Source organism: Acetobacter sp. DsW_059 (assembly GCF_002153695.1).
GTDB classification, from domain to species: Bacteria; Pseudomonadota; Alphaproteobacteria; order Acetobacterales; family Acetobacteraceae; genus Acetobacter; species Acetobacter thailandicus.
The window spans coordinates 1-41218 of record NZ_JOPI01000044.1 but is presented as its reverse complement, the minus strand read 5'-3'; the positions used below and the strand labels follow the sequence as shown (position 1 = coordinate 41218).

The following is a 41218-nucleotide window of genomic DNA, read 5'->3' as shown; positions in this document are numbered from 1 at the left end:
AAGATAAATAGCCTTATTTATTATATAAAAAAATTATATTTACTAATGGATTTCAAAATATTTCAATACATAAAAAATGACAAAGTTTTGAATATTAAAATATTTATATCCTCTTTCCGGCAGCTCCTCAGGCTAACTCAGCACCTTCTCTTTACTGGCTGAGCCGCCGCTGTCACGCAACACGTCTCTCTGACTGCATTAATGCACACAGCCAGAGAAAAACGATATAAATCAATATTATCCGTTAAGCGGAGACCAGGCCGGATCAGAAGCCTGCCCTGGTGTTGGCAAAACACGATCATTAAAGCCGGTGATATCCACACTTCCCAGAAGAGAGTTAAAGCCTGAACCACCTGAGCTGGCACGAGTCTGACGGCAATAAGCAATCACACGACCATTAGGGCAGAAGGTCGGGCCTTCCACCGTAAAGCCTTCTGTCATAATCCGCTCACCAGTGCCATCAGGGTTCATCACCCCCAGAGAGAAAGATCCGTTTGCAATACGGGTAAATGCAATGAGGTCACCGCGCGGGGACCAGACTGGTGAACCGTATGTGCCATGACCGTAAGAAATTCGGTGAACATTCCCCCCCGATGAGCTCATAATATAAAGCTGGGGGCTGCCACCGCGGTCAGAGTTAAACACAACCTGTGAACCATCAGGGCTAAAGCAGGGGCTGGTATCAATAGCCCCTGATGACGTGATCTGACGACGTGCGCCGGAAGCAAGGTCAACAATAAAAATATCAGACCCGCCATTACGCGTTACTGACAGAATAACGGACCGTCCATCAGGTGCAAAGCGCGGTGCGAAAGAAATACCGGCAAAATCGCCCAGTATCTGCTGACGACCTGAGTTGAGGTCAAACAGATACACACGCGGGCGGTTATTAGCATAAGACATGAAAGCAATCTGGTCTTTAACCGGGTTAAAGCGTGGTGTCAGCGTCAGCCAGTTACCTGCGGTAAGCATGCGGGCATTTGCACCATCCTGATCCATAATTGCCAGGCGGGTTCTCTGATGCGCCCGCGAGCCAGAACGCGCAATAAATGCAATACGGGTATCAAAATACCCTTCCTCACCAAGCATCCGCTTATAAATTACGTCACCGATAATGTGAGCAATGCGGCGCCAGTTATCAGGGGATGTTGTATAGGCTGTTCCCTGAAGCTGTTTGCCGGTCAGTACATCCCACAGACGCATCTCAACACGTACAGAACCGCTGCCAGAAACACTGCCTGTCACCATAGCCCGCGCACCTGTAGCCTTTGCCGCAGCAAAGTCAGGCGTACCAGACATATCGCCACCAGGTATCACTTTAAACAGACCTGTGCCGCTCAGGTCATTCGTCAGGACGCCTGTAATCTGTGACCCGATCCCTCCCCCGAGATTAGCAATAAGAATAGGAATCGGAGCTGTACGCGCCTGATCAACGGTAATCTCTGCTGCGGGCTCTGCCGATGATGCTGCCTGGGCTGCAAGCGGTGTTATCAGCAAACCCCCTGCGGCCAGACCAGCACCAAGAACCGCACGCCGCTCAAACATAAATCCTTTCAGAGCATCGGCTTCCTGATCTGAAATAAGCGGCCTGGTATTCGTCAGCATTACTCTTATCCTCTGTTGAATCTGGTCAGGGTCTGAAAACAAATTTCAGCTGCCGTGTCTGTCCCAGTAGTTTTTTAGGAATAGGCAGTTTTGAACAGGTCGGGCTTAGCACAGCAGAGCGCGCCCTTTCAGCCAGCGCACGATATGACGCGTCAGCATTCATCCGCGCCTGTGTTTCAGGCGCAAATGTAACAATACGTGCCTCACCGTCCGCATCAACTGTCACCACCAGATGCGCCACAAAAGTCGCATAATTTCTGGCCGCGGTGTCTTCAGTATAACAACGCCGCACAGCAGAGCCTATGGCTTTTTGCTCACCAGAGCTCATGCTGCGGGTAATATCACCGTCAGGTGTGCCTCCCCCGTGCGGTGATCCTCCCTGCGTCGGATTTGCCCGTGCTTTTGGCGGGTGCGTTTGCGGCTGCTCAGCACGAAAGGCCTCAAGCGTTTCAAGCAGCGAGTGAGAATCCTGCTGTGTTTTCTTCGCCTTGTTTGGTTGCGTAATATGCGACGGTATCACCGCATCCGGCAGCTCCTCAGCAGGCTGCGTGATGGGAGACGGTGGCACAACTTTCTGCATCGGTTTTGGCGGTGCTGGCGGAGAAGGCGGCGTTTTGACAGCCTCAGGCGATGGCTCCTGCGCTTTAGGCGGCAGGGGCGTATCAGGCAGCTTCTCAGGCTGTGGCACAGAAGGCGGCGGAACAGGCTGTGGCGGAGGAGGAGGTGGAGGTGATTCCTCTTCGGGCACAGGTTTAGGGGGCTCCGGAGAAGGAGGAGCCTGTTTTTCCTCAGGAGCGGGTGCCGGAGCCGGTGAGGTATCAGGCTTATCTGCCTTAGCAGACGCTCCACCTGACTCGGCTCCCTCAAACTGCATTTCCACCACAGTCGGTGGCTCTTCAGGAGGAGGAACAGGAGGAACAGAGATGATCAGAGCCAGAAGGACCGCAACATGCACTCCCCCTGACACATAAAGTGACCGCCTGAGCAAACGCTGATCAGAACGATACGGCGCCGACATTATGCAGCTCCCTCTTCGTCAGAAAGAGCTAGTGGCCACTGCTGGCGGGTTGCTGCGCCAGCAAAGCCACGTGAGTAAAACCACCTTCTGTAATCTGACCCATAACCTGCATGACACGCCCGTAGTCAATATGCGTATCGCCACGCACGAAAATTCGATGTTCTGCATCATTGTTCGATGCAGCCTTAAGCTGCGCAACCAGCTGATCAGGTGACACTGCGGTCTCTCCCAGATACAGCGAGCCATCAGCCCTGATAGAAACTGTAATAGGCTTCGTATCAGAGTTAACCGGCTTTGCATCAGTCTTTGGCAAATCTACATTCACACCGCTGGTCATCATGGGTGACGTGACCATAAACACGATCAGCAGCACCAGCATGACATCCACCAGCGGTGTCACGTTAATCTCGGCCATCGGACGACGTCTGCGCCGCCCGCCGCCACCGCCTGATGACATACCCATGCTCAGCCCCTTTCTTCAGACTGACGAGAAAGAATGGCTGCAAACTCTGTGCCAAATCCTTCAAGACGATCCTGAAACAGGTCAAGACTGTTGCTGACAACGTTGTACGCTACATAAGCCGGCACAGCAGTAAGCAGGCCAATAGCCGTAGCAAACAAAGCTTCGGAAATACCAGGGGCGACAACACTCAGGTTTGTATTATGCAGCGCAGCGATCGCACTGAAAGAGTGCATAATACCCCATACTGTGCCAAACAGCCCGACAAACGGAGCTACCGGACCGACTGTAGCAAGAAAAATAACCCAGCGGCGCAGACGGTCCATCTCACGGGTAACGGTAATCATAATAGCGCGGTCAACCCGCTCTTTCACACCACCACGAACAAGATCTACCCCGGGGATGCGGGCAGAGCGGCGCCACTCGCCCATAGCTGCACCGAAAACAGCAGCCAGAGGGTGGGCAGGCTTTGCACCATCACTTTCGTATAAATCATCAAGACTGCCGCCAGACCAGAAACGATCTTCAAATGCAGAAGCAGCCTTATTAATGCGCCGCAGGGTCACAATTTTATCGAAAATAATTGCCCAGACAATGATGCTGCACAGCAGCAGCCCAAGCATAACCAGCTTAACAACCGGAGAGGCATTAATAAACAGCCCCCAAACGGACAAATCTCCGGCTGCGGCTGTACCGAGATTCGCCGCATCAACTGCACGATCCAAAAATGCCTCCTGCCTCTAGTACTCAGTTATACGCGCTGTTTTTTAGTCTGCGACTCGCAGTTGTTCCGGTCGCAAACCTAACCCCTCGCTTCTACTGCCTTCATAACACAAGATGAAGAGGGGCTTTACATATCTGCTGATAATTTACTCAGCAAAGCATTCCATAAAGGCGGAAATCTGGCAGGATGTCCTTTTTCTTCATGAATACACACCAGAACAACATTCAGACTGGCGACCAGCTTACCGGACTTGCTAATAATCTGCTCAAGTGTGCAGCTCGCCGCATTAAGTTCAAGCAGGCGTGTTGAAACAGTAAAAACATCATCAAGCCTGAGTGGCATACGGTAGCTGATGGTAAGGTCACGCACAACAAACGCAAGGCCGAACTGCTCAGAAAGCGCTATAACCGGTATTCCCAGGCTGCGAATGGCCTCTGTGCGTGCGCGCTCGGCAAAGGCGAGGTAGCGGGCATGATACACAATACCCCCGGCATCGGTATCTTCATAATAGACACGAAAATCTATTGTATGACCTGTCATGCCTTACTCCCGCTATCTGAAAGCAAATCCATCTGATCTGAGAAACTCCCCTCCGGACGTGCCGGCGGTGTCAGGCCCAGATGCAGCCAGCCTCGCTCACCCAGCATACGGCCACGGCTGGTCCTCATAACCAGCCCTTCCTGAATAAGATAAGGCTCAATCACATCCTCGAGAGTATCACGCGCTTCAGCAAGAGCTGCGGCAAGTGTTTCAACACCTACCGGCCCGCCATGATGATAATCAGCAATGCGGCGCAGGTAACGTCTGTCCATTGCATCCAGACCCAGTGCATCAACCTCAAGGCGGCGCAGGGCCATATCAGCGACCTCGCGACTCACAGGCTTACCATCGGAGGAGGCAACAGCCGCAAAATCACGCACACGGCGCAGCAAACGCCCTGCAATACGTGGCGTACCACGGGCACGACGGGCAATTTCCTCAACAGCCTCAGAGCTTAATGCCACACCCAGCTTACCAGCTCCGCGGGCAACAATCTGGCACAACTCCTCTGTCGTATAAAAAACCAGCCGCAGAGGAATACCAAAGCGGTCCCGCAGCGGTGTTGCCAGCAAACCAGCACGCGTTGTTGCTGCAACCAGAGTGAAAGGCGGCAAATCGATTCGTACTGAGCGGGCTGCCGGCCCCTCTCCAATAATCAGATCGAGCTGAAAATCCTCCATCGCAGGGTAGAGAATTTCTTCAATGGCAGGCTGAAGACGATGAATTTCGTCAATAAACAAAACATCACGCGCCTGAAGGTTAGTCAGAATTGCGGCGAGATCGCCCGCACGCTGAATAACCGGCCCGGATGTTGCACGAAAGCCCACCCCAAGCTCACGCGAGACAATCTGCGCAAGCGTTGTTTTACCAAGGCCTGGCGGGCCATGCAGCAAAACATGGTCTAGAGCCTCACCACGCTGACGGGCAGCCTGGATAAAAACCGATAAGTTCTCACGGCTGGTTTTCTGCCCGGTAAAGTCGGAAAGACTTTGTGGACGAAACGCTGCTTCTCCGGCATCTTCTTCCTGGCGGCCGGCATGCACTTCGCGCTCTGAAAAGCCTTCATCCTGCTTCACGATGCAAGCTCCTTCAGAGCATCACGTAATATACCATCAAGTGTCGCCTCTGCACCGCGTCCGGCAAGTAGCCGTCTGACTACTGGCACGGATTCTGAGCGGCGGAAACCAAGGCCGGTCAAAGCCAGCAATGCATCAGATTCGATTGTACCAGCACCTTCAGCAGGTGCCTGTCCTGGCACAGCGACTGCATCACCGCCGCCCGGCATTTTGCCTGCTTTATCACGCAGCTCAGTAAGAATGCGCTCTGCAAGCCTGCCACCCACACCAGCAGCCCGGGTCAGACTGGCTTTATCTGCCGTGCTCAGTGCAGTTACCAGTTCACCAGGAGAGAGAATCGACAAAATAGCAAGAGCCACTTTAGCCCCGACTCCCTGCACGCTTGTAAGCAGACGAAACCATTCGCGCTCGGCATTCTCTCTGAAACCATACAGCAGAATAGCGTCTTCACGAACGACAGTCTCAATCAGCAGCTGCACTTTGACGGGCGGATCAGGCAGAACTGCCAGGGTGCGGGCCGAAGCCGCAACCAGATAACCCACACCATTCACATCAATGACGCAGGAAGCCGTATCCTGCTGAATAATCAGGCCAGACAGAAAAGCAATCATGCCATGCGCACTCCCGCTGCAATATGATTCGCACTGGCCCGGTGGTGTGCATGGCAAATCGCAACGGCCAGAGCATCAGCCGCATCAGCGCGCACCATTTTAACCCCTGGCAACAAACGCCCGATCATCATTTCTACCTGATCTTTACTCGCAGAACCGGTGCCCACGACAGATTTTTTAACCGACAGCGCACCATACTCTGCCACATGCAGACCCGCCAGAGCAGGCACCAGCAGCGCAACACCACGGGCATAGCCAAGCTTAAGCGTAGAACTGCCATTGCGGTTTACATAAGTTTCTTCAACCGCCGCCTCAGCCGGGTTCAGCCGGTTGATCAAAAGAAGCAAATTGTCATGAAGCACTTTAAGGCGCTCAGGCACGCTGTCGGCACTGTTCGTCGCGATAACACCGTTTTCAACATGCCTGATGCGATTACCCTCAACGTCGATTACACCCCAGCCCATAAAGCGCAGGCCGGGGTCAATACCGAGCAGACGTACCACCCTCAGGCAGACAGTTTTTCGGCAAGGTCATCCGGCAGTTCAAAGTTGGCGTACACGCTCTGCACGTCATCATTGTCTTCCAGAACATCAAGCAGCTTGAACACAGAAGTAGCTTTTTCTTCGTCAAGCATCACTGAGTTTTCAGGGCGCCAGTCAAGCTTTGCGCTCTCTGGCTCACCAAATTTTGGCTCAAGCGAATCACGCACAGCAAAAAGCGACTCGACCTCGCAGGTTATTTCGTGACCTGCTTCGGAAGAAACGACGTTTTCTGCGCCAGCTTCGATCGCGGCTTCAAGCATATCATCTTCAGATGCCGCAGATGACGGATACATGATCACACCAAGCCTGCGAAACATAAATGACACTGAGTTTACTTCGCCCAGAGATCCGCCGTATTTTGAGAATGCGGCTCTGACCTCAGACGCTGTACGATTGCGGTTATCGGTCAGCCCTTCGACAATAACAGCAACACCTGACGGGCCATACCCTTCGTAACGCACTTCAACGTAATCATCGCCGCCACCGGCACCAGTTGCCTTTTTAATGGCACGATCGACGTTATCTTTAGGCATATTCACACTACGGGCGGCAGAAATAGCCGCACGCAGACGCGGGTTAGACGCAGGGTCAGGAATACCCGAACGGGCAGCCACAGTCAGCTCACGAATAACCTTAGCAAACTGCTTAGCCCTTCTGGCGTCCTGCGCACCTTTGCGGTGCATAATGTTCTTAAACTGGGAATGACCCGCCATCTTCTTTTACCTATATTCTTTCAATAGTTCTGTCTGATTCAGGCAATCCGCCCGTGACAGTGCTTATATTTAGCCCCTGACCCACAAGGGCAAAGGGCATTACGCGATGTTTCACCCCATGCTGCAGGGTCAGTCGAAACGGCCGCAGCAGGCGCTTCTTCAAAAGAAAGTGCACCAGACTCGGGTGCAGCCTCAGCATGGTGTTCAATACCAGCTACAGGTGCAGCATCACCCATAAGAACAGACTGCGCATCCAGCTCAGGCGGTGCAACCTGAACATGCGACATCAGCGAGACAATACGCTGATGCATTTCACTAAGCATCAGGGTGAACAGCTGAAATGCTTCATGCTTATATTCGTTAAGAGGATCTTTCTGACCGTAAGCACGCAGGCCTATACCCTGACGCAGCTGGTCGAGAGCATGCAAATGCTCTTTCCAGACCGCATCATAAGTCGTCATAAGCACCTGTTTTTCGACCATACGCATAAGCTGCGGGCCCATATTGGCTGCACGGGCAGCCTGCGCCTGCATAGCGGCCTGGATAATGCGCTCAGCAACCTGCTCACCATCCATACCATCCTCTTTTGCCCACTCAGCAACAGGCAGATCGAGGGCCATATCTTTTTTCAAAGCGGCAGTCAGACCATCAACATCCCACTGTTCGGCAAAAGATTTCTCAGGGATATGACGGGCAACGAGATGATCGGTGACCTCCTCAAGAGCCTCCTGCATAATAGAAGAGACGTCTTCCATTGCCATATATTCACGACGATGCGCGTAAACTTCCTTACGCTGGTCATTCATCACATCATCATATTTGAGGGTATTTTTCCGCATATCAAAATTGCGGCCCTCAACTTTTTTCTGAGCTCTTTCAAGGGCCTTACTCAACCAGGGGTGAACAATAGCCTCCCCCTCTTTCATGCCCATTTTCTGGAACATGGAGCCCATGCGATCAGAGCCAAAGATACGCATCAGGTCATCCTGAAGCGAAATAAAGAAGCGTGAATTACCCGGGTCACCCTGACGACCGGCACGACCACGCAGCTGGTTATCAATACGGCGGCTTTCGTGACGCTCGGTGCCAATCACGTAAAGCCCTCCGGCTTTACTGACAATCTCATGATCGCGCGCAACCTGAGCACGCACATCGCTCTCAATAGCTTCACGCTGAGCTTCGTCTGTCACCCCGACAAGACGCTGAGCAATAAGCATATCGGTGTTACCACCCAGCTTAATATCAGTGCCACGGCCAGCCATATTTGTTGCAATAGTAATGGCACCTGGCGCGCCGGCCTGTGCCACAATTTTTGCTTCCATCTCATGAAAGCGGGCATTAAGCACGTTGTGAGGGATCTTCTCGCGACGCAGGAGCGCTGAAAGCTCCTCACTTTTTTCAATCGACGTTGTGCCAACCAGAATAGGCTGCCCGCGTTTGTGCACTTCGCGCACAAGTTTAGTAACTGCTGCGAATTTCTCAGCTTCCGTCAGATAAATTTCGTCGTCCTCGTCCTTTCTGGCAATCGGACGATTAGTCGGAATTTCGACAACATCAAGCTTATAAATTTCTGCAAATTCATCAGCTTCTGTCATTGCTGTTCCGGTCATACCAGACAGCCTGGGATAAAGACGGAAGAAGTTCTGAAACGTAATTGAGGCCAGTGTCTGATTTTCCTGCTGCACCTCAACGTGCTCTTTAGCCTCGAGCGCCTGATGCAGGCCATCAGAATAACGGCGCCCTTCCATCATACGGCCGGTAAACTCGTCAATAATAACAACTTTACCCTGCTGCACGATGTAATCAACGTCACGCGTAAACAGCGTATGCGCCCGCAAAGACTGCTGCACATGATGCACAACAGCGACGTGGTGCATATCATACAGGCTGCCTTCATCCTGCACACCAGCCTGACGGAGCAGTTCTTCAACTTTTTCCGACCCTTTATCGGTCAGAATGACGTTGCGGAATTTTTCATCCTTATCATACGTCTCGGGGTCTTTAACCAGCTCAGCCACAACCGCATCAACTGAGCGGTACAAATCAGAGCTGTCTTCAGCAGGGCCGGAAATAATCAGCGGAGTACGGGCTTCGTCAATCAGAATGGAGTCAACCTCGTCAATAATGACGTGGTTAAACGGACGCTGAACCATTTCTTCCTGGCGATATTTCATATTATCGCGCAGATAATCAAAACCGAACTCGTTGTTCGTACCGTATGTAATGTCGGCCGCATAAGCTGCACGACGTGCGTCATCCGGCATATTAGGAACGATAACGCCGGTCGTCAGCCCAAGGAAGCTGTAAAGCTGGCTCATCTCGGCCGCATCACGCGAGGCCAGATAATCATTGACAGTTACAACATGCACGCCTTTACCCTCAAGCGCGCTGAGGTACACAGCCAGCGTTGCAACAAGTGTTTTGCCTTCACCCGTACGCATCTCAGCAATACGACCAGAATGCAGCACCATGCCGCCAATAAGCTGCACATCAAAATGACGCATACCCAGCACACGGCGGGAGGCCTCACGTGCAACAGCAAAAGCTTCAGGCAGAAGCTTATCAAGGGTTGCACCCTGAGCCAGACGCTCGCGAAATTCTGTCGTTTTAGCAGCAAGACCGGCATCACTCAGAGCCTGGATCTGCGGTTCAAAGGCATTAATTTCCGGCACGCGACGCTGGAACACCTTAAGCGTCCGGTCATTAGATGTGCCGAACAGGGCGCGTACGAAGCTTGCTAGCATAAAAACCTTTCCACAAATCACGGCCGCAGCCAGGATTTTCTTCTATCCAGAACCAGACCAGAAAAAAATGAACAAAACACACTGTTACAATATAAATCGCTCTATAAAATAGGGTCAGGGCAGCCTGTGGTCAACCAAGCACCGACTTTCTTAATGTCAGACACACCAGGCAGAGGACTTGCAGGTCTGACCAGGGTGCTCCATAGATATAGTTACAAACTACTCCACATCCTAAGGTATTGATATGCGGTTTCACACTCAGGCTTTTGCTCTTGCTGCAACAGCTCTGCTGGCTTCGACCACTCTGTCAGTCCGTAGCTATGCTGCACCGGCAACCTCTCCTGCACCTGCAGCCGCCCCTCAGGCTGGTGCAGCTCCGGCCCAGCCGCTGAACCCTGCAGCTGTCGTAGCAACAGTAAATGGTCAGAAAATTACTCTTGCTGATATGCAGAGCGCATTGAAAAATCTGCCACCTCAGGTACAGCAGCTGCCACAGAACATGGTTTTCCCCATGCTGCTGAATCAGCTGGCTGATCAGAAAGCCATCCAGATCGTTGCCAAAAAAGAAGGTCTGGAAAAGCAGCCTGACGTAGAAAAAGCAATGCAGACAGCTGCGGCTAACGCCCTGCAGAACGCATGGCTCTCTCAGCAGGTTACACCCCGCCTGACAGAAGCTAATATAGAAGCCTATTACCAGAAAAACTATGCCGGCAAGCCACCTGAGCAGGAAGTGCACGCCCGTCATATTCTGGTTAAAACTGAAGCCGAAGCTAATGATATTATCAAAAAGCTGAAAGGCGGCGCTGACTTCGCACAGCTGGCAGCCCAGCTCTCTAAAGACACCGGCAGCGCCAAGCAGAACGGTGGAGACCTCGGCTGGTTTAAAAAAGGCGATATGATTGCCCCATTCTCCAATGCTGCATTTGCTATGAAAAAAGGGGAAATCAGCTCTGTACCAGTTAAGAGCGAGTACGGATATCATGTCATTCAGGTGCTTGACACCCGCACTGATCCTATCCCGACGCTCGATAGCGTAAAAAATAAAATTCGCCAGGCTCTGGTGCAGGAATACGTGCGTGAAGCTGTAGAAGCTGCAACCAAACAGGTTAAAATTGTACGATTTGACCCTGCCACAGGCAAACCTCTTCCTGATGCACCTGCGCCAGCAGCAGCTGCACCAGCTAAACAATAAAATAAGCGCATTTTTACGTCAGCCATACCGCGGTATGGCTGACGCTGATATTTTCTGTATCTCGTAAGGACATCGCATCATGGCGCCAGCGCTTCCGGTCTCCCCTCTTGCACGGCCTCTTCCTGAGCTTGGCAGCATTCGAGGAGTGCGCCTTGGCGCAGCAGCAGCCGGAATTCGTTATCAGAACCGCACAGACCTTGTCCTTGCAGAATTCATCGCCGGTACAACCGTTGCCGGTGTCTTTACAAAATCAAAGTGCCCTGGGGCCCCTGTAGACTGGTGCCGCGATATCCTGCCTGATGGTGAGGCAAGAGTGCTTGTCGTTAATGCCGGCAATGCCAATGTCTTTACCGGGAAAGCGGGGCGCGAGACCTGTACCGTCACAGCTGATGCCGCAGCACAGCTCGCCGGCTGCTCACCGCGCAATGTTTATCTGGCTTCAACCGGAGTCATTGGCGAAATTCTGCCGCATGAGCGCATTACTGCTGCTCTGCCGGCACTTCATGCCTCTCTGAGTGAAACCGGCTGGGAAGCCGCTGCCCGCGGCATTATGACAACCGATACCTTTCCTAAAGCGGCAATCCGCACAGCAACACTTAACGGTGCGACTGTCACCCTTCAGGGGATCGCTAAAGGGAGCGGCATGATTGCTCCCGATATGGCAACAATGCTGGGTTTTATCACCACAGATGCGGCTATTCCGGCCCCTGTGCTGCAACGCCTTCTGTCAGAAGAAATTAAAACCACATTCAACTGTATCACTGTCGATTCTGACACCTCGACCTCCGATATGGTGCTGCTCTTTGCCACCGGCACAGCAGAAAATGCAGCCATAGACGAAAATACGACAACTGATGCCCCCATACTGGGCGCGTTCAAAGCCGCTTTACACTCCGTACTCAAAGAGCTGGCTCTGCTGGTTATTCGTGATGGTGAAGGCGTAACCAAGCTGATCACCATTCAGGTCTCAGGCGCAGTATCTGACGACTCTGCCTGGCGCGTCGCTATGGCCATTGGCAACTCCCCTCTGGTCAAAACAGCCATTGCCGGCGAAGATGCCAACTGGGGTCGTATTGTTATGGCCGTGGGCAAATGCGGTGAACCAGCTGACCGTGATACCCTCTCTGTTTCCATCGGTGGTGTGTGCATTGCCCACAATGGCACCGTTGTTGCCGGTTATGATGAAACCCCCGTTGTGAACCACATGAAAGGTCAGGAAATAGAGATCGAGGTCTCTCTGGGCCTTGGCAATGGCTCTGCACGGATATGGAGCTGTGATCTGACGCATGGCTATATCGACATTAACGGGTCATACCGCAGCTAAGGCAGACATCACGTCAGTGCAATACACCGCCTGCAAGGAACGATGACATGACTTCCGATCTTCCTCCTGGCTGGAATTCTCCGGCCTCAACGGGGCAGGCAGCCCCGATAATGACGCAAAACACGCAAGAGCATACTATCTGGGTCTATGCCGGTTTCTGGTGGCGTGTCTTCGCATTTACACTTGATTACGTTTTTTTAAATATTATTGGTTTTTTTGTCGGACTGGCTCTGAAACCAAGTGCCATAATACAATGGCACGAGCTCTCTCTGCCTGGCACTGAAAGTGACGAGCCAGGCGTTACAAATGTTGCCAGCTTTATGTCGGATGGTGCCACCATTCTGGTGCCCCACCTTCAGACCGCAGGCCTGCATCAGTTTTCTCTTGTCATGTTTCTTCTCATCGCCTGCTACTGTATACTCTTCGAAGCGTCTCCTTACCGTGGCACGCCTGGTATGAAATTATGTCGCATTGAAGTTGTAACAACTGCAGGAAAACAGGTTTCTGTTTTACGGGCGGCCCTTCGCTTTTTTGTGAAAACATTTCTTTCTTTCCCGCTGTTTTTTATCGGCGTTATCATGGTCGGGCTGACACCACGTAAACAAGGGCTTCATGACATAATAGCAGATACGCTGGTGATACGCCGCAGACGCGAGCAGGACGTTATTTTCACTCAGCACTCATAGAGCAGATGTCAGAGTCTGCCCTGCTTTTACCCTAACGCACTTTATCTCTGTACGCTTCACATCTTCTGCATAACGTGACAGCGTCATTTTTCTGTTTAAGATGAAAAAAGGACAGGTACGCCATGGCGGCAGTAAGCCAGACATACGTTTCCATCCATTCCAGATTGTTATCGTCACTGCGACGGGCTGCTCTCACAATGATTGTAGCAGCTCTCCTTCTGGCTGGTTTTATACCACATATTATGGGTGCAACTGCTGCCTGTGCAGCTGACGCACCACCAGCCGCGACGTTAAGCCGTCAGGATGCTGAACAGCTTTTGTCTGTCCTTAATGACCCCCGCAAACGTGAAGATTTTACACACACCCTGTCTTTAATGGCCAAAGGGTTGCCGCCAGCTGCGGCCCCTGCTTCTGCCGGTGGCGTAATAACCCCGGTCATAAACAGCCACAATATTAACTCAGAACTAAGCTCTGTCTCTCAAACATTAAAACAGTACACATATAATTTTGTCGGACTGTTCGAAGACCTTGGCTTTGTTGGCTCGTGGTTTCACTCTGAGATCAGTCACTCTGATACCAGAAAAACCTTAATTGATGCTTTTAGCCGCGCTGGTTTTATCGCTATTGCAGCAATTGTTCTTGAGCATTTTATCAGCATCTTCTTAAGAAAACGTCTTATTTCTTTCACTAAGATGGCTGAAAAGCAACAGAATCAAAAACGGGAAAAAGCTGCCGCTGAATATGCCGCTGAAGCAACCGGGACAGACGGTGCAGACACCCGGGCGAAGGATCAGAAACACCGCGACCAGGTCCTTAGCTACCTCTCCCGCACACCTTACACCCTTATGCACCTGCTGCTTAAAATGGTGCCCGTTCTTGCTGCTCTGCTGACCGGCTACCTGGGCGGTATTTTTCTGACGGTTTCCTCTCAGGGGCGTACGGTAACGTTTACTCTGGTCACGGCATACATCCTTGCCCGTGTATTATATCTGCTTCTTGAAACTGCTCTCGCTCCGCGTTCGCCTGCCATCCGCCTTATCCCTGTCAGCAGCACGACAGCTCACATGCTAACCCGCTGGTGGATGGCTCTGGTTGCTGTACCGGCTCTGATTATCTGCCTTTCCACACTGGGAAGTGAGTTCGATCTGCCTGCACGTGGCGAGCAGGCGATGCTGCGTGGCGTTATTCTGGTTATGCATCTGATTATTGCCGCGTTTATCTGGCGCGTGCGTAATATTGTTGCAGCCACTCTCCAGCCATCAGCAGAAAAAAAGAAACGAGCCTTCTGGTCTTTTATTGGTACGCTGGCAAATTTCTGGTGGATTCCGGTCCTCTTCCTCGATATCGCCCTGTGGTTCATCTGGGCAGCTCACCTGAAGGGCGGATATCAGTGGATTCTCCATGGTCTGCTGATGACACTTCTGTGCCTCGCACTTTCAAGGCTTGCTGCCGTATTAATTTACGGTGGTCAGGACCGCCTCTTCCACATTTCTGCCGAAATGGAAGCCTCTCATCCGGGCCTCCAGAAACGTGCTGATTACTATTATCCGTTTGTACGGCGTATTCTGACCTTCTTTATTGTCTTTGCGACCTGCGTCTTTCTTGCTCAAAGCTGGGGCATCCCAGGCGTTTACTTCTTTACCCAGAGCACCGTAGGTTCACGCCTGCTCAGCGCTATCCTGATGCTGACTATTGGCCTCACTGTCGCTTCTCTGGCATGGGAGCTCATTAATGGTCTGCTCAACAAGCAGATCGACCGTTACACCGCACAGCAGCAGTCTTCCCGCGCGACCCGCCTGCGCACAGTCCTGCCTATTATTCGAACTGTCCTGCTGGTCATTATCGTGATTATCGTGGCTGTTACGACACTCTCTCAGATCGGTATTAATGTTACACCGCTGCTTACCGGTGCCGGTATTCTGGGCGTTGGTCTGTCATTTGGTTCTCAAAGTCTGTGGAAAGACGTTATCACCGGCTTTTTCATGCTCGCCGAAAACGCCATTCAGGTTGGCGACTGGGTAACTGCCAGTGGTGTATCAGGTACGGTTGAACATCTCTCAATCCGCACATTGCGTGTGAGATCATTTGATGGTGACCTGCATATTATTCCGTTCTCATCTGTGACATCCATTGCAAATACCGGTAAGGGCTTTAACCAGATCATTGTCCGCCAGACACTGACACTGGCCGAAGATTCAACACGGGTTGCCGCAATTATGGCTGGTGTCATTAAAGAAATGCGTACAGAAGATGCTTTCAAAAGCATTATCTTCTCTGACTATAATGACCTTGGCGTTGACTGCTCTGACAGCAATGGTGCTGTTTTACTTGGTACGATCCGCACAGCTCCCATGATGAAATGGAAAGTGCAGCGTGAATTTTACCGGCGTCTGGCAAAACTCATGGCTGACGAGGACGTGCAGTTCTATACGCCCACCTCTTACTACACCACGCCGCCTGACACAGCGATGCACCTGGCTGTTGATGCTTTCCCTGATGCCTTTAACCCCCGGGCGGGCACTCTTCCAGCCACTAACACCGACACACCAGTGCACACGCCAGATGAAACCGGCCACCAGAAACCTGAAGGAAAAAACTAAGCATGTCGGCGCCTTCTGAATTTTCAGAAAAAAACTGCCTGGACTCGCTTGAAGGCGCATTACAAAAAGACGGCTTTGCTTACGAGCAGGCCGTCACCATGCGCCCTTTGCTGGAAGAATATGGCCTGAAGAACTGGGAAAGCTTTGCCACAAGCTGGAACAACCTTGGCGTTGATCGCTATATGGCCGACAACGGTCGCTACAGACGCCGGCGCTATGCAACCTACTCTGTGTCAGAGAATGCGATTATACGCAAAGCACACCAGCCACATTACCAGAGCAGAGACTATAATACGCTTAATGGTGGTATTGAGCGTCTGTTTAAACCCATCACACAGGCAGCCGGGTCGCACCCGGCGTTACTGGCTGTTCTGGCAGTGCTTCGTCGTATTGCAACTAATCTGACACCCGAAAACCTGCACCCGAAAACCTGGCATGCTGAAGTACATCAGTTCCGGATAGAAGCGAATGCCTCCTTCGCAGGACAGCCAACACCTGAAGGGCTGCATCAGGATGGGGTAGACTGGGTGTGTGTGCTTATGGTGCACCGTGAAAATATCACCAGCGGTACCACGACCATCTATGATCTGAACCGAAACCCGGCAGGCAGCTTCACCCTCACGAATGCCATGGACGCAGCTTTCGTCAATGACAGCAGAGTTTATCATGGTGTGACCGCCATAACCCCGCTTGATACGACCCGCCCGGCTTACAGAGACGTACTGGTCGTCACATTACGGCACGAATAAAATTAATACCCTGCATAATGAATAGCGTGCAGGCTCACAAAAATCAGTCCCATGACAAAGAGAACAGCAACGCCTGCCTGCGTAATATCTTTAAGCTGAGGAGTTTGCTCATCTCCATGGTTTGAAGATACTGTGACAGAATCTGTGGAAGCCGGAGAGGGCAGAGGGCGCATTGCAGCCTTTGTCTGCCCGGCAACCTCGCACGCTACCTGCTTTTCGTGAACATTTGTATCAGATGACTGTTCAGACACAATCGTATCAGATTGTATTTTTGTAATAACAGCACCCTCCCTTTATTAAAATAAAACCAATAGAATCAAAGTTCCCTGTTATTTTCAGATCAGGCGACACACACACAACCCTGACGCATTGTGCGATATTCCTCTCATCATACCCAGAAGAATATTGTACCGGAGAATTTTTATGAAACCCTTACCCTGCCTGCTCTGCGCAAGTCTTGCCGCAGTATTACCTCTCACCAAATATACAACTCCGTCTGCCATAGCAGAAACACCTGCCAGCCAGAGCATGACTCATCATTACGCCACACACTTTTTTGAGGGCCACTGGTCAGCTATGTCACTGCCTTCAGTCACAGTGAAGGCGACAGACCCGACAAACCCCAAAACCAGCCTGACAGTTATTTTACCTGACACACTCACAAAAATAACCGGACAAGACCAGTTTCATCTTACCCGTCAGTCAGGCTCGGCGTGGTCTGCCAGACAAAACGGCCTGAGCGTGACATTTTCCCTGATATCAGACAACAGCGCCATGCTGCGTATTGATGGCAGCGGTGAGAAACAACATCTGAATATGTTCCTCTACCGCGATGAGTAAAGATTAAACACTCTGCTCCGAAGCTGAAGCCGGAGTCCATGTCTTTAAAAACTCCTCCAGGGCAGCATCGGACTTACCGATTGTCACATTCAGAGTAACGTAAAGATTGCCTGCCGGACGCGCCCCATGCTCCTGAACACCACGCCCGCGCAAACGCAGTCTGGTACCGGTGTCAGAACCGGCAGGCACATTCATCTTAACAGACCCTGTTGGCGTGGGAACCATGATGCTCCCCCCCAGCACGGCTGTTTTAAGATCAACTGGCAAAATCTGATACACATCACTCCCTTTACGGGCATAGGTAGCATCAGGGTTCACAATTACAGTAATCAGAGCATCACCTTTAGGTCCGCCCTGTACTCCATCTTCACCTTTGCCACGCAAGCGCAGATGCTGACCACTTTCAATCCCAGGTGGAATTTTTACATCGAGCACGGATCCGTCAGGCAACGTGATGCGTGAAGTGGCCCCGTTAACAGACTCAAGAAAGCTGACGTTGAGAGTATAAGACCGGTCAGCACCCTTTTGAGGGCCTCTGCGGCGAGCACGCGGGCCACCAGAGAACATGCCAAAAATATCATGCAGGTCATCCCCTGAAAAATGCCCCTCCTGACCTGCTCCTGAATAACCAAAACCACCGCGGCCACCCTGAAAGCCACCACCATAGCCATGAGGAGCTCTTTCCTGCCCGTCAGCATCAAGCTCACCACGGTCAAAACGAGCGCGCTTTTCAGGGTCAGACAAAAGGTCATTAGCCTGATTCACAGCTTTAAACTGCTCTTCAGCGACTTTATCATCCGGGTTCAAATCAGGATGATATTTTTTTGCCTTCTGCCGGTAAGCTTTGCGAATGTCATCCTGGGAGGCTCCTCTTGCAAGTCCCAGAACCTCATAAGGATCACGCGCACTCATTGACCTTTTCCCTGCGTTGTTACTGATGTCGGATCCTGTATAAAACTACCTGTGTCCAGAAGACTAATCAGCAGGGCAATCGCAACATCCCGGTTGTACCCTGCCAGTTCTGCCTCCCTGACAAGAGCATCAATCCTGGGTTTCAAAAACGCCTCAGCCGATAGCGCAGTCATATACGGCTAATCCTCTCTCTTTATTTAAAATAATACTAAGAGTAATAATGGGAATGGTAACGCCTACGGTCAATGGAGAAAGCAGGATCTCTGTAACCTGAACACTGATAACTTACCTTTTTATCTCCCGTACACCTGCAAGATTCAAAGAACCGATAGCATCCGGCCTCTATAGAGACTATAAGGCTTCGGAGAAGATACTAAACAAGCCCGTGCCAGATCCCTTCTGCTGCCTGTGCTGTTTTTTAAGTGGAGAACCGGAGATGACTGACAGACCGCGCTTTTTTGATGACCTGACCGGTATAGCCGGCGGCGCTTTTTCAGCCTTTACCGGCGCACGTGAAGAGCTGAATGCCATCATACGTAACCGCGTTAGTGAAATACTGGCCAGCCTGCATGTTGTCAGACGTGAAGAGTTTGACATTGTGCGTGAGATGGCAACACAAACCCGCATCAGTCTTGATGCTGCTGAACGTCGTATTGCTGACCTTGAAACACACATTGAAAACCTGAAGCGCAGCTAAGCAATAACGCAACGGTCATACCTGAAGCACCCTGATTTTGTTCTTTTAGTATGCCCAGTGACCAGGAGTGAGTCATGCCAGCACTGAACACAGCACCTGCCACAGGCACGCTTAACCCACTTGATCTGATTGAACAGATTGCTGCAGGGCTGGACTGGAATTTTGACCGCTGCACAGACACAGAGCTGGCAGCTGAAGCGCCGGGAAAATGGTGCACCTATGGACTTTTTTTCTCATGGTCGACTGAGCTGAGCGCGATCCATTTTACGTGCGCTTTTGATCTGAAAGTCTCTGTACCAAAGCGCAAGAGCATGTATGAACTCATTGCGCTGGCAAATGAGCATATCTGGATCGGGCATTTCAGTCTGGATCAGGAAGACGGCATTTTACTGTTTCGTCATGCACTGCTCCTCCGCGGCATTGAGCTGAATATAGACATTTTTGAAGACCTGATCGACATCGCTCTGACGGAATGTGAACGTCTTTACCCTGCTTTTCAGTTTTTCTTGTGGGGTGGACAGAACCCTGCTGAAGCTGTCAAGGCTGCGATGCTAAACTGTGCCGGAGAAGCCTGAAATGCACGACACACGCTTACTTCCTTCTGTTTTGCTGGCAGGGTGCGGCAAAATGGGCACCGCCATGCTGGAAGGCTGGTTGAGTCAGGGCTTAAGACCCTCTGTTATTCTCGATCGCCACGATCAGACGCTGCCTCACCCACACAGGCACATACGTCAGACAGAAGAGCTTCCTGCTGACTTTATACCCGATGTGATTGTCATGGCTGTCAAACCGCAGACGTCTGACAGCTTGCTACATCAGCTGACCCGGCGCTTTGCCGGTGTACCGGTCCTCTCTCTCATGGCTGGCCGCACTCTCGAAAGCCTGAGTCAGCACAGCTTTGCCCATACAGGGCACCCTCCGGCCATTATTCGCGCTATGCCCAATACACCCTGTGCACTGGGTGTTGGCATGACCGGACTTTATGCCGGCCCTCACGTGACTGAGCAGCAGAAACATGACTGCGAAAAACTTGCCGGGGCGGTTGGTAAAACAATATGGGTTGAGCAGGAAAGCCAGATGGATATTGTCACGGCTGTTTCCGGCAGTGGCCCGGCTTATGTTTTCCTTTTAGCCGAACTGCTGGAAAAAGCGGGTACTGACCAGGGGCTGCCGCCACATACAGCCCGGGAGCTGGCACGCCAGACCATTTACGGAGCCGGATGCCTGCTAAGCCACTCCACACTTGATGCGGCTGAACTCCGCACCCGTGTCACAAGCCCAGGCGGCACTACGGCAGCTGCTCTTAACGTATTCATGGCACCGGATGCCTGGCCTGACACTGTGACCAAAGCCATTCAGGCTGCTGTATCGCGCTCAGAAGAGCTGGCATCCTGAAGATTTTTTCTTTTTCATTTTTGATCTGACAGGTCTTTCTGATGGATACCGACGATTTTGACACGACCCTCCTGAACGCCGCTATGGCACTGGCTGCTGAGAAAGGCTGGGCTTCTGTCTCATTGCTCGATGCAGCCCGTAAGGCTGAGCTTTCATTTTCTGAAACACGCACACGCTTTCCACTACGCAGCTCACTGCTGCTGCGCCTTGGCCGGCTGGCTGATGATTCTGCACTGGCTGATAACAACGACACCAGCCCAGCCAGAGAGCGACTGTTTGATCTGCTCATGCGCCGTTTCGATGTCTTTCAGATCTATCGGGATGGTGTGCGGGCCGTTTTACATGCCCTGCCGACTGACCCGGCACTGACACTCCTCCTGAGTGGCGCAACGTTTGAAAGCATGCGCTGGATGACTGATGCCGCCGGCATTCCTGTCACCGGTATCAAAGGGTTTGTGAACACGAACATTGTTATCGGGATATGGACGCACACGCTGCGCGTATGGGAAAAAGACGACAGTGAGGATATGAGCCGTACCATGGCAGCTCTTGATCAGGCACTTGATAAAGCCGCTCGTTTTAAGCTGTTTGCAGGTGATGCCGCACCGGATGATGACCTCTCACATGGCTCTGACTTTATGACATCAGGTCTGCCTGAACCAGAAAATATCTCTTTTAATGAAAAACCTGACTACTGACATCTTTACGAAACGCCCTGGTTTGTCTTAAAAGGGCACACCACGGCACCAATGGGGCGTAGCCAAGCGGTAAGGCAGCGGATTTTGATTCCGCCATGCGGAGGTTCGAATCCTCCCGCCCCAGCCATCTTTCCAGTATCACGACGATGATATTTGACCTTTTGTATGAGAGAGCTTTTATTCTCCCATGCACTGCGCTGACCTGCGCGTAAAAAAATCACATCTTATATGTTTTCACGATGCAGCGCGTTGCCGTTACGCCTGTACTGCTATGAATGTTGCCTTTATGACCTCCCACCCTGCGGCTAAAGCCCCTCTCCTGTCATTCAAGGGACTGAAAGCAGCCCTTATGGCCCGCACCCTCTCTGCTTTTTCCTCTCAGGTGCAGGCTGTCGCCGTCGGATGGCAGATTTACGCTCTTACACACGAGGCCTCTGCCCTTGGTTTTGTAGGGCTGGCGCAGTTTTTGCCCATGGTCACTTTTATCTTTCCGGCAGGCCATGCAGCTGACCAGTACAACCGGCGTCGCATTGTCATCATCTGCCAGATAACAGAGGCTATGGCCGCTTTATTCATGGCTCTGGCCTCATTTCAAAACGTTGTCACCCCTGTCATGATATACGGGCTGGTGGCACTTTTTGGCATGTGCCGCGCCTTTGAAATGCCAGCTCAGCAAACTTTTATACCCGCTATCGTGCCGGTATCGGCCTTTCCTCGCGCAACAGCACTCTCATCCTCCCTGTTTCAGGTTGCCTGTATTGCCGGCCCCTCGATCGGAGGCTTGCTTTACGGCCTGGGGCCAACGCCATGCTATGCGCTATGTGCCATCGGCTTTGGCATAGCGGCTCTCTCTACTTTACTCATGAAGCTCAGCTTCCCTTCACGCCCGCGGCAGCCCGTTAGCCTGGCCGCTGTTTTTGGCGGTATTATCTTCCTCAGGCAAAACCCGACCATGCTGGGCGCACTGTCACTCGATCTGTTTGCTGTCCTGTTGGGAGGGGCCACAGCTATGTTGCCTCTGTATGCAACTGACATTTTGCATGCCGGCCCATGGGGACTGGGACTGCTCAGAGCTGCTCCGGCCATAGGGGCCTTACTGGTTGCTGCTGTACTGGCCCGCCGGCCCATGGGACACAACTCAGGATTATGGATGTTTTTCTCTGTTGCTGTTTTCGGTGTCGCTACGATTCTCTTCGGATTCTCGAAGTCCATCCCCCTCTCTGTGCTTGCACTCGCAGTTCTGGGAGGTGCTGACGTCATCAGCGTCATGGTACGCAGCTCACTGGTACAACTTGGCACACCTGACGAAATGCGCGGGCGGGTATCAGCCGTAAACATGCTGTTTATCGGCTCATCAAATCAGCTGGGGGAATTTGAAAGCGGTATGCTGGCAAGTGCGGTCGGCGCTGTACCTGCTGTCGTCATTGGCGGCATTGGTACACTCGCCATCACAGCAATATGGATGGCACTCTTCCCTGGCCTGAGAAAACTCGACAGGCTGGATGACATCACCCCTCAGGAACTCAGAAAGGCGACGTAATTCTAAACAATTAAGAAAAATAACGGAGTATATTTCGAAAAGAACACACGAAATATACTCCGCTTTCAGAGAGTTTTACCTGCAGGTTACACCCGGATCAGGAGAAAAACCGAATACAGTGCCAACAGTTTTTCTGCTCTGCGATCAGGGTATTATACAACTTTTTTAAGGTTCGGGCTGGCCTTAAAGCGCACGGTCTTACCAGCTTTTACTTTAACCTGCTCACCTGTGCGTGGGTTAAGAGCCTTACGCGCCTTGGTCTTACGCACTGTAAAAGTCCCAAAAGACGGCAGAGTAAACCCACCTTCATTTTTAAGTTCTTCAATAATAGCGTCTAGCAGATCGTTAGCCGCCTGATTGGCCGCAACGCCGGTGCAATTGATCGAATCCTGAATGACAGCCGCAATAAATGCTTTGCTCATTGAGACAATATCTCCCTTACAGATAAAATTATCTTATTGGTAATTATAGCTTATGCTACCCGACTTCTCGCTATGCTTGTAGTCATATTTTCAGAAAAAATATAACTTCATTGAAAACAGCACGAAAAATATCTTATCAGAAACCAGAAAAGACAGTGAAGAATGGTATGCTACCCCCCTCCTCTCCCTCCGGGATCACTCTGTTTTTTTGCCGCTTATACCCCCGGTGGCGCTCTTCCTGACTACACAAAATTTTATCTCAGAAACCTGCTGGAGTGTGGTTTAACGCTGCATGTCTGTTTTTCCGGCACAGAGCATATTACTGCTGACAGCCTGACCTTTTGCACAGAAAACAGAATACAGACCTATACCAGACCCAATAAAGGCCTTGATTTTGGCGCATGGTGCTATCTGCGAAACCATATACCCACACATAATGTGCCTTTTATTGTGCTGGCTAACGACAGTGTTTTCGGGCCCTTTGCACCGCTGCTTCCTCTTTTACAAAAATTCAAAGCCTCACAAAAACCCGCATGGGGCCTCGTCGCCTCACGCGCTGTTACGCCACACCTTCAGTCATGGTTTGTCGGCCTCTCTCAACAGGCATGGCAGGCGCCTGCAGTAAAACGGATTTTTCATCTGCCATTTGAGAACATGTCCCGCTCAGAAATTATCTGGCACGGCGAACTGGGGCTTTCTGTCGCCCTTACCGATAGTGGCTTCACACCCGATGCGTTATGGAGCGACCTCAGGGCGCCATTAGCCCGTTTTTTTCCTGCTAACCCGGCCCATGCGCGCTGGCGTTCTTTTTTACGCTCAGGACTGGTGCCTTTTATAAAGCAGGAGCTCCTCAGAGATAACCCTTATCATATTCCGGCCCTGTCTGACTGGCGACGCGAGATACTGCCGGGCAATGGTTTCAACCCTGCGTGGATCGACGCATATCTTGCAGGCACCCCACCCCGTACGACTCGTACCCGATCAAACCGAAAAGGCCGTCTGCTTTACACAATGCTGTCTGAAGCTGACCGCTATCGCCCTCGTTTTTAAAACACCCGTTCAAACCCGTCACACATGAAAAAAAATTATTAATTATTAATATTGAGAATCATTCTCATTAGCGCTATCTCCGCCTGTCTTTACTTTATCAGGCAGGGAAATCCACTTCGATGCACAGAGGCATTCGTCACAGCTCTATGTTTCTGACACTTGGCTTTCTGGCATCGACGACTCCGTCTTTAGCCAGCCAGTCAGCCGGCAGCTCAACAACAGATCACGTCAAAAAGCACCCACACCGCATCACAACGCAGGCCGCAAAAGCACAGCATACTCAGGCCGCCACGTCTGAACAGCTGACGGTTAAGGGACGACGCGCCTCTGTTGTTGCCTCATCAGCAACAAAGAGTGATACCCCACTGATTGATACGGCTCAGTCAATCACAGTCATCACACGTAACGAGATGGATATACGCGGTGTTCTGAGCCTGAATCAGGCCGTGCGCTATGCTGCGGGCATAACCCCTGACCTGCGCGGTGGCATTGGTACCCGCTATGACCAGTTTTTGCTGCGCGGCTTTACAGTCCCCACCTTTCTTGATGGCCTGAAAGTGCAGGACAGCCCGACAGGCTACGCGGTTGCCCAGACAGATACCTCACGCCTTGACCGTATTGAAATGCTCAAAGGGCCGGCATCAGCACTCTATGGTCAGTCAAGCCCGGGCGGACTTGCCGCACTCTCCAGCAAACTTGCGACTGACCAGCGCTCTTACGGCAATGTCACGGCAACCGGCGGCATGTTTGACCTTTATCGTGTTGATAGTGATGTCGGTGGTTATGCAAATAATGACGGCTCAGTGCGCTGGCGCCTTTACGGCACAGCCAATGGTCAGCACACGCAGCTGGCCCGCACAGGCAGCCGCCGTTTTTCTATAAGCCCGACCTTTACATTTGGTGGTAACGGACCAACAACACTCACCATTCTGGGGAACTATCAGTATGACCCTGAAGGCGGCACCTATGGTGGTGTGCCTCTGGTTGGTTCACTCAAACGCGCCTCATTTGGCTATCTGCCTCGTAATTTTTATGATGGCGATGTTTCATTCGAAAAATTCAATCGCCGTCAGGGCGCATTTTCCTATTTCTTCAATCATCGCTTTAACGATGACTGGAGTTTTTCCTCACGCGGGCGCTATGACGATATCCGTGTAATCAACCGCAGTACATACGATGCCGGATACTGGGAAGCCGACGGTTACACCCTGCCCCGCTATGCCTATGGTACCAAAGAACACACCTATAATATGGCCTATGACAGCCAGTTTAAAGGACATGTACGCACCGGCCCGCTTAAGCACACCCTTATGACAGGCTTTGACTACATGTGGCAGCGCGCCACCGAAACCTACACGCAGGGTGATGCACCCTCACTCAACGCTCTGCACCCTGATTATCATATGGCATTTCCGGCTCAGACGGTGGGTGCACGCTACCTGACAAACTCGCACCAGATAGGAATATACGCACAGGATGAGATTCGCTGGCGCGGGCTGGTGCTGAATGGCAGCCTGCGGAATGACTGGTACCGCTCTGATCAGAAAGAATATCTTGCCGGTTCAGACACCAGACAAAACCCTTCACAAATTACCTGGCGTGCTTCTGCCCTTTACCATTTCAAATTTGGCCTAGCCCCTTATATCAGCTACTCAACCTCTTTCCAGCCACAGTCAGGCTTTACCTCAAAAGACGGTGGCAAAACCCTGAGCCAGGCCAACCCAACACTGGGCAAACAGCTTGAAGGTGGTGTGAAATACCAGATCCCCGGCACACCCATTCTGCTGACAGCTGCGGGGTTCCATATCGAGCAGTCCAATGTCCTTGTTGCTGTCGGCAATCTGCCTTACGGCATTGAAAGTGGCAAAGTACACTCAGATGGCTTTGAGTTTGAAGCCCATGCTGATGTCTATAAAAATCTGATGCTCGAGGCCGCTGTGAGCGTTCAGCACGTGCATGACGACTCGACAGGTAAACCCCTTATTCAGTCTGGCAAAGGCAATGCCTCTCTGTTTGCATTCTACACCATGCCATCAGGCCCGCTTAAAGGGTTCGGCTTTGGCGGTGGGATGCGATACACTGCCAAAGCTTACGGTGGACAAGCTGATTACGGGAGTGTCTGGGTGCCGCAATATGCTCTGTTTGACGGCTCGTTACGCTATGATCTGTCAAACCTGTCTCCGTCCCTGCGGGGGTGGACTGCCTCAGCCAGTGTGCGCAACCTGTTTGACAAACATTATGTTTCAAACTGTCTCGCTTATGCGTCATACGGTCAGGCATTCTGCTACTATGGCGAACGCCGTAATGCGCAGGCCAGTATCGGCTTTTCATGGTAAAACACCCATTATCCAGCGGTGCGCGCCTTAAGGCTGTGCTCCGCAGTTTTGGGATTTTACTCACAGGCTATGCACTGGCAGCCCTTGGGGGGGCTGTTCTGGCCTGGGCTCTGCCGCTGCACAGAGCTGACCGGGCACTCATCGGAACAATGAGCTCGCTGGTATTGTGGCCTGTGACTGTTATGGCTGGATTTTTTTGCTATGGCCCGGCTGGCCACGTACCATTTCGTAAAGCTATGGCATGGCTGCACAACTGGGCTGGCATTGTTACAGGCTGGATCATCTACATTATCGTGCTCTCTGGCACGCTCAGCGTTTTCCGACCTGAAACAGGGATATGGATGCGCCCAGAACTGCAAGGGCGCATCGCTACACCTGCACAGGCCTTACAAACCGCTGTTAACTGGCTTTCTGCACACGCAGCTACATCATCAGCCTGGTATCTTACGCTCTTCCCTGGCCCTGATGGACTACGCGCCCCTTTTGTCTGGGCTGTATGGCAGGCACCCGATGGCACTTTTATGCAACGCGCTCTCGACCCTCTGACCGGCGCACCGGATGTTATTCGTGATACGCTGGGCGGCGATTTTTTCTATCGCTTTCACTTTGAACTTCAGCTCCCCTACCCCTGGGGGCGCCTGCTTGCCGCTATAGCCGCCTTAGCCCTCGTTCTGACTCTGCTAAGCGGCGTTATTATACACCGGCGCATCTTTATTGATTTTTTTACCTTTCGCCCCGCCAAAGGCAGACGAAGCTGGCTGGATGCTCATAATGTCGGAGGCGTCGCCGCCCTGCCGTTCCACCTGGTTATCGCTCTTTCAGGTGCAGTGACACTTGCCACACTGCTGTTTCCGTGGAGCGTGCAAACCATTTATCATAATGATATCAACAGCTTTGCAGGTGAACTCCAGCCAGGCAGTGCGCCCTTACCATTAACCGGCGTGCCAGCCAGGCTAACGGCCATTGCCCCGTTAATGCAAAAACTCAGGCAGAATAATCCTGATTTTACGCCTGCCCAGATTTATATTTACAACCCGATGGACAGCGCCTCGCTAATAGTTTTTTCAGGTGATGACCAGGGTAGCATTGGCAATAACTCTCACGTGTTGCGTATCGAAGGTAAGAGCGGTGAAGTTCTTTCTGATACGCACGAGCACCGCTCAGTGATCTCTCTTTTTTCCGTACTTTACGGCCTTCATGTTGCGCATTTTGCTGATACCTTTACCCGCTGGCTCTACTTCCTCTCCGGCCTGTTGCTGGCTGTTGTTATCGCCAGCGGGCTCTGTCTTTGGATCAGCCATCCTAAACGGCAGGGGGGTATGTACACGATCATCGCACGGCTCAACCCCGCCATCATTACAGGCGGACCTGTTGCCCTGAGCAGCTATTTTATTATTAACAGACTTCTTCCTGTTTCATGGGCCAGCCGTGCAGAATATGAAGTACAAAGCATGTTTATTCTGTGGGCTGTGCTGGTTTTTATATGTGCATGTCTGCCAGCACGCCTCTCCTGGCGCTTATTATGTGGGCTGATGAGCATAATACTACTGACTATCGCTATACTCAGCATGACAGTACCCGGCGCAATCGGAACCAGCTTTATACTCGTCTCACTCACTCTGGCCGCAGCCTTTATTGCAGCCATACTGCGTAAAGGCCGTACCCTGTGAGCGTAATTTTACTCTCTCTGCTCAGTACCGGAGCAGGGCTCTGCCTGCCTGCCTTTATTACCAGGCGGGCTGATATGTTAAAACACCGCTTTCAACTGCGAAGCATCAGCATACTCTGTCTGTTTTTTTCATTTTGCTGCCTGCTCAGTCACTATCACTCCGCACTGGCAGCACTTGTGACATGGGCTGAAATGGCAGGCCTGTGCGTGGTGGCAATCGCAGCTTTACGCGGCAGCCACCAGCACCTCAAAACCTGAAGGCTATTGCCGCCTTATACCCATAACAACCTGCCGCAAAAGTGCTTCAAGCTGATGCGCCTGCTGTTCAAACGTTACCAGGTCATCTTTAAACGGATTAGTATAGTCATCAAACCGTTCTGACGTATTCAGAAGCTCTCTCACCACTGCAGCTAAAGCCTCGGGACCAGCTCCGATCGGTATCATATTACCGTTTTCACCCTCAGTAATGGCTTCAGCCTGACCGCCTGGTGTGGTCGTAACCACCCATACATCCCGCGCAAGAGCCTCACGCACTGACAGCCCATAACTTTCTTTACACTGAGAAGGGAAAAGAAGCACATCAATGCTGTCATAAAATGCATCCATGGTTGTCTGCGTGTAAGACGGAACAGTAACAACCTGCCCTTTTACCTTCCATGTCTCAGCATATACTGACTGAATACCAAGGCTGAGCTTATTATCAACAACATACAGCACCCAGTCTGACATGTTAAGCTGCTCGAAAGCCTGGCGAATCAGAGTATAACCTTTCAGGTCTTCAGCCCCGCCAACATAACCAAAACGCAGAGCTGTACCCTTTTTACGAGGGGTTCTTGGCTGTTCAGGCCAGGTAAAGCCATTGGGGTTCACCACCACTTTATCAGCTGCAATACCATTGGCCAGAAACAGCTGCCGGTGCGTTTCTCCCGGCGTAAGCAGGAGTGCTGCACTATCAAGAGCGCTCCTCATCAAAGCAGCACGACTTTGCAGATGCGACGCTTCGATTTCACAGTTCTGGCAAACCTGCAGGTCTATCTTCTCCTGAAAACAGAACTGCCCTTTTTCAGTCACCATAAACTGGCGATCACAAAGCCACCAGGAATCATGCAGCGTAATAACGTAAGGAACACCTTCTTCAACACAGGCACGCGTCAGGCCGACACCAAGACGCTGAATGGCATGAAAATGCACAATGTCAGGCTTCATGGTCTGTAACCAGTACCTGAAGGCCTCCGTCGCATGCGGGTTATCAAGCCCGACAATTTTTTCAAAATCATCGGGCACCGGTACGCTCATAACCGGGCTGCCTGCCGCCTGATAACGTACAACACCGCCTTCACGCCCAGCCAGGTCAGGGCATGACGTAAATACACTCACAGTGATGTCACGCACCCGCAGATGCTTTACCATCTGCTCTGCAATAAACGTTGCTCCGCCAAAAGAACGCGGATCAAAATAAATATTCACCGCCATAACTGATAAGTCTGTTCTGGCCTGCACCGGCGGATAGCCAAAGACTGGTACAACCTGATCTTTCACCACGTTAACAGGGTGATAGTGCTCCAGTGCGTACTGCCGGGCTGCCTGACCAATCTGCCCACGAAGAGCTGCGTCTCCCGCCAGAGCCAGTAAAAAAGCAGACCACTCTGCCGGTGTTGAAGCCAGGAAACCATTCTGACCGTGCCGGACAACCTGCGCAAACGTATCAGAAGGAGAGCAGACTGCAGGCACTTCAAGAACAGCGGCCTCAAGAAATTTAATATTACTTTTACAGTCGTTGAAAACTGATGAATCAAGTGGAGCAATCGTTATATCGGCATCAAATAAAAAGCGCATATATGCTATGTAGTCGCGCCCTGTATGCCTGAAAATACGGTCCTTTACTGCATCACATTCAGGCGGCAAAGTCAGGTCGCCCATAATATGCAGTGTCAGCCTGGGATCAACCTGCATAGCTCCGACAATGCCAGCTGCCGCAACACGAAAATCAGCATCATGCGTTTTTGTGCCTGAACCATAAACAATCCGGACCTCTTCCTTATGGCGTGACTGCTTTAAAGTCTCTCTTTCAGCTCTGAGCTGATCAGCAATATCAAGAGTTTGTCGGTCAAGAGCATTTTCAATAACGCTGACACGCTCGACCCCTGCCTCACGCATTAACTGTGCAAGAACCCGAGTCGAAGCAATGGCCTGATCGCAGGCCATCATGCAATTACGATAGAGCGACACACCATTCATCACGACCTGGCGTTCATGTTGTGTCAGATGATCAAGATTTTTATTATTCTTATAATGCTCTTCAGAAAAAATCAGGTCATCTACATCCCACCATGAAGGAAGGTTGAGACGTTTGACCTCTGCAAAAAGTGAAAGAACGGCTTCAAATGCCGGCACTCTGTAAAAAATAACATTCGTACAGCTCTGAAGAGCTGACAGAATCTCCTGATTTTTACGCCAGTCAAAAACAGCTACATGCCAGCCGAGAGCTTCAAGCTCTTCTTTCTTTTGCCACACGCGATATTTGGCACACTGCCGCAAACTCAGCTCTGCAATAATCAAAAAAGAGGGCCGAAACCCTTGCAGCACATCCTGCTTTACGGGAAGCAGAATCCGGTCTGCCACCTGGCTAATTGTCTCAGCTTTTGGCGCTGCATTTCTGCCTCCTCTGCCCAGAAATGACTGCGCTGAGCGCTGAAGATGAGGCGTTATTTTATGCAAAACACCACGGGCACCATCTTTACGATAAACATCCTGAATTTTAGCTCTGACATCAGATATTTTATGTCCACTCGGCAAATACCCGCGCGAAATATGCCTGACTGCGCGTAAAGGAAAAGTTATTTTCCAGGACAGGGTCTGCTGCTGAGCCGTAAGAAGAGCTTCAGTTTCTGCAAAACGCTGACGCAGCTCCGCCTCGCGCAGGCCTTGTAAAGCACTACCAGCCCGATAGCTCTCAACAAGCGCTGCAAGCTCCTCTTTCTCATCAGCGGGTATTTTCTCTGGATCATTCATACTCTGTTCTCTTTTATGCTGCTGGAGAACTTAACGCACTTGTCAAAAAAAAAGCCGGGTAAAAAACCCGGCTTCTTAAAAGATCAACAAAAAGGAAATGATCAGAGATCAGAAACCTGTGAAGTCTTTTGCTGTCAGAGAGCTGACGCCATCAAACGTAATTTTGCTGTTATCAGCCAGCGTAATGGTCGTGCTTGCAACACCATTTTTTGTGCTGTGCTCAGCGTTATCCAGTACTTTCTGGAAAGCAGAAGAGTTGCTGCCACCATAGTATTTATCATAATCAACCAGCAGGACCTGGTTACCAGCAGCACTACCGAAATCGGTAATCGTATAGTCGGCACCAGCCACACCATTACGGAAACCAAATACGTTAGCTGCACCAGAACCACCGGTCAGTGTCGCATTACCTGTGCCTGCTACAAGCGTATCAGCACCGGTACCACCGATCATAGTCTGCTGCGTTGTGCCAGAATCAGCACCAAAGGCATGGATACCAAATACTGAAGATGCAGCATTCAGTGTTTCGTTACCTACGGTAGCAACAAACAGCGAGCTTGCTGAGGTCGCATCCATGGTAACATCAAGACCATCGGCACCAAAGACCGTGCTCTTACCAGCAGAGATCGTCGTTTCGCCCGTACCGCCACGGAATGTCAGGTCACCAGCGATGTTGACATTCGCGTTGTCAGCCTGGCTAACAACGAAGTTACCCTGACCAGCACCAATTGTACCCTGATTACCACCGAAAACAGTACCGGTTGAACCAGAAAGGCTGATCGTGTCGCCTTTTGCACCAGAGATGGTGCTGTTGCTGCCATAAACTGTACTGTTGCTGCCAACAGTAATGTTCTGGCCTCCCAGTGGCGCATTGCTGGTAACCAGCGAATTATCACCAACATCAACGGTAGAACTTGCACCGTTCAGCGTAATGCTCTGTGTGCCGGAAGACGCTGTAATCGTATCCTGACCTTCAGAGATAACACTGTTTACGCCGCTGCCCAGGATAATCTGGTTCGCACCGCCACCAGCATTGATGGTGTTATCGCCATTACCAGAGTTGATGGTATCGTTACCGTCACCTGTTCTGATATCCCAGTTACCGCCAGAAGAGTTACCATTAAAGGTATTATCGCCCGCACCGCCGGTAAACTGCCCCCCCTGAGACCCAGCGGTGAAATTAATCCCCCCGGCTCCGCCAAGAACGGTCAGGGCATTGGTCACGCCCGTGGCATCGACTGAAACAGCACCTGCCAGGGTATCGCTGATACCACCGACGGTCAGCCAGGAAGCATTACCACTGACCTGATAAGAGCCGGCAGCCGTAATGACGCCGTACCCTCGCTGATTGCTAAAACTATCAGAACCGGAGGTCAGATCGCGTATATCAAGGTTTGCAAGATCGCCACTTAACTGCGCAGCCACACTCGAAGCGTGCTGAACAAGTGATGACTGCTGAGAACCATCAACGGTAACCTGAACACTGCTTCCTGACGCACCGGTAACGGTGATAATCGCCATATGTTTACCCTCACTCTCAAAGCATCATGTCACAGAAACTAAGGAGACTTCGAAATCCCACAAGCTATGACTCTGGTTAATTTATATCTTGCCCGCTTGTAGAACAAGCAAAAAACAAAAAGCAAGCATTAATAAGAAATTTAAAATCGTTTCATGAAATATGAACATCGTCACAAAGAAAATCAAGCCAAAAAAATATAATGATTGCTTTTTCTTTACATAAAAAAAATCCAAACAAATCTCTCTAATACTCTCGTAAAACCTCTATTCATTACAGGATAACCTCTATAAAAAACCAAAAAAACATATGAAAAGCTTATTTTTATCATTTTTTATTTTTTATTTTTTATAAACAAATTATTAATTATATGTCATGCACTTTACTAACCAGCGAAAAAACCCACTAATTACAAACTCTATTAACCAATCAGGTGCATCTTTTACCCAATGCAGGATCTTTCCACCCAGGCAAACAATATGCTGTCAGATATAAGCAACACTAGTTTTAATTCTTTTTTTTTACATGTGAACCTGGTACCCGGACATGATGACAGTGCTGTTTTTTTGCCATTAATTCATTGGATTCTTGATGCTGCTCAACCTGAGAATCTGGTTCTCATCCATACAGACGAAACAAGCAAAGAAACTCTTCGCAGCACAACACAGGCCAGAAATAACCCTCTGTATATAAAGGAGTGGACATCGTACGAACACTCTCCCGAACTACGCCGCCCTGTCTATTTCTGTGGAGTGCATGGTCAGCTCTCTCCGGCAGCATTCTTAAACTGGGTTAATACACTGACTGATGATGCACTTATTATAATTGAGGGAATAACCTTACCTGGTGTGTCGGAAACATGGCATTTACTTAAGCACTTATTCCCCTCCTTTACCTATGACTATGGCAAAGGACTCGGCCTGCTTACCAGAACATCGTGTATTCTGAGCAAAACTCTTCTTTTTAAGAACGAAAACTCACTCACAGACGAAGAACGTAAAAATAAAATTTCATTTACAAATAAATGCTATTTTTTTTCAGATTACTGGAAAAATAAATTAATAGAGAATAAATTAACAGAAATAGAAAATTACAATAAAGAGATTGAAATTAAAAATAAAATACTTATAAATGAAAATGAAGAAATTATAAAAAAACTATCAACACACAAAGAATCAATTAAAAAAGAAGAAAACAGACCTGAAATATTATCAGCTCATCGCATAAACGAAAAAACAAAAATCAACCCACTCTCAAGGGCCGTTCGCAAACTCCTTCTTCCTCTCCGCTCCCCAGCCCTGAAATCATCATATCAGGCCGAAACCCCGGAGCTCGAGCAAACCGAAACCCGTGCATCACATCATACGGCTGCGGCTCATCATCCGTGCTCGCATATTTTATTTATTGCCGGAGAGCCGGATTCTCCAGGTGTATGGTATCGCTGCATACGTAATGCAGCAGCGACAACGATGGCCGGATACCAGGGCCGCTGGAAACCATGCGCCGAGGTTAACCCGGATGATCTGAAGTGGGCTGATGCGATTGTTTTATGGCGGGTTGAATTCAGCGACCACGTAAAAACTATTATTCAGGTCGCACACGAGTATAATGTTAAAATTATATTTGACACTGATGACATCACCTTTATGCCTTCTCTGGCCCGTACCGATATTATAGATGGCATCCGCACCATTGGCGTCTCAGAAGAGCGACTGGAAGTTTTCTTTCACGACAACTGGCGCACCATGGTTAACGCTGACCTATGCTTTGCACCGACAAACTTTCTAAGTCAGCTGATGCGCGCACATCGTCCGCTGGGCTATACGGTACCTAACACCTACGACACAGCAGCACTGACACTAAGCCGGCTGGCAGCGCGCAAAAAACGTGCTTTTGCTGAAACAGACATCATTCGTGTCGGATACCCCGCTGGCACACCTACGCATCAGCGGGATTTTTTACGCATCGTACCAACTCTTACCGCACTGATGAAAACGATCCCGCATCTGCGCCTGGTGCTTTTTCGTCACAAAGATACACTCAGCCCAACCGTCATCATCAATGAATTTCCCGAACTCAGCCGGGTAGCCAGCCAGATTGAGTGGCGCGATCTCGTCGATTTTCCTGATCTGCCAGCTGAACTGGCACGCTTTGACATTGCGATTGCCCCTCTTGAAGCTGAAAATATCTACTGTAACGCAAAAAGCGAACTGAAGTTTTTTGAGGCTGCACTGGCAGGTGTGCCCTCCGTCGTCTCTCCCACACACCCTTACCGTGAGTGCATAGAACACGGCAAAACCGGCATGCTGGCAGAGACCCCTGAAGAGTGGCATGACGCCCTGTCTCAGCTTATCGAAAATGCTGAACTGCGTGCAACACTGGCACGCAATGCCTATCATAGTTGTCTGTGGCACTTTGGCCCGCAAAAACAGGCAAAACTTCTTAAAAGCATTTTTCACAGCCTGGAAAATGAAGAAGCAGCAACCCAGGAGGCCGAAATACAGCTTGCACGTGGCACCTGCCCTGCCCGCAACCTGCCTGATATTCCGCCCTGTACTTTACTTTATGAGAAAGATGCTCTGATCACATCCGATATAACGGTCATCATCACCAGCTACAACTATGAGGACTTTCTTCTGGAAGCACTCGAGTCTGTCCGCTCTCAGACTATAGAAAACCTTGACCTGATTGTTGTAGATGATGGTTCATCAGATTCCTCCGTCACTCTGACCAGGGAGTGGATGAAGCGCCATTCAGAACGCTTTAACCGCCTTATTTTACTCAAAACGTCTTACAATGTCGGGCTGGGAGGCGCGCGAAACTGCGGTGTTTCCTGGGCTGAAAGTCACTATTTTCTACCACTTGATGCCGATAATCGCCTGCTACCCGAAGCCTGCACAACACTTCTGGCAGCCATGACACCAGTGACAGCCTACGCTTACCCGATACAGCAACAGTTTGGTTCACCTGCAGTACACGCCTTACTGGGAGAAGCTGACTACACCCCCATGCGGCTAAAATCAGGCAATTACATTGACGCTATGGCTCTTATTGGCAAATGGGCCTGGGCAGCCTGTGGCGGCTATTATGTTCAGCGCGATGCTATGGGCTGGGAAGACTACGACCTCTGGTGTTCAATGGCCGAAATGGGCCTGCAGGGCACGCATGTTAAACAGATACTGGCTGAATATCGGGTACACTCCGGGTCAATGACCACTGGTGTGACTGAGAAGGCTGAGCATAAAAAGAAAATTGTTGCACTACTTGAAAAACGCCACCCGTGGATCAGCCTCGTGCAGAAAGAAACCCGGACAACCCGCTAAAATGATAAACCGGACGAGAGCGCGCTACACGCTCTCGTCTAAAAAACCTTATGCCTTTGAGAAAACGCTTCCATAAGGCAGACGTGACTTTGGCAGCTTTGCATTAAAGTCAGCTTCGGCATGATAGCCCAGAGCAACGATGACAGTTGCGGTCAGCCCTTTTTCTGCCAGGCCAAACTCTTTATCAACGATTTCCGCATCAAAACCTTCAACAGGGGTTGCATCAACACCCAGCAAACCTGCTGACAGCAGCAAAAAGCCCTGTGCTATATAAGTCTGCTTCATAGCCCAGGTCTGCACGTCACCTGCTTTCTCATGCACACCAACAAAAAAAGCGCGGCCACCGGCAACAGCTTCACGTGCAGCCTTATCAGCATAACGCCCGTCAGCCTGCTCCCGCTCAAGAACAGTCTCAAGATAAGACGCAGGCAGAGAAGAACGTGAGCACAAAACCACAACATGAGAGGCATTAAGAATTTTGTTCGTATTAAAATCAAAACGCTCTGACGTTGCTTTAGCAACCCGTGCTTTGCCTGCGGCATCATCAGCCACAATAAAGTGCCATGGCTGGCTGTTTACTGAAGACGGACTTAAACGCAAAGCTTCAAACAGCTGATGTGCAATGTCATCAGGAATACGGCGTTTGGCGTCATAGGACTTCGTAGTATAACGCGTCTGAAGAGTTTTAATAAGATCCATGAAACTATTCACCTTTGTTGAACAAAGTGTTGTGACTCTGCCGCTATTTAAGACGCTTCGGGGGCAAGACGTCCCTTATAAGACAATAATACCATCACAGCCCCGAGAAGACCTAAACCCAGACCTGCAGCAGAAACCATGCTGTAGCCATAGCCCCATGACAGTACAGCCCCGCCCAGCGCTGCACCCAGAGCATTGCCCAGGTTAAACGCACCAATATTCACCGATGAAGCCAGACCAGGAGCTGCATGCGCTGCTGTCATGGTGCGCATCTGCAATGCTGGCATCATAGCAAAACTGGCAACACCCCAGACAAGTACTCCCACCAGTGCACCGACAGGCGTACGCGCAGCAAAAGGAAAAGCCAGCATAATCAGACCAAGAACAGGGAACACCACCAGCAATGTACCAACAAGTGATTTATCAGCTGCACGGCCACCAATAGCATTACCTATACTAAACCCAACACCAATCAGCATCAGAGCTACAGTTATAAGCCCAGGCCCTGCTTTAGTAATCTGTTCAAGCATCGGTACAATATAGGTATAAAGCTCAAACATTGCTCCGGCTCCGACGACCGTCACGCCCAGAGCCATCAGCACATTAGGCCGGGTCATCACTTTAAGTTCGGCTGCTGCATCAGGGCGTGGACCGGCCTCCGCAAAAGGCAGGGCAACCAGACATGCCGCGGCTGCAACAAGCCCAAGGACAGAAATAGCAACAAATGCCATACGCCACCCCAGGGTATCCCCCATCCACGTAGCCGCAGGCACACCGAAAATGTTGGCAACTGTCAGGCCCATGAACATACTGGCAACAGCACTGGCCCTGCGGTTTGCGGGAACAAGGCTGGCAGCCTCAACCGCCCCAAGGCCAAAAAAAGCACCATGAGCCATGCTGGTCAGCACACGAGCCAGCAGAAGCTGTGTGTAAGTTGCACTGAAAGAAGATGTCAGATTGCCTACAACATAAAGTAACATCAGCCCGATAAGAGAATATTTACGCGGGTAACGTGCAAGCAGCAATGTGATAACCGGCGCACCGCCCATAACCCCAAAAGCGTAAGCACTGACCAGCCCCCCTGCTGTTGGAATACTGACATGCACACCTGCCGCCAGAACAGGCAGCAGGCCCATGGGGGTGAATTCTGTCACACCAATAGCAAAAGCTCCACATGCCAAAGCAAACAGAGCAAACGCAGAAGAAATTTGTTTTTCAGGCATATAAAATATTTCTAATCCTCTGTCTGGGAGGGTGAGAGACACGCAGGCCTCTGCAGGCTATGTCATACTCTGAAGCATGACATAGCCCGTTATAAAATCTCAGAGAATATATAATAATCAGTTAACAGCGCATGCGGCACAATAGCTTAATTAACTATTATACCCTTCAGGATGTGCCACTCGCCAGCGTAATGCCGTTTCAACAATCTGGTCAATTTCAGCAAAACGTGGGGTCCAGCCAGTTTCCTCGCGCAGTGTCTGTGAATCAGCAACCAGCATCGCCGGATCTCCCTGACGGCGCGGAGCTGGCTCCCAGGGCACCTTTCTGCCGCTCACACGCTCGACAGACTGAATCACTTCAAGGTTAGAGTAACCCTGGCCGTTGCCAATATTATACGCCACACTCCGCTCGTTAATCTGATCAAGAGCACGCAGATGAGCATCAGCCAGATCAGTCACATGCACATAGTCACGTACACACGAACCATCCCGCGTCGGATAATCTGTACCAAATAGTTTCAGTGCCGGTCTGCGGCCCAGAGCCGCGTCAATTGTCAGGGGAATAAGGTGAGTTTCCGGCCTGTGATCTTCCCCCGCACGCCCCTGACTGTCAGCACCTGCAGCATTAAAATAACGCAGGCAGGCACTGTGCAGGCCATAAATATTACCGGCCCAGTGCAGCACCCGCTCAATCATATATTTGCTTTCACCATAGGGTGAACCGGGCTGCACATCTGCTGTTTCAGGAATAGGAGCCGAACGTTCAGGCCCGCCAAAAAGAGCTGCTGTTGAAGAAAACACCAGCTTGCTGACGTCGTTTTTCACACAAGCCTGAATGAGATTTAAAGCCGTAAGATAATTCTGGCGAAAATAACGCAAAGGATCTGTCATACTTTCCCCGACCAGAGAAAGAGCCGCAAAATGCAACACACCCGCCCATGAGCGGCTGGAGACAACTTTTTCTGTCGCATCAGCATCAAGCAGATCAGTATGATGGAACTCAACATCATCAGGCAACGCGCGACGGTGGCCGGTACTAAGATTATCGAGCACCGTCACATCATGGCCAGCATCAAGAAGTGCCAGAACCGCATGACTGCCAACAAAACCAGCACCACCGGTTACAAGATAACGCATCCGTTCATCCTTTATCTGATTGAACAACATGCCTCTTACCTCTGCCCCGCCTCCCTCTTACGAAACGAAGGCAGGATCTTACAGAGTCATGCTGTAAATAACTATTAAACAGTCCGTAGCATGTAATCCCCCGTTTCAGGGAGGTGTAATCGGTGTACGAGCAATCAGATAAGGTGGTTTGCGTAAATTATGCCCGTCATTAAACCCGGGCAGGCGGTTCCACTGGCCGAGTACATAATAAACATGTGTCCTGGTCGCAAAAATACCATCAGGCCAGATAATACGAGGATCGCGGGCAATAACGTCAATTTGTCCATCCGGACTTCTGCGCATGATCGAATCATGCTCTCCCGCGGTCAGATAAATACGATTCCAGGCATCCGTCGCCAGCCCGTCTGTCATCACCTTTTCACCCAGATCAGTAACTGCTGACGCAAGTTTATCATCCGTAGCGGCGGAGTCAGCCAGCAAAGCAGTTGGCAAACTATACAACCTGCGACTTGTAAGAGGGGAGTAATAAAGCGTTTTGCTATCATTACTCAGGGTAATGCTATCAATGCCTCCGATGGGAAAACCAGGGTGATGCGGGTCATAACGCCGCACACGCCCTTCGAGAACTGCCTCGAAGCCTGGTTCTGCCAGAACAGACGGATGATGCGTCAGCACACGCCGTTGCTTACCTGTTGCAATATCAACAATCACCAGACCGGGGGAGGTTCCGAAAGAAGAATCTGCTATATAAACGGTACCGGCTTTACCATGTGTCAGGTCAACCCGCAGGTCATTCATATGACTGTCGGGCAACATAGCCGGCGCGTGAAGAGGGATATTCGCTATCTCTTTACCTGTTTTTACATCAAATCCAACAATTTTTGCCGCACCCGGCTCTATCGGGTGACCAGCAACTTTTCCGTCATCAATCAGCCATAACCGGCCTTTTGTATCCAGTGTCAGGCCATGAGGCGACACCAGCCGCTGCGTAACGGGCAAAGACGTCTCCCGCGTTATATTCTCATCAGGCCAGGCAATAATTTTTCCGTCACGCAACTCTCCCAGCGAAGGTTTGTCATGATCCGTGGCGTGACGGGGAAAAGTGAGGAACACCCTTCCTCCCTCAGTCACCGCGATACCTGAAGGACCAGGCTCAGGCAAAGCGGCAATAATCTCCATCTGCCCTGCAGGCAGTGTGTCTGCCGCAACGCTCACATGAGTGTCCGAACTGGCAGAATCAGCGGCAGCCAGAGCCTGAGAACTTACAGCCGCCATGCTCACAGCAACAAGCAGAGCCTGATAGTGCTTCTTCATTCGTCCAACCTCACCTTAAACTCGTTGCTGTGCATAAACGAAAAGATCAGCCTTCAGAGCGGCCGAAGAATCTTCACATCAATCGGGGCAGCCAGAAGTGGCTCAAGTGTCTGTGCAAGCTCTTTAAAATGAGGCGTTTCAAGGTGGGCCTGAAGTGCTTCACGGCTATCCCACTTTTCGATAAAAACAAATGAATCCGGGTCATCAAGATCCTGATGCGGCACATAAAGATGGTTTGTGCTTTCTGCCCGCGAAGGAACAATGCATGCCTTCATCGCCGCAGCAACAGCAGCACCCTTACCTGGTTTTGCTTTGACAAGTGCAACAACATCAATTTGTGACATAAGGTACTTTCCTTCTCAGCTCATAACGACACTGAAGAACTATAATACCTCGGCTAAAAGAATACAAAACAGCGGCACATCTTACTTCTGTATAAAAATTTTCAAAAATTTTCAAAAATTTTAACCCATTACTATACCTGAAAAAATACTTTAATAACCGACATGGTGCGCCAGAAGATACGCATTGCAGGAATGCCTCTTTCAGATAACAGACCATATTTTTCCGGGAAAAATAACAACGCGAGCAGCTCACATTATAGAAATTTGACGCTGCAATAACAAAATTATGATCTGTTTTGTATAAAAAATAACGAGTGCGTGATTTGATGAAGATTTTTTTTTGTGAAGCAATATAAACACAACACAAACATTGATTTTTATTAATAGTCAAAAAGTTATTTCTATATATAAATTTTTCATAAAAATACCTTTCTGAAATATATTTTTCATTTAGGCTCAGGACTCATTCTTTGAGATAGAAGATGAAGCTTGCAGCGATATGGATTGCGGACA

At 50.6% G+C, this 41218-nt stretch carries 37 protein-coding genes and 1 tRNA gene; 17 read left to right on the top strand and 21 right to left on the bottom strand.

From position 1 onward, the window contains the following. Nucleotides 1-237 precede the first annotated feature (237 nt). The 10 genes from tolB to secA all read right to left on the bottom strand — a co-directional run bounded on the left by tolB (nt 238) and on the right by secA (nt 10033). Nucleotides 238-1605 carry a Tol-Pal system beta propeller repeat protein TolB gene (tolB, locus tag HK25_RS09905; protein WP_086553815.1) on the bottom strand — a complete coding sequence of 456 codons (1368 nt, stop codon included), beginning with the start codon at nt 1603-1605 and terminating at the stop codon, nt 238-240. Between the two features lie 25 nt (nt 1606-1630). After that, nucleotides 1631-2623 (bottom strand): energy transducer TonB, encoded by a 993-nt coding sequence (locus HK25_RS09900; RefSeq protein WP_086636086.1) that lies wholly within the window; start codon nt 2621-2623, stop codon nt 1631-1633. A 28-nt stretch (nt 2624-2651) separates the two neighbouring features. After that, the gene (gene tolR / locus HK25_RS09895; RefSeq protein ID WP_086553813.1) at nt 2652-3086 is read right to left on the bottom strand and encodes a protein TolR; all 435 of its coding nucleotides are present in this window, start codon (nt 3084-3086) and stop codon (nt 2652-2654) included. A 2-nt stretch (nt 3087-3088) separates the two neighbouring features. Further along, nucleotides 3089-3808 carry a protein TolQ gene (gene tolQ, locus HK25_RS09890; protein WP_086553812.1) on the bottom strand — a complete coding sequence of 240 codons (720 nt, stop codon included), beginning with the start codon at nt 3806-3808 and terminating at the stop codon, nt 3089-3091. 125 nt (nt 3809-3933) lie between these two features. Beyond that, the gene (gene ybgC / locus HK25_RS09885) at nt 3934-4347 is read right to left on the bottom strand and encodes a tol-pal system-associated acyl-CoA thioesterase (protein ID WP_086553811.1); all 414 of its coding nucleotides are present in this window, start codon (nt 4345-4347) and stop codon (nt 3934-3936) included. Continuing rightward, on the bottom strand, nt 4344-5423 hold the full coding sequence (gene ruvB, locus HK25_RS09880) for a Holliday junction branch migration DNA helicase RuvB (protein WP_086553810.1): 1080 nt from the start codon (nt 5421-5423) through the stop codon (nt 4344-4346). The genes ybgC and ruvB overlap by 4 nt, the downstream gene beginning before the upstream one ends. Continuing rightward, the gene (gene ruvA / locus HK25_RS09875) at nt 5420-6034 is read right to left on the bottom strand and encodes a Holliday junction branch migration protein RuvA (protein WP_086553809.1); all 615 of its coding nucleotides are present in this window, start codon (nt 6032-6034) and stop codon (nt 5420-5422) included. Before ruvA ends, ruvB begins: the two co-directional genes overlap by 4 nt. Continuing rightward, on the bottom strand, nt 6031-6537 hold the full coding sequence (ruvC, locus tag HK25_RS09870) for a crossover junction endodeoxyribonuclease RuvC (RefSeq protein ID WP_086553808.1): 507 nt from the start codon (nt 6535-6537) through the stop codon (nt 6031-6033). Before ruvC ends, ruvA begins: the two co-directional genes overlap by 4 nt. A 2-nt stretch (nt 6538-6539) precedes the next feature. Continuing rightward, the gene (locus tag HK25_RS09865) at nt 6540-7289 is read right to left on the bottom strand and encodes a YebC/PmpR family DNA-binding transcriptional regulator (protein ID WP_086553807.1); all 750 of its coding nucleotides are present in this window, start codon (nt 7287-7289) and stop codon (nt 6540-6542) included. A gap of 38 nt (nt 7290-7327) precedes the next feature. After that, entirely contained in the window at nt 7328-10033 is a 2706-nt protein-coding gene (secA, locus tag HK25_RS09860) for a preprotein translocase subunit SecA (RefSeq protein ID WP_086636085.1), read from the bottom strand. 244 nt (nt 10034-10277) lie between these two features. Between secA and HK25_RS09855 the strand changes: the two genes are divergently transcribed. The 5 genes from HK25_RS09855 (at nt 10278) to HK25_RS09835 (ending at nt 16584) form a co-directional block, all read left to right on the top strand. Beyond that, nucleotides 10278-11225 (top strand): peptidylprolyl isomerase, encoded by a 948-nt coding sequence (locus HK25_RS09855; protein ID WP_086553805.1) that lies wholly within the window; start codon nt 10278-10280, stop codon nt 11223-11225. A 79-nt stretch (nt 11226-11304) separates the two neighbouring features. Then, a complete protein-coding gene (gene argJ / locus HK25_RS09850; RefSeq protein WP_086636084.1) occupies nt 11305-12549 on the top strand; it encodes a bifunctional glutamate N-acetyltransferase/amino-acid acetyltransferase ArgJ in 1245 nt (414 codons plus the stop codon). 47 nt (nt 12550-12596) lie between these two features. Further along, complete coding sequence (locus HK25_RS09845) at nt 12597-13235, top strand: RDD family protein (protein WP_086553803.1); 639 nt, start codon at nt 12597-12599, stop codon at nt 13233-13235. A gap of 197 nt (nt 13236-13432) precedes the next feature. Beyond that, nucleotides 13433-15835: a mechanosensitive ion channel family protein gene (locus tag HK25_RS09840; RefSeq protein WP_369824743.1), complete on the top strand. Its 2403-nt coding sequence runs from the start codon at nt 13433-13435 to the stop codon at nt 15833-15835. 2 nt (nt 15836-15837) lie between these two features. Next, complete coding sequence (locus tag HK25_RS09835) at nt 15838-16584, top strand: 2OG-Fe dioxygenase family protein (RefSeq protein WP_086636082.1); 747 nt, start codon at nt 15838-15840, stop codon at nt 16582-16584. Nucleotides 16585-16586: 2 nt separating this feature from the next. On the opposite strand, the gene HK25_RS09830 is transcribed toward HK25_RS09835, so the two are convergent. Then, entirely contained in the window at nt 16587-16835 is a 249-nt protein-coding gene (locus HK25_RS09830) for a hypothetical protein (RefSeq protein WP_086636081.1), read from the bottom strand. Between the two features lie 172 nt (nt 16836-17007). Here HK25_RS09830 and HK25_RS09825 point away from each other — a divergent pair, with 172 nt between their 5' ends. Continuing rightward, nucleotides 17008-17424, top strand: a complete 417-nt coding sequence (locus HK25_RS09825; RefSeq protein WP_086553800.1) for a hypothetical protein — start codon at nt 17008-17010, stop codon at nt 17422-17424. A gap of 3 nt (nt 17425-17427) precedes the next feature. Here the strand turns inward: HK25_RS09825 and HK25_RS09820 are convergent, their stop codons facing one another. Together HK25_RS09820 and HK25_RS13260 are read right to left on the bottom strand one after the other, a co-directional pair. Further along, nucleotides 17428-18336: a DnaJ C-terminal domain-containing protein gene (locus tag HK25_RS09820; protein ID WP_086636080.1), complete on the bottom strand. Its 909-nt coding sequence runs from the start codon at nt 18334-18336 to the stop codon at nt 17428-17430. After that, on the bottom strand, nt 18333-18509 hold the full coding sequence (locus HK25_RS13260) for a hypothetical protein (RefSeq protein WP_173559204.1): 177 nt from the start codon (nt 18507-18509) through the stop codon (nt 18333-18335). The genes HK25_RS09820 and HK25_RS13260 overlap by 4 nt, the downstream gene beginning before the upstream one ends. A 263-nt stretch (nt 18510-18772) precedes the next feature. Here HK25_RS13260 and HK25_RS09815 point away from each other — a divergent pair, with 263 nt between their 5' ends. The 6 genes from HK25_RS09815 (at nt 18773) to HK25_RS09790 (ending at nt 22666) form a co-directional block, all read left to right on the top strand. Continuing rightward, entirely contained in the window at nt 18773-19033 is a 261-nt protein-coding gene (locus HK25_RS09815) for an accessory factor UbiK family protein (protein WP_086553798.1), read from the top strand. Nucleotides 19034-19107: 74 nt separating this feature from the next. Next, nucleotides 19108-19608, top strand: a complete 501-nt coding sequence (locus HK25_RS09810) for a YbjN domain-containing protein (protein ID WP_086553797.1) — start codon at nt 19108-19110, stop codon at nt 19606-19608. A gap of 1 nt (nt 19609) precedes the next feature. Beyond that, nucleotides 19610-20428, top strand: coding sequence for a pyrroline-5-carboxylate reductase (gene proC, locus HK25_RS09805; RefSeq protein WP_086553796.1), 819 nt, complete (start codon nt 19610-19612; stop codon nt 20426-20428). 41 nt (nt 20429-20469) lie between these two features. Further along, a complete protein-coding gene (locus HK25_RS09800) occupies nt 20470-21126 on the top strand; it encodes a TetR family transcriptional regulator (protein ID WP_086636079.1) in 657 nt (218 codons plus the stop codon). A 52-nt stretch (nt 21127-21178) separates the two neighbouring features. Further along, nucleotides 21179-21253, top strand: a tRNA-Gln gene (locus HK25_RS09795). Nucleotides 21254-21412: 159 nt separating this feature from the next. Beyond that, the gene (locus HK25_RS09790) at nt 21413-22666 is read left to right on the top strand and encodes an MFS transporter (protein WP_212342033.1); all 1254 of its coding nucleotides are present in this window, start codon (nt 21413-21415) and stop codon (nt 22664-22666) included. Nucleotides 22667-22818: 152 nt separating this feature from the next. Here the strand turns inward: HK25_RS09790 and HK25_RS09785 are convergent, their stop codons facing one another. Beyond that, entirely contained in the window at nt 22819-23088 is a 270-nt protein-coding gene (locus HK25_RS09785) for an HU family DNA-binding protein (RefSeq protein WP_086553793.1), read from the bottom strand. A gap of 162 nt (nt 23089-23250) precedes the next feature. Here HK25_RS09785 and HK25_RS09780 point away from each other — a divergent pair, with 162 nt between their 5' ends. The 4 genes from HK25_RS09780 (at nt 23251) to HK25_RS09765 (ending at nt 28401) form a co-directional block, all read left to right on the top strand. Continuing rightward, on the top strand, nt 23251-24138 hold the full coding sequence (locus HK25_RS09780) for a rhamnan synthesis F family protein (RefSeq protein ID WP_086636078.1): 888 nt from the start codon (nt 23251-23253) through the stop codon (nt 24136-24138). 119 nt (nt 24139-24257) lie between these two features. Next, nucleotides 24258-26474 carry a TonB-dependent siderophore receptor gene (locus HK25_RS09775; protein ID WP_233127790.1) on the top strand — a complete coding sequence of 739 codons (2217 nt, stop codon included), beginning with the start codon at nt 24258-24260 and terminating at the stop codon, nt 26472-26474. After that, nucleotides 26468-28144, top strand: coding sequence for a PepSY domain-containing protein (locus tag HK25_RS09770; protein ID WP_233127789.1), 1677 nt, complete (start codon nt 26468-26470; stop codon nt 28142-28144). Before HK25_RS09775 ends, HK25_RS09770 begins: the two co-directional genes overlap by 7 nt. After that, the gene (locus HK25_RS09765) at nt 28141-28401 is read left to right on the top strand and encodes a hypothetical protein (RefSeq protein ID WP_086553790.1); all 261 of its coding nucleotides are present in this window, start codon (nt 28141-28143) and stop codon (nt 28399-28401) included. The genes HK25_RS09770 and HK25_RS09765 overlap by 4 nt, the downstream gene beginning before the upstream one ends. Before the next feature lie 3 nt (nt 28402-28404). Here HK25_RS09765 and HK25_RS09760 read toward each other — a convergent pair whose 3' ends face one another. Both HK25_RS09760 and HK25_RS09755 read right to left on the bottom strand, forming a co-directional pair. Continuing rightward, nucleotides 28405-31155: a glycosyltransferase gene (locus HK25_RS09760; RefSeq protein ID WP_086636077.1), complete on the bottom strand. Its 2751-nt coding sequence runs from the start codon at nt 31153-31155 to the stop codon at nt 28405-28407. Between the two features lie 108 nt (nt 31156-31263). Then, the gene (locus HK25_RS09755) at nt 31264-32676 is read right to left on the bottom strand and encodes a calcium-binding protein (RefSeq protein ID WP_086636076.1); all 1413 of its coding nucleotides are present in this window, start codon (nt 32674-32676) and stop codon (nt 31264-31266) included. 564 nt (nt 32677-33240) lie between these two features. On the opposite strand from HK25_RS09755, the gene HK25_RS09750 reads away from it, so the two are divergent. Beyond that, nucleotides 33241-35997 (top strand): glycosyltransferase, encoded by a 2757-nt coding sequence (locus tag HK25_RS09750; RefSeq protein WP_233127788.1) that lies wholly within the window; start codon nt 33241-33243, stop codon nt 35995-35997. 48 nt (nt 35998-36045) lie between these two features. Here HK25_RS09750 and nfsB read toward each other — a convergent pair whose 3' ends face one another. The 5 genes from nfsB to HK25_RS09725 form a co-directional block, all read right to left on the bottom strand. Continuing rightward, nucleotides 36046-36696: an oxygen-insensitive NAD(P)H nitroreductase gene (gene nfsB / locus HK25_RS09745; RefSeq protein WP_086636074.1), complete on the bottom strand. Its 651-nt coding sequence runs from the start codon at nt 36694-36696 to the stop codon at nt 36046-36048. 47 nt (nt 36697-36743) lie between these two features. Further along, nucleotides 36744-37919 (bottom strand): MFS transporter, encoded by a 1176-nt coding sequence (locus HK25_RS09740; RefSeq protein ID WP_086553785.1) that lies wholly within the window; start codon nt 37917-37919, stop codon nt 36744-36746. 150 nt (nt 37920-38069) lie between these two features. Continuing rightward, nucleotides 38070-39056: a UDP-glucose 4-epimerase GalE gene (galE, locus tag HK25_RS09735; RefSeq protein WP_086636073.1), complete on the bottom strand. Its 987-nt coding sequence runs from the start codon at nt 39054-39056 to the stop codon at nt 38070-38072. Nucleotides 39057-39191: 135 nt separating this feature from the next. Continuing rightward, nucleotides 39192-40361 (bottom strand): L-dopachrome tautomerase-related protein, encoded by a 1170-nt coding sequence (locus tag HK25_RS09730; RefSeq protein ID WP_086636072.1) that lies wholly within the window; start codon nt 40359-40361, stop codon nt 39192-39194. A gap of 53 nt (nt 40362-40414) precedes the next feature. Then, nucleotides 40415-40705 (bottom strand): putative quinol monooxygenase, encoded by a 291-nt coding sequence (locus HK25_RS09725; RefSeq protein ID WP_086553782.1) that lies wholly within the window; start codon nt 40703-40705, stop codon nt 40415-40417. Between the last annotated feature and the right edge of the window lie 513 nt (nt 40706-41218).

Bases quoted from the DNA above. Each gene is read 5' to 3' on its own strand.
- tolB (WP_086553815.1), bottom strand. From the start codon at position 1,605: ATGCTGACGAATACCAGGCCGCTTATTTCAGATCAGGAAGCCGATGCT.
- HK25_RS09900 (WP_086636086.1), bottom strand. From the start codon at position 2,623: ATGTCGGCGCCGTATCGTTCTGATCAGCGTTTGCTCAGGCGGTCACTT.
- tolR (WP_086553813.1), bottom strand. From the start codon at position 3,086: ATGGGTATGTCATCAGGCGGTGGCGGCGGGCGGCGCAGACGTCGTCCG.
- ybgC (WP_086553811.1), bottom strand. From the start codon at position 4,347: ATGACAGGTCATACAATAGATTTTCGTGTCTATTATGAAGATACCGAT.
- ruvA (WP_086553809.1), bottom strand. From the start codon at position 6,034: ATGATTGCTTTTCTGTCTGGCCTGATTATTCAGCAGGATACGGCTTCC.
- HK25_RS09865 (WP_086553807.1), bottom strand. From the start codon at position 7,289: ATGGCGGGTCATTCCCAGTTTAAGAACATTATGCACCGCAAAGGTGCG.
- secA (WP_086636085.1), bottom strand. From the start codon at position 10,033: ATGCTAGCAAGCTTCGTACGCGCCCTGTTCGGCACATCTAATGACCGG.
- HK25_RS09855 (WP_086553805.1), top strand. From the start codon at position 10,278: ATGCGGTTTCACACTCAGGCTTTTGCTCTTGCTGCAACAGCTCTGCTG.
- argJ (WP_086636084.1), top strand. From the start codon at position 11,305: ATGGCGCCAGCGCTTCCGGTCTCCCCTCTTGCACGGCCTCTTCCTGAG.
- HK25_RS09845 (WP_086553803.1), top strand. From the start codon at position 12,597: ATGACTTCCGATCTTCCTCCTGGCTGGAATTCTCCGGCCTCAACGGGG.
- HK25_RS09840 (WP_369824743.1), top strand. From the start codon at position 13,433: ATGATTGTAGCAGCTCTCCTTCTGGCTGGTTTTATACCACATATTATG.
- HK25_RS09835 (WP_086636082.1), top strand. From the start codon at position 15,838: ATGTCGGCGCCTTCTGAATTTTCAGAAAAAAACTGCCTGGACTCGCTT.
- HK25_RS09825 (WP_086553800.1), top strand. From the start codon at position 17,008: ATGAAACCCTTACCCTGCCTGCTCTGCGCAAGTCTTGCCGCAGTATTA.
- HK25_RS09820 (WP_086636080.1), bottom strand. From the start codon at position 18,336: ATGAGTGCGCGTGATCCTTATGAGGTTCTGGGACTTGCAAGAGGAGCC.
- HK25_RS13260 (WP_173559204.1), bottom strand. From the start codon at position 18,509: ATGACTGCGCTATCGGCTGAGGCGTTTTTGAAACCCAGGATTGATGCT.
- HK25_RS09815 (WP_086553798.1), top strand. From the start codon at position 18,773: ATGACTGACAGACCGCGCTTTTTTGATGACCTGACCGGTATAGCCGGC.
- HK25_RS09810 (WP_086553797.1), top strand. From the start codon at position 19,108: ATGCCAGCACTGAACACAGCACCTGCCACAGGCACGCTTAACCCACTT.
- proC (WP_086553796.1), top strand. From the start codon at position 19,610: ATGCACGACACACGCTTACTTCCTTCTGTTTTGCTGGCAGGGTGCGGC.
- HK25_RS09800 (WP_086636079.1), top strand. From the start codon at position 20,470: ATGGATACCGACGATTTTGACACGACCCTCCTGAACGCCGCTATGGCA.
- HK25_RS09790 (WP_212342033.1), top strand. From the start codon at position 21,413: ATGACCTCCCACCCTGCGGCTAAAGCCCCTCTCCTGTCATTCAAGGGA.
- HK25_RS09785 (WP_086553793.1), bottom strand. From the start codon at position 23,088: ATGAGCAAAGCATTTATTGCGGCTGTCATTCAGGATTCGATCAATTGC.
- HK25_RS09780 (WP_086636078.1), top strand. From the start codon at position 23,251: ATGGTATGCTACCCCCCTCCTCTCCCTCCGGGATCACTCTGTTTTTTT.
- HK25_RS09775 (WP_233127790.1), top strand. From the start codon at position 24,258: ATGCACAGAGGCATTCGTCACAGCTCTATGTTTCTGACACTTGGCTTT.
- HK25_RS09770 (WP_233127789.1), top strand. From the start codon at position 26,468: ATGGTAAAACACCCATTATCCAGCGGTGCGCGCCTTAAGGCTGTGCTC.
- HK25_RS09760 (WP_086636077.1), bottom strand. From the start codon at position 31,155: ATGAATGATCCAGAGAAAATACCCGCTGATGAGAAAGAGGAGCTTGCA.
- HK25_RS09755 (WP_086636076.1), bottom strand. From the start codon at position 32,676: ATGGCGATTATCACCGTTACCGGTGCGTCAGGAAGCAGTGTTCAGGTT.
- nfsB (WP_086636074.1), bottom strand. From the start codon at position 36,696: ATGGATCTTATTAAAACTCTTCAGACGCGTTATACTACGAAGTCCTAT.
- HK25_RS09740 (WP_086553785.1), bottom strand. From the start codon at position 37,919: ATGCCTGAAAAACAAATTTCTTCTGCGTTTGCTCTGTTTGCTTTGGCA.
- galE (WP_086636073.1), bottom strand. From the start codon at position 39,056: ATGCGTTATCTTGTAACCGGTGGTGCTGGTTTTGTTGGCAGTCATGCG.
- HK25_RS09730 (WP_086636072.1), bottom strand. From the start codon at position 40,361: ATGAAGAAGCACTATCAGGCTCTGCTTGTTGCTGTGAGCATGGCGGCT.
- HK25_RS09725 (WP_086553782.1), bottom strand. From the start codon at position 40,705: ATGTCACAAATTGATGTTGTTGCACTTGTCAAAGCAAAACCAGGTAAG.